53 protein-coding genes and 1 tRNA gene (2 of these 54 running past the window's edge) are annotated in these 56,405 nt (G+C 72.8%); 30 read left to right on the top strand and 24 right to left on the bottom strand.

Annotation, left to right across the window (positions count from 1 at the left end):
• On the top strand, nt 1–1,963 hold the 3' portion of the coding sequence (locus ACFXHB_RS02955) for an immune inhibitor A domain-containing protein (RefSeq protein WP_380571550.1). It extends 392 nt beyond the left edge of the window; only the last 1,963 of its 2,355 coding nucleotides appear in the window; its start codon lies beyond the left edge, outside the window; the stop codon is at nt 1,961–1,963.
• Between the two features lie 138 nt (nt 1,964–2,101).
• On the opposite strand, the gene ACFXHB_RS02950 is transcribed toward ACFXHB_RS02955, so the two are convergent.
• Entirely contained in the window at nt 2,102–3,271 is a 1,170-nt protein-coding gene (locus ACFXHB_RS02950; protein WP_380571549.1) for a threonine aldolase family protein, read from the bottom strand.
• A gap of 361 nt (nt 3,272–3,632) precedes the next feature.
• On the opposite strand from ACFXHB_RS02950, the gene ACFXHB_RS02945 reads away from it, so the two are divergent.
• The gene (locus ACFXHB_RS02945) at nt 3,633–4,565 is read left to right on the top strand and encodes a M23 family metallopeptidase (RefSeq protein ID WP_380571548.1); all 933 of its coding nucleotides are present in this window, start codon (nt 3,633–3,635) and stop codon (nt 4,563–4,565) included.
• Nucleotides 4,566–4,750: 185 nt separating this feature from the next.
• Here the strand turns inward: ACFXHB_RS02945 and ACFXHB_RS02940 are convergent, their stop codons facing one another.
• The gene (locus ACFXHB_RS02940) at nt 4,751–5,377 is read right to left on the bottom strand and encodes a TetR/AcrR family transcriptional regulator (protein ID WP_380571547.1); all 627 of its coding nucleotides are present in this window, start codon (nt 5,375–5,377) and stop codon (nt 4,751–4,753) included.
• A gap of 237 nt (nt 5,378–5,614) precedes the next feature.
• Between ACFXHB_RS02940 and ACFXHB_RS02935 the strand changes: the two genes are divergently transcribed.
• Nucleotides 5,615–7,222, top strand: a complete 1,608-nt coding sequence (locus tag ACFXHB_RS02935) for an MDR family MFS transporter (RefSeq protein ID WP_380571546.1) — start codon at nt 5,615–5,617, stop codon at nt 7,220–7,222.
• A gap of 110 nt (nt 7,223–7,332) precedes the next feature.
• On the opposite strand, the gene ACFXHB_RS02930 is transcribed toward ACFXHB_RS02935, so the two are convergent.
• Nucleotides 7,333–8,280 (bottom strand): A/G-specific adenine glycosylase, encoded by a 948-nt coding sequence (locus ACFXHB_RS02930; protein ID WP_380571545.1) that lies wholly within the window; start codon nt 8,278–8,280, stop codon nt 7,333–7,335.
• Between the two features lie 202 nt (nt 8,281–8,482).
• Here ACFXHB_RS02930 and ACFXHB_RS02925 point away from each other — a divergent pair, with 202 nt between their 5' ends.
• Nucleotides 8,483–9,379, top strand: a complete 897-nt coding sequence (locus ACFXHB_RS02925; protein ID WP_380571544.1) for a hypothetical protein — start codon at nt 8,483–8,485, stop codon at nt 9,377–9,379.
• A gap of 202 nt (nt 9,380–9,581) precedes the next feature.
• Here the strand turns inward: ACFXHB_RS02925 and disA are convergent, their stop codons facing one another.
• The gene (disA, locus tag ACFXHB_RS02920; RefSeq protein ID WP_380571733.1) at nt 9,582–10,640 is read right to left on the bottom strand and encodes a DNA integrity scanning diadenylate cyclase DisA; all 1,059 of its coding nucleotides are present in this window, start codon (nt 10,638–10,640) and stop codon (nt 9,582–9,584) included.
• Nucleotides 10,641–10,828: 188 nt separating this feature from the next.
• Nucleotides 10,829–12,343, bottom strand: a complete 1,515-nt coding sequence (gene radA, locus ACFXHB_RS02915; protein ID WP_380571543.1) for a DNA repair protein RadA — start codon at nt 12,341–12,343, stop codon at nt 10,829–10,831.
• Nucleotides 12,344–12,541: 198 nt separating this feature from the next.
• Between radA and ACFXHB_RS02910 the strand changes: the two genes are divergently transcribed.
• Nucleotides 12,542–14,521, top strand: a complete 1,980-nt coding sequence (locus ACFXHB_RS02910; protein WP_380571542.1) for an RNA polymerase sigma factor — start codon at nt 12,542–12,544, stop codon at nt 14,519–14,521.
• A 138-nt stretch (nt 14,522–14,659) separates the two neighbouring features.
• Here ACFXHB_RS02910 and ACFXHB_RS02905 read toward each other — a convergent pair whose 3' ends face one another.
• The 3 genes from ACFXHB_RS02905 to ACFXHB_RS02895 form a co-directional block, all read right to left on the bottom strand.
• The gene (locus ACFXHB_RS02905) at nt 14,660–15,331 is read right to left on the bottom strand and encodes a GAP family protein (RefSeq protein ID WP_380571541.1); all 672 of its coding nucleotides are present in this window, start codon (nt 15,329–15,331) and stop codon (nt 14,660–14,662) included.
• Nucleotides 15,332–15,375: 44 nt separating this feature from the next.
• Nucleotides 15,376–16,710: a DUF1254 domain-containing protein gene (locus tag ACFXHB_RS02900; RefSeq protein ID WP_380571540.1), complete on the bottom strand. Its 1,335-nt coding sequence runs from the start codon at nt 16,708–16,710 to the stop codon at nt 15,376–15,378.
• 127 nt (nt 16,711–16,837) lie between these two features.
• Nucleotides 16,838–18,163 carry a DUF1254 domain-containing protein gene (locus ACFXHB_RS02895; protein WP_380571539.1) on the bottom strand — a complete coding sequence of 442 codons (1,326 nt, stop codon included), beginning with the start codon at nt 18,161–18,163 and terminating at the stop codon, nt 16,838–16,840.
• A 297-nt stretch (nt 18,164–18,460) separates the two neighbouring features.
• On the opposite strand from ACFXHB_RS02895, the gene ACFXHB_RS02890 reads away from it, so the two are divergent.
• A complete protein-coding gene (locus ACFXHB_RS02890) occupies nt 18,461–19,528 on the top strand; it encodes an NAD-dependent epimerase/dehydratase family protein (RefSeq protein ID WP_380571538.1) in 1,068 nt (355 codons plus the stop codon).
• Nucleotides 19,529–19,759: 231 nt separating this feature from the next.
• On the opposite strand, the gene ACFXHB_RS02885 is transcribed toward ACFXHB_RS02890, so the two are convergent.
• Together ACFXHB_RS02885 and ACFXHB_RS02880 are read right to left on the bottom strand one after the other, a co-directional pair.
• Nucleotides 19,760–20,809, bottom strand: a complete 1,050-nt coding sequence (locus tag ACFXHB_RS02885; protein ID WP_380571537.1) for a family 2 encapsulin nanocompartment cargo protein polyprenyl transferase — start codon at nt 20,807–20,809, stop codon at nt 19,760–19,762.
• Between the two features lie 85 nt (nt 20,810–20,894).
• Nucleotides 20,895–22,319 carry a family 2B encapsulin nanocompartment shell protein gene (locus tag ACFXHB_RS02880; protein WP_380571536.1) on the bottom strand — a complete coding sequence of 475 codons (1,425 nt, stop codon included), beginning with the start codon at nt 22,317–22,319 and terminating at the stop codon, nt 20,895–20,897.
• Between the two features lie 373 nt (nt 22,320–22,692).
• Between ACFXHB_RS02880 and ACFXHB_RS02875 the strand changes: the two genes are divergently transcribed.
• Nucleotides 22,693–23,757, top strand: coding sequence for an ATP-grasp domain-containing protein (locus tag ACFXHB_RS02875; RefSeq protein WP_380571535.1), 1,065 nt, complete (start codon nt 22,693–22,695; stop codon nt 23,755–23,757).
• Between the two features lie 78 nt (nt 23,758–23,835).
• On the opposite strand, the gene ACFXHB_RS02870 is transcribed toward ACFXHB_RS02875, so the two are convergent.
• The 3 genes from ACFXHB_RS02870 to ACFXHB_RS02860 form a co-directional block, all read right to left on the bottom strand.
• A complete protein-coding gene (locus ACFXHB_RS02870; RefSeq protein WP_380571534.1) occupies nt 23,836–24,381 on the bottom strand; it encodes a methylated-DNA--[protein]-cysteine S-methyltransferase in 546 nt (181 codons plus the stop codon).
• 156 nt (nt 24,382–24,537) lie between these two features.
• Entirely contained in the window at nt 24,538–24,771 is a 234-nt protein-coding gene (locus ACFXHB_RS02865; RefSeq protein ID WP_380571533.1) for a hypothetical protein, read from the bottom strand.
• Between the two features lie 154 nt (nt 24,772–24,925).
• A complete protein-coding gene (locus ACFXHB_RS02860) occupies nt 24,926–26,188 on the bottom strand; it encodes an MFS transporter (protein WP_380571531.1) in 1,263 nt (420 codons plus the stop codon).
• Nucleotides 26,189–26,392: 204 nt separating this feature from the next.
• Between ACFXHB_RS02860 and ACFXHB_RS02855 the strand changes: the two genes are divergently transcribed.
• Nucleotides 26,393–27,223: a hypothetical protein gene (locus tag ACFXHB_RS02855; protein ID WP_380571530.1), complete on the top strand. Its 831-nt coding sequence runs from the start codon at nt 26,393–26,395 to the stop codon at nt 27,221–27,223.
• A 153-nt stretch (nt 27,224–27,376) separates the two neighbouring features.
• Here ACFXHB_RS02855 and ACFXHB_RS02850 read toward each other — a convergent pair whose 3' ends face one another.
• From ACFXHB_RS02850 to ACFXHB_RS02840, 3 genes are all read right to left on the bottom strand, one after another.
• Nucleotides 27,377–29,434 (bottom strand): AIPR family protein, encoded by a 2,058-nt coding sequence (locus ACFXHB_RS02850; protein ID WP_380571529.1) that lies wholly within the window; start codon nt 29,432–29,434, stop codon nt 27,377–27,379.
• Between the two features lie 347 nt (nt 29,435–29,781).
• A complete protein-coding gene (locus ACFXHB_RS02845) occupies nt 29,782–30,534 on the bottom strand; it encodes a glycosyltransferase family 2 protein (protein WP_380571528.1) in 753 nt (250 codons plus the stop codon).
• Between the two features lie 2 nt (nt 30,535–30,536).
• Entirely contained in the window at nt 30,537–31,325 is a 789-nt protein-coding gene (locus tag ACFXHB_RS02840) for a GntR family transcriptional regulator (protein ID WP_380571527.1), read from the bottom strand.
• A gap of 520 nt (nt 31,326–31,845) precedes the next feature.
• On the opposite strand from ACFXHB_RS02840, the gene ACFXHB_RS02835 reads away from it, so the two are divergent.
• The 18 genes from ACFXHB_RS02835 (at nt 31,846) to xerC (ending at nt 44,986) form a co-directional block, all read left to right on the top strand.
• Nucleotides 31,846–32,088, top strand: coding sequence for a hypothetical protein (locus ACFXHB_RS02835; protein ID WP_380571526.1), 243 nt, complete (start codon nt 31,846–31,848; stop codon nt 32,086–32,088).
• A complete protein-coding gene (locus ACFXHB_RS02830) occupies nt 32,088–32,447 on the top strand; it encodes a WhiB family transcriptional regulator (protein ID WP_380571525.1) in 360 nt (119 codons plus the stop codon). The genes ACFXHB_RS02835 and ACFXHB_RS02830 overlap by 1 nt, the downstream gene beginning before the upstream one ends.
• Nucleotides 32,444–33,505, top strand: a complete 1,062-nt coding sequence (locus ACFXHB_RS02825; RefSeq protein WP_380571524.1) for a hypothetical protein — start codon at nt 32,444–32,446, stop codon at nt 33,503–33,505. The genes ACFXHB_RS02830 and ACFXHB_RS02825 overlap by 4 nt, the downstream gene beginning before the upstream one ends.
• Nucleotides 33,502–33,879: an RRQRL motif-containing zinc-binding protein gene (locus ACFXHB_RS02820; protein ID WP_380571523.1), complete on the top strand. Its 378-nt coding sequence runs from the start codon at nt 33,502–33,504 to the stop codon at nt 33,877–33,879. Before ACFXHB_RS02825 ends, ACFXHB_RS02820 begins: the two co-directional genes overlap by 4 nt.
• Before the next feature lie 42 nt (nt 33,880–33,921).
• Nucleotides 33,922–34,368, top strand: coding sequence for a hypothetical protein (locus ACFXHB_RS02815; protein WP_380571522.1), 447 nt, complete (start codon nt 33,922–33,924; stop codon nt 34,366–34,368).
• A gap of 17 nt (nt 34,369–34,385) precedes the next feature.
• Nucleotides 34,386–34,811, top strand: a complete 426-nt coding sequence (locus ACFXHB_RS02810; RefSeq protein ID WP_380571521.1) for an ATPase — start codon at nt 34,386–34,388, stop codon at nt 34,809–34,811.
• Nucleotides 34,812–34,827: 16 nt separating this feature from the next.
• A complete protein-coding gene (locus ACFXHB_RS02805) occupies nt 34,828–35,073 on the top strand; it encodes a hypothetical protein (RefSeq protein WP_380571520.1) in 246 nt (81 codons plus the stop codon).
• Nucleotides 35,074–35,093: 20 nt separating this feature from the next.
• Nucleotides 35,094–35,648, top strand: a complete 555-nt coding sequence (locus ACFXHB_RS02800) for a hypothetical protein (RefSeq protein ID WP_380571519.1) — start codon at nt 35,094–35,096, stop codon at nt 35,646–35,648.
• A gap of 20 nt (nt 35,649–35,668) precedes the next feature.
• Nucleotides 35,669–36,316: a plasmid transfer protein TraA gene (traA, locus tag ACFXHB_RS02795; RefSeq protein WP_380571518.1), complete on the top strand. Its 648-nt coding sequence runs from the start codon at nt 35,669–35,671 to the stop codon at nt 36,314–36,316.
• Nucleotides 36,317–36,454: 138 nt separating this feature from the next.
• Nucleotides 36,455–38,500, top strand: a complete 2,046-nt coding sequence (traB, locus tag ACFXHB_RS02790) for a plasmid transfer protein TraB (RefSeq protein ID WP_380571517.1) — start codon at nt 36,455–36,457, stop codon at nt 38,498–38,500.
• Between the two features lie 210 nt (nt 38,501–38,710).
• Nucleotides 38,711–38,902: a hypothetical protein gene (locus ACFXHB_RS02785; RefSeq protein ID WP_380571516.1), complete on the top strand. Its 192-nt coding sequence runs from the start codon at nt 38,711–38,713 to the stop codon at nt 38,900–38,902.
• 32 nt (nt 38,903–38,934) lie between these two features.
• Nucleotides 38,935–39,363 (top strand): hypothetical protein, encoded by a 429-nt coding sequence (locus ACFXHB_RS02780; protein WP_380571515.1) that lies wholly within the window; start codon nt 38,935–38,937, stop codon nt 39,361–39,363.
• A gap of 168 nt (nt 39,364–39,531) precedes the next feature.
• Nucleotides 39,532–40,530, top strand: coding sequence for a DNA cytosine methyltransferase (locus ACFXHB_RS02775; RefSeq protein WP_380571514.1), 999 nt, complete (start codon nt 39,532–39,534; stop codon nt 40,528–40,530).
• 9 nt (nt 40,531–40,539) lie between these two features.
• A complete protein-coding gene (locus tag ACFXHB_RS02770; RefSeq protein ID WP_380571513.1) occupies nt 40,540–40,710 on the top strand; it encodes a hypothetical protein in 171 nt (56 codons plus the stop codon).
• Nucleotides 40,700–41,635, top strand: a complete 936-nt coding sequence (locus ACFXHB_RS02765; RefSeq protein WP_380571512.1) for a bifunctional DNA primase/polymerase — start codon at nt 40,700–40,702, stop codon at nt 41,633–41,635. The genes ACFXHB_RS02770 and ACFXHB_RS02765 overlap by 11 nt, the downstream gene beginning before the upstream one ends.
• A 70-nt stretch (nt 41,636–41,705) precedes the next feature.
• Nucleotides 41,706–43,274, top strand: coding sequence for a YfjI family protein (locus tag ACFXHB_RS02760; RefSeq protein WP_380571511.1), 1,569 nt, complete (start codon nt 41,706–41,708; stop codon nt 43,272–43,274).
• Between the two features lie 372 nt (nt 43,275–43,646).
• Nucleotides 43,647–43,835 carry a helix-turn-helix domain-containing protein gene (locus ACFXHB_RS02755; RefSeq protein ID WP_380571510.1) on the top strand — a complete coding sequence of 63 codons (189 nt, stop codon included), beginning with the start codon at nt 43,647–43,649 and terminating at the stop codon, nt 43,833–43,835.
• Nucleotides 43,835–44,986 (top strand): tyrosine recombinase XerC, encoded by a 1,152-nt coding sequence (gene xerC, locus ACFXHB_RS02750; RefSeq protein WP_380571509.1) that lies wholly within the window; start codon nt 43,835–43,837, stop codon nt 44,984–44,986. The genes ACFXHB_RS02755 and xerC overlap by 1 nt, the downstream gene beginning before the upstream one ends.
• Nucleotides 44,987–45,074: 88 nt before the next feature.
• Here xerC and ACFXHB_RS02745 read toward each other — a convergent pair.
• Nucleotides 45,075–45,148: transfer RNA gene (locus ACFXHB_RS02745), tRNA-Thr, on the bottom strand.
• Nucleotides 45,149–45,429: 281 nt separating this feature from the next.
• On the opposite strand from ACFXHB_RS02745, the gene ACFXHB_RS02740 reads away from it, so the two are divergent.
• The 3 genes from ACFXHB_RS02740 to ACFXHB_RS02730 all read left to right on the top strand — a co-directional run bounded on the left by ACFXHB_RS02740 (nt 45,430) and on the right by ACFXHB_RS02730 (nt 48,122).
• Nucleotides 45,430–46,521, top strand: coding sequence for an ABC transporter ATP-binding protein (locus ACFXHB_RS02740; RefSeq protein WP_380571508.1), 1,092 nt, complete (start codon nt 45,430–45,432; stop codon nt 46,519–46,521).
• Nucleotides 46,522–46,707: 186 nt separating this feature from the next.
• On the top strand, nt 46,708–47,148 hold the full coding sequence (locus ACFXHB_RS02735; RefSeq protein ID WP_380571507.1) for a hypothetical protein: 441 nt from the start codon (nt 46,708–46,710) through the stop codon (nt 47,146–47,148).
• Between the two features lie 119 nt (nt 47,149–47,267).
• Entirely contained in the window at nt 47,268–48,122 is an 855-nt protein-coding gene (locus ACFXHB_RS02730; RefSeq protein ID WP_380571506.1) for an NDP-sugar synthase, read from the top strand.
• Nucleotides 48,123–48,276: 154 nt separating this feature from the next.
• Here ACFXHB_RS02730 and ACFXHB_RS02725 read toward each other — a convergent pair whose 3' ends face one another.
• The 7 genes from ACFXHB_RS02725 to ACFXHB_RS02695 form a co-directional block, all read right to left on the bottom strand.
• Nucleotides 48,277–49,944 (bottom strand): DoxX family membrane protein, encoded by a 1,668-nt coding sequence (locus ACFXHB_RS02725; protein ID WP_380571505.1) that lies wholly within the window; start codon nt 49,942–49,944, stop codon nt 48,277–48,279.
• A 341-nt stretch (nt 49,945–50,285) separates the two neighbouring features.
• Nucleotides 50,286–51,281, bottom strand: a complete 996-nt coding sequence (rlmB, locus tag ACFXHB_RS02720; protein WP_380571504.1) for a 23S rRNA (guanosine(2251)-2'-O)-methyltransferase RlmB — start codon at nt 51,279–51,281, stop codon at nt 50,286–50,288.
• A 136-nt stretch (nt 51,282–51,417) separates the two neighbouring features.
• On the bottom strand, nt 51,418–52,812 hold the full coding sequence (cysS, locus tag ACFXHB_RS02715) for a cysteine--tRNA ligase (RefSeq protein WP_380571503.1): 1,395 nt from the start codon (nt 52,810–52,812) through the stop codon (nt 51,418–51,420).
• A gap of 117 nt (nt 52,813–52,929) precedes the next feature.
• Nucleotides 52,930–53,325, bottom strand: a complete 396-nt coding sequence (locus ACFXHB_RS02710) for a PPOX class F420-dependent oxidoreductase (protein WP_380571502.1) — start codon at nt 53,323–53,325, stop codon at nt 52,930–52,932.
• Between the two features lie 281 nt (nt 53,326–53,606).
• Complete coding sequence (gene ispF / locus ACFXHB_RS02705) at nt 53,607–54,158, bottom strand: 2-C-methyl-D-erythritol 2,4-cyclodiphosphate synthase (protein ID WP_380571501.1); 552 nt, start codon at nt 54,156–54,158, stop codon at nt 53,607–53,609.
• The gene (gene ispD / locus ACFXHB_RS02700; protein WP_380571730.1) at nt 54,148–54,906 is read right to left on the bottom strand and encodes a 2-C-methyl-D-erythritol 4-phosphate cytidylyltransferase; all 759 of its coding nucleotides are present in this window, start codon (nt 54,904–54,906) and stop codon (nt 54,148–54,150) included. Before ispD ends, ispF begins: the two co-directional genes overlap by 11 nt.
• 289 nt (nt 54,907–55,195) lie before the next feature.
• The gene (locus ACFXHB_RS02695) at nt 55,196–55,678 is read right to left on the bottom strand and encodes a CarD family transcriptional regulator (RefSeq protein WP_030244332.1); all 483 of its coding nucleotides are present in this window, start codon (nt 55,676–55,678) and stop codon (nt 55,196–55,198) included.
• 439 nt (nt 55,679–56,117) lie between these two features.
• On the opposite strand from ACFXHB_RS02695, the gene ACFXHB_RS02690 reads away from it, so the two are divergent.
• A protein-coding gene (locus ACFXHB_RS02690) for a DUF461 domain-containing protein (protein WP_380571500.1) crosses the window boundary here: on the top strand, nt 56,118–56,405 show its beginning. The gene runs 387 nt beyond the window's last position; only the first 288 of its 675 coding nucleotides appear in the window; the start codon lies at nt 56,118–56,120; its stop codon lies beyond the right edge, outside the window.

The following is a 56,405-nucleotide window of genomic DNA, read 5'->3' as shown; positions in this document are numbered from 1 at the left end:
GACCCCGGGTCCGCAGCACAACCAGATCGAGAAGCCCGACGCGGCGACCAACAACTCGACGCTCTGGCAGGCTGACTACAACCAGCAGCACTACCAGGACATGTACTTCAGCAAGACCCAGGACTCGCTGAAGACCTTCTACGAGAAGCAGTCCTCGGGCCGCTACACCGTGGACGGCCAGGTCACCGACTGGGTGAAGGTGCCGTGGAACGAGGCCCGCTACGGCTCGGACTACTGCGGCCAGCACGTCTGCAACAACGCGCAGGACCTGATCCGCGACGGCATCAACGCCTGGGTCGCCGACCAGAAGGCCAAGGGCCAGACGGACGCTCAGATCAAGGCCACCATCGCGCAGTACGACCAGTGGGACCGGTACGACTACAACCACAACGGCAACTTCAACGAGCCCGACGGTTACATCGACCACTTCCAGATCGTGCACGCCGGTGAGGACCAGTCGGCGGGCGGCGGCAAGCAGGGCACTGACGCGCTGTGGGCCCACCGCTCGTACGTCTACGGCACCGCGGCCGGCTCGACCGGCCCCGCCGACAACCTGCTCGGCGGCACCCCGGTCGGCTCCACCGGCATCTGGATCGGTGACTACACCATGCAGCCGGAGAACGGCGGCCTCGGTGTCTTCGCCCACGAGTACGGCCACGACCTGGGCCTGCCGGACCTGTACGACACCTCGGGCAGCGGGATCGACAACTCGGTCGGCTTCTGGTCGCTGATGTCCTCCGGCTCCTGGCTCGGCGAGGGCAAGAACTCGATCGGTGACATGCCGAACGACCTCGACGCCTGGAGCAAGCTCCAGCTCGGCTGGCTGAAGTACGACAAGGCCACGGCCGGCACCGAGTCGACCCACCACATCGGCCCGGTGGAGTTCAACACCGCCCTGCCGCAGGCGCTGGTCGTCGACCTTCCGAAGAAGAAGGTCACCACCACCGTCAACACCCCGTTCGCGGGTGCCAACGAGTGGTGGAGCGGCAGCGCCGACGACCTGAACGTGTCGCTGACCCGTGACGTCGACCTGACCGGCAAGACCGCCGGCGCGCTGACGGCCAAGGGCTGGTACGACATCGAGCAGGACTTCGACTACGGCTACGCCGAGGTCTCCACCGACGGCGGCGCCAACTGGACCGCCCTGGACGGCACCTTCAACGGGGTCGCGATCCCGAAGAACGCCGCCAACAAGGCCGGCCTGACCGGCAACTCGGGCAACAAGTGGGGCGACCTGTCGTTCCCGCTGGACGCCTACGCGGGCAAGGCCGTCAAGGTCCGGTTCCACTACACCACCGACGGCGGTCTGCACCTCAAGGGCCTGGCCCTGGACGAGATCGCCATCACCGCCGACGGCGCCACCGTCTTCACCGACGGTGCCGAGAACGGCGACAACGGCTGGACCCCCAAGGGCTTCTCCCGGATCACCGGCTCGTTCTCGAACGACTACGCCCAGTACTACATCGCCGAGAACCGCCAGCACATCTCGTACGACCGGACCCTCAAGACCGGCCCGTACAACTTCGGCTTCGCCAACACCAAGCCGAACTGGGTGGAGCACTACCCCTACCAGCAGGGTCTGCTGATCTGGCTGTGGGACACCTCCCAGAGTGACAACAACGTCACCAACCACCCGGGCTCCGGTCTGATCCTCCCGATCGACTCGCACCCGACCCCGCTCAAGTGGAACGACGGCACCCTGATGCGCCCGCGCATCCAGGGCTACGACTCGACCTTCGGCTCGCGCAAGGTCGACAGCCTGTCCCTGCACAAGAACAGCGTCGAGACGGTCGTCCCGAAGGCCAAGGGCGTCGACGAGTTCAGCGACCTCAAGTCGTACTGGTCGAAGGACAACCCGTACAGCAGCGTCATCGTCCCGAAGACCGGCACCAGCATCGAGGTCGAGAACGAGTCCTCGAACTACCTCGAGACCTGGATCCGCGTCCGCCCGGTCGACAACTGATCGAATCGAGCAGTGACGATCAGCCTCTGACCAGGCACCCCTGATACACCCGTCCGGCCCGTCCCCGCACCCGCGGGGGCGGGCCGGACGCTTGTCCGCGACGGCCCGCACGACGGCCCCGGGCCACCCGGCCTCCGGTCAGCGGGGCCGTTCCGGCAGCAGCGCGAGGAAGGCGCCCACCGCCTCCGCCACGTCCTTCGCGGTCCACTCCAGCGCGTCCGCGGCCACCGTGACCTCCGTCATCGACAACCCCGGCAGGCCCTGCTCACGCCAGGCCCCGAACAGCGCCGACCCCGTCTCCTCCACCAACCGCAGACCCGCGAGGTCCAGCTCCTCGGGGGTGTGCGGGAGCCAGAGCTGGAACTGGTGGGTGTGCGGCGCGGCCGGGTGGACCCGGGCGCCCGGGACCCCCGCGACGCCCTCGGCGAGCGCCGCCGCGACGGTCTTGGCGTGCGCGACGTACTCGCCCAGGCGCGGCAGTTCGCGGTCGAGGCCGGTCAGCGCGGCCAGCGCGGCCGGCCACTGCTGGAAGAGCTGGCCGCCGTAGCGGTGCCGCCAGGCCTTGGCGGTCCGGACGAAGGCGGCCGGACCGGCGAGCGCGGCGCCGCTGATCCCGCCGAGCGTCTTGTAGAAGGAGACGTAGACCGAGTCGGCCGGTGCGACCAGCTCCGGCAGCGGGCGGCCGAAGTGGACCACCGATTCCCAGAGCCGCGCCCCGTCCAGGTGCAGCGCGGCGCCGTGCTCCTCCCGGACCACCGCGGCCACGGCCAGCAGGTCCTCCCAGGACGGCAGGACGAACCCGGCCTCGCGCAGCGGCAGCTCCAGGATCATCGCGGCATAGGGCTCGTCGAAGGCCCGCAGCTCGGCCACCGTCGGAAGCCGCGGCGCGGTGGTGGGCCAGACGCTGCGCAGCCCGCCGAGCTGCGTCAGCGCGTGCCGCTCGTGCAGCTCGGTGTGGCCGAGCGGGTGCGTGGCCACCGTCGGCACTCCGGCGGCCTCGGCGTGGATCCGCAGCGCGACCTGCTGGGCCATCGTGCCGGTGGGGAAGAACGCCGCGTCCTCGGTGCCGAGCAGCCCGGCCACCCGCTGCTCCAGGGCCCGCACCACGCCGTCGCCGTACTGGTCCGGCCGGCGGTCCAGGTCGTACACCCGCTCGCCCTCCTCGGCCAGGGCGGCGAGCCGCTCACGCAGGCTTCGCGGCCGGGTGCCGGAGAGCAGCCGTTCGCAGGCGCGCAGTGCGGCGTAACGGCGTTCCTGAGCGCTGGGCCCCCGGCTGCCTTCGGTCTCTTCGCTCCTGTTGGGATACATGCGTCGATGGTCCCGCAGCGAGGGCTCCGGGTCAGCGGTACGGACACGACGGGCCTCGCCCGGGAGCCGCCAAACCCCCGGGCCGGGTGGCACTGGTCACAAGCGCCCACCGTCGTACGAGCGGCGGTAGTAGTGCGGTACGGCGAGCCCCGGGAACGCCCGGGCCATGAACAGACGGTCGGATCACATGATCGTTACTCCGTCGGCTTGAATCTCCGGCGCGACGCTGACTACACGCCGTAGTACGTCACACCGTTTGGGAGTCCGCTCGGTGACGGTTACACCTGAGTGGTCCCCCGCTCAGCACGCCCGAACGGGCTCGTTGTGCCGCCCCCGTACGACCGTGAGGTTGAGCTACCCGATGTCTTCCGTCCCGCCCGTGGGGCCGGCCCTCCGCCGCCTCGCCGCCCTCGCGGCGGCCCAGGCGGCGGCCTGGCAGCCCAGGCTCGGCCAGGCCGTCCGCACCCACGCCGCTCCGCTGCGCACGCTCACCGTCCCCCGCCACACCCTGCCCGGCGGCGGGCTCGGGACCGACCGCCACCGCACCGTCACCGCGATCGGCGCGAGCGCGGTGATACTGTCCGGCGCCCTGCTGGTCGCCGCCCCGGGCAGCGCCTCGGCGCAGACGGTGATACCCACCACCCCCGGCAGCTCGGCCTTCACCGCCTCGCCGAGCGCGGTGCCGGCCGCCGCCCCGGTGCAGGTCGCCGGACCGAGCGCGTACCGGCTCCCGCACGACCACGGCTCGGCGCAGCAGTACGTGGCGGTGGCCGCCAACCTGCTGCCCCCGGAGCCGCCGGCCGCGCCCGCGCCCTCCGCCGACCAGGTTCCGGCACCCGACCAGGTTCCGGCGCCCGAGCCGGCACCGGAGCCGGCGCCCGCCCCGGAGTGGTCCGCGCCGGTGCCGGGCGCGCCGACCAGCAACCCGTACGGCGTGGCCAACCCGGAGTACGCCGCCGGTTACCACACCGGGGTGGACTTCGCGGTGAAGCCGGGCACCCCGCTGCTCGCGGTCGGCAACGCCACCGTCGTGTCGGCCGGCTGGGACGGCGCCTACGGCAAGGAGGTCGTACTGCGCCTGGCCGACGGGCGGTACGCCCAGTACGCGCACATGTCGTCGATCTCGGTGTCGGCGGGCGACCGGGTGTCGGCCGCCGAGCAGATCGGCCGGTCCGGGAACACCGGCAACTCGACCGGGCCCCACCTGCACTTCGAGATCCGTTCCAGCAACCACTACGGCGCGGTGGTCAACCCGATCGCCTACCTCTCCGGGCACGGGGTCACCGGCTTCTGAGCACGGCGGGGCCGCCGGCTCGCGAGTCACCGGCTCGCGAGCCACCGGCCGACGAGGGCACCGACTGCCGGGGGCACCGGCCGACGGGTCGCGGCGTACGACGGGTCGCGGCGTACGACGAGGGGCGGACCGGTCGGTCCGCCCCTCGGGCGTCGTGGGCCGGCGAAGGTGGGCCGGCGGGCCGGTCAGCCCCGCGCCGGGGGATTCACCAGGGCGCCGATCTCCAGCGCGACCCGCTGCGCGGCGACCATCGCCTCCTCCACGCCGGCCGCCGGTACCGCGTTCTCCGGGATGTGGCCGGGCTCCTTGCACTCGGAGGCGTCCTGCTTGACCAGGAACAGCGCCGAGTTGATGGTGAACAGCGACATCGCGGCACGCAGCCGGTCCTCGAAGGTGGCGCCCGGGCCGTGCACCAGCCGGACCATCGCGATCATGCGCTCCTTGAACTCCAGCCCGGCCGGCGAGTCGCGCAGCGCGGGCTGGTTCTCGTGGAAGAACCGCAGCAGCGGGGCCCGCTCCGACATGCCCGCCGCGAACCGCCGGATCAGCTCGTCCCGCAGCTCGGGCGTCCACGCCCGGTCGCGGCCCCAGGCGATGGTGTCGTCGATCGGCGCGGCCATGCTCTGCACGATGCCGTGGACGATGTCGTCCTTGGTCTTGAAGTGGTAGTAGAGCGCGGCCTTGGTGACGCCGAGGCGGTCGGCGATCTCCCGCAGCGAGGTCTGCTCGTACCCCTGTTCGGAGAAGAGCTCCAGTGCGACCGCGACGATACGGGCCCGGGTGTCGCTGCGGGGGCTGTGCGTCGTACCCATGGCCTGCCTCGTTGACTGCGTCGGTGACTGCTGCGGCTGCTGCGTTCGGCGGGCGCCGGTCCAACGCCTGTCCGAACTCATTCTCGCCGCCCGGGGGGCCCGCCGAGAAACTGGCTTGACGACCGGCTAGTGAACAACCTACCGTGCCGACGGTCCACAAACTAGCCGGGCGACAAGTAAGTAAGCCGTACGCAGCGCAGAACGGTCGTCCGCCTCCAGTCCGGGAGACACCCACCCATGTCCCAACCCAAGGCCGACACCCCGGCACCGGAAACGAAGACGGCCGAGGAGGAGCCCCCGCGCTCCCCCCGCGAGATCCGCCTGGTCATGATCGGCCTGGTCGTCACCATGCTGCTGGCCATGCTCGACAACCTGATCGTCGGCACCGCGATGCCGACGATCGTCGGTGACCTCGGCGGCGCCGAGCACCTGTCCTGGGTGGTGACCTCGTACACCCTGGCCACCGCCGCCTCCACCCCGATCTGGGGCAAGCTCGGCGACCTCTACGGCCGCAAGGGCACCTTCCTCACCTCGATCGTGATCTTCCTCGCGGGTTCGGCCCTCTCCGGCCTCTCGCAGAACATGAACGAGCTGATCGGCTTCCGCGCCCTCCAGGGCCTGGGCGCCGGCGGTCTGATGGTCGGCGTGATGTCGATCATGGGCGCGCTGGTCGCGCCGCGTGACCGCGGCAAGTACCAGGGCATGTTCGCCGCGGTGATGGCGCTCGCCACCATCGGCGGCCCGCTCGTCGGCGGCTTCATCACCGACCACCTGAGCTGGCACTGGACCTTCTACATCAACCTGCCGCTCGGCGTGGTCGCGCTCGCCGTCGTCATGGTCACCCTGAAGCTGCCGAAGGTCCGCAGCAAGGCCCGCATCGACTACCTCGGCGCGGTCCTGCTCACCACCGGCATCACCGCGCTCACCCTGATCACCACCTGGGGCGGCCAGGAGTACGCCTGGGGCTCCAAGCAGATCCTGGGCCTGGCCGCGCTCGCCGCCGCCACGCTGATCGCCTTCTGTTACGTCGAGCAGCGGGTCCAGGAGCCGATGCTGCCGCTCGACCTGTTCAAGAACCTGAACTTCACCCTGGTGTCACTGATCGGCTTCGTGGTCGGCTTCGTGATGTTCGGCTCGACCGTCTTCCTGCCGCTCTACCAGCAGACCGTGCAGGGCGCCTCGGCCACCAACTCCGGCCTGCTGCTGATGCCGATGATGTTCGGCATGCTGGTCGTCTCGCTGGTGGTCGGCCAGGCGGTGACCAAGACCGGCAAGTACCGGATCTACCCGATCATCGGCACGATCGTGATGACCGCCGGCATGGTGCTGCTCTCCACCATGGGCACCGCGACCAGCAGCTTCACCTCCGCCTGCTGGATGGTGGTGCTCGGCGCCGGCATGGGCTTCCTGATGCAGATCACCATGCTGGTCGCGCAGAACAGCGTCGAGCTCAAGGACATGGGCGTGGCCAGCTCCACCGCCACCCTGTTCCGCACCATCGGCGGCTCCTTCGGTGTGGCGCTGTTCGGCGCCCTGTTCAACAACCGGGTCACCGCGACGATGAAGGAGCGGCTCGGCGACGCGGCCGCCAACGGCGGCGGCAAGGGCGACCCGAGCTCCCTGAGCCCGGCCGCGCTCCGGGAGCTGCCCGCCCCGGTCCAGGACGCGTACCACCACGCCGTGGCCAACGGCATGCACACCGTCTTCCTCTGGGGCGCCGGGGTCGCGGTGATCGCGGTCGCCGCCGCGGTCTTCATGCGCGAGGTGCCGCTGCGCGGTGCCGGCTCGCCGGCGAAGGGCGACGACAAGGGCGCCGAGCCCACCGTCGAGGCCGTCGCGATCTGACACACCGGACGTCCCCCCTCCCGCCGCGGGAGGGGGGACGTGCTGTCTCCGGCCCCGGACGGCAGGAGCCCGGCGGCCCGCTCACCGGCCCCGGGCGGCGCGTGCCCCGGCTACCGCGGCAGTCGGTAGACGCCCTGCTCGACCGGCTCGACCAGGCCGTCGGCGACCAGCCCGTCCAGCGCCCGGGCCCGCTGCACCGCGTCCGGCCAGACCGCGTCCAGCCGGGCCTGCACGACCTCGCCGTGCGCGTCCCGCAGCACCGCGAGGAGCTTCCCGCGGACCTGCCGGTCCGTCCCCTCGTAGGTCTGGCCGCGCCGGGCCGGACCGTCGTACGGCGGGCAGCCGGCCCGCTGCCAGGCGCAGTGGCTGAACAGCGGGCAGCCGCCGCACTCCGGGCCGCGCGCCGTGCACACCAGCGCCCCCAGCTCCATCACCGCGACCGCCCAGGTCGCCGCCGTCCCGGCGTCGTCCGGCAGCAGCGCGGCCGCCGTGCGGCGCTCGGCCGCCGTGGTGGCCTGGGCCGGGTACTCCACCCCCGTCACCGCGCGGGCGAACACCCGCCGGACGTTGGTGTCCAGCACCACGTGCCGCTGCCGGAAGGCGAACGAAGCCACCGCCGCCGCCGTGTACTCCCCCACTCCGGGCAGCGAGAGCAGCGTCGCGTGGTCGTCCGGGACGAGCCCGCCGTGCTGCTCGGTGATCGCCACCGCCGCTCCGTGCAGGCGCAGCGCCCGCCGGGGGTAGCCCAGCCGGCCCCACATCCGGACCGCCTCACCGGGCGCGTCGGCCGCCAGGTCGGCGGGCGTCGGCCAGCGCTCCAACCACGCCTCGTAGGCGGGCAGCACCCGCTTCACCGGGGTCTGCTGAAGCATGAACTCGCTGACCATCACCGCCCAGGGCGAGGCCTCCGAGGTCCGCCAGGGGAGCTCGCGGGCGTGGGCGTCGTACCAGCCGAGGACGGTGGAGTGCAGCGACGGCAACGGCAGGGACAACGGCGGCGGGGCGGCCGTCGCGGACGCGGGGGCGGGGACGGCGGGGGTGACGGTGATGGCAGCCATGGCCCTTCGATCCTCCCACGGCCGCGGCGCCCGCCGAAGCGGAGGAGTGGAGTCCGGATCCCCTCGAAAAGCCGGCGCCGAGTCTCCCCCGAACGGCTCATATGGCGGATCATGTGAAGGAAGGGGCGAGTGTGCGGTGTTGGTGAGTCACAGGGCACACACTGTCTCGTAGAGTTTGGGCGTGCCCTCTTTGCGTCAACCCGTGGGACCGTTGCCGGCCTCGATCTACTGGCGACGGCGCCTTGTCGTGGCCGTCGCCGTCGCCGCGGTCGTCGCCCTGCTCGTCTGGCTGATGTCCGACCAGGGCGGTGGTGGTGACGGACCGGCAGGCAAGGCCGCGCAGGCCGCGCCGTCCCAGTCCTCCCAGCCCCCCGCCCAGGCGATCACGCCCGGTGCGTCGCCGAACGGCCCCGCGAACAACTCGCGCCCCGGCAGCGGCGGGACGGGCGGCACCAACCCGGGCGGGGGCGCCGTCTCCGGGTCCGGCGGCGGCGACGTCAGCCTCAGCACCGGCGGTACCGGCGGCGGGCCCAACCCGGCCCCGGCCACCGGCGGATCGGCCACCGGAGGCTCCGCCGCGGGCGGTTCGGCCACCGGCGGATCGGCCGCGGGCGGTGGCGGCGCGGCCGGCGGCACCAACGGCGGTGGCGGCGGCACTCCCCCGGTGAACACCCCCGAGGTGATGGCGCTGCCCGTCTGCGTCTCCTCCCAGGTGACCCTGGAGCTGGCCGGTGCCCAGAACTCCTACCAGCCCAAGGACAAGCCGAAGCTGACGCTGACCGTCCACAACTCCTCCGGCGCCAACTGCCGGGTGGACCTGGGCCGGACGGCCTCCGCCATCACCGTGACGGCCAGCAACGGCGACCGCGTCTGGTCCTCCGGCGACTGCCCGAGCGACCGCGGCAGCAGCTGGGCCCAGATCCCGGCGAACGGCGGACTGACCGAGACCTTCACCTGGGACCGCGGCCGCAGCAAGCCGCAGTGCGCCACCGCCGACCCGGCCGCCGCGCCCGCCGGCACCTACCTGGTGGTCGCCGACCTCACCGGGCTCTCCGGGGGCCAGGTCTCGGCACGCTCCTCGATCCGTCTGGAGAGCTGAGCCCCCTCGGACGCCGCCTCCCCGCGGCTCCGTCACCGAAGCTCCGTCACCGAAGCCCCGGCGCCCGCCGGGGCTTCGGCGCGTTCCCGGCGGCCGGGACGGCCCCACCCTCCGCCGCGCACACGCCGGGGAACGGCAACGGCAACGGGACGGCCCCCGGGGAAGCACTCCCCGGGGGCCGTCCCCACGTGCTGGGGCACCGTCAGACGTAGCGTTCCAGGATGGACGATTCGGCAAGGCGGGACAGGCCCTCGCGCACCGAGCGCGCCCTGGTCTCGCCGACGCCCTCGACCGTCTGCAGATCGTCGATGCTGGCCGCGAGCAGCTTCTGCAGTCCGCCGAAATGCTCGACCAGCCGCTCTATCACCGTGTTGGGCAGGCGCGGGATCTTGGCCAGCAGCCGGTAGCCGCGCGGCGAGACCGCGGAGTCCAGCGACTCGGGCGAGCCCGAGTAGCCGAGCGCCTTGGCGACGGTCTGCAGGTCGAGCAGCTCGGCGTGGGTGAGCGCCTCCAGATCGGCCAGCACCTCGGTGACCGTCCGGCCCTTCTTGGCGGCCCGCTCCGGGAAGTAGTCCCGGGCGACCAGCTCGCGCTCCGGCTCCACACCCGCGATCAGCTCGTCCAGCTGGAGCGAGAGCAGCCGGCCGTCGATGCCGAGCTCCAGCACGTAGCCGGCGATCTCGGTGGCGATCAGCCGGACCATCTCCAGCCGCTGGGCGACGGCGGTGACGTCCCGGACCGTCACCAGGTCCTCGATCTCCAGGGCGGACAGCGTGCCCGCCACCTCGTCCAGCCGGAGCTTGTAGCGCTCCAGGGTGGCGAGTGCCTGGTTCGCCCGGGAGAGGACGGTGGTCGAGTCCTCCAGCACCCGACGGGTTCCGTTGACGTACATCGCGATCAGCCGCATCGAGTGCGAGACCGCGACCACCGGGAACCCGGTCTGCAGGTTGACCCGCTCCGCGGTGCGGTGCCGGGTGCCCGTCTCGTCGGTGGGGATGGTGGAGTCCGGCATCAGGTGGACCCCGGCCCGGACGATCTTGGTGATGTCCTTGTCCAGCACCACGGCGCCGTCGAGCTTGCACAGCTCGCGCAGCCGGGTCGCGGTGAACTCGACGTCCAGGACGAATCCACCGGTACAGATCGACTCGACGGTCTTGTCGAAGCCGAGCACGATCAGACCGCCGGTGTTGGCCCGCAGCACCCGCTCCAGGCCGTCACGCAGCCCCGTGCCGGGGGCGATGGCGGTGAGGGAGGCCCGCAGCAGGGCCTCCTCGCGGGAGGACTTGTCCGCCCGGTCGCTGGCTGCCACGTGACTCCTCCGGTCGACCCCGTACCGCGCGCCTCGCGCCGTGCGCCGGCCTACGGTCTGTTGCTCTGTCGCTTATTACTGCCTTATTGCCAATTAGACAGGGGAAAGTCTAACTGCGTGCGGCATTAACAGGGCTTGGGTCAGCGCAGTTCGTCCGAGTCGACCGGCTCCCACCCCTCCATGAGCTCCTCCGGGTAGGCCGCGACGGGAGCCTCGGCGGGGGCCCGGCGCGGGGTGGGCGGGGCCGACGGCGCCTCGCTCCGGGGCTTGGCGGCGGCCCGCCGGCGGCCCGGGATGGCCCGCATCGCCTCACCGATGTCCGCGACCTCGACCACCTTCATCCCCGACGGCACCTTGCCCGGGTCCGGCGGGACCAGGGCGTGGGTGAAGCCCAGCCGGTGCGCCTCGGCCAGCCGCCGCTGCACACCCGTCACCCGCCGCACCTCGCCCGCGAGACCGACCTCGCCGATCGCCACCAGGTTGCTCGGGAGCGGAGTGTCCGAGGACGAACTGGCCACGGCGAGGGCGATCGCGAGATCCGCCGACGGCTCGCTCAGCTTCACCCCGCCGACCGTCGCGGTGTAGATGTCCTGCTTGCCGAGCTTGACCCCGCCGTGCCGCTCGACCACGGCCAGGATCATCGCGATCCGGGGCGACTCCAGGCCGGAGGTCGTCCGGCGGGGGGACGGGATCTGCGAATCCACCATCAGCGCCTGGACCTCCGCCACCAGGGGGCGGCGGCCCTCCAGGGTGACGGTCAGGCAGGTACCGGGGACGGGCTTGTCACGCCTGGTCAGGAAGAGGCCGGACGGATCGGCCAGGCCCACGATGCCCTCGTCGTGCAGCTCGAAGCAGCCGACCTCGTCGGTGGCGCCGTACCGGTTCTTGATCCCGCGGATGATGCGCAGCCGGGCGTGCCGGTCCCCCTCGAAGCTCAGCACCACGTCGACCAGGTGCTCCAGCAGACGGGGGCCGGCGATCTGGCCGTCCTTGGTGACATGGCCGACCAGCAGGGTGGCCATGCCGCGGTCCTTGGACGCCCGGATGAGCGCACCGGCCACCTCGCGGACCTGGGCCGGCCCGCCGGGCGCGCCGTCCAGCTCGGCGGAGGCGATGGTCTGCACCGAGTCCAGGATCAGCAGGCCCGGGTTCACCGCCTCGATGTGTCCGAGGACGGCGCCGAGGTCGGACTCGGCGGCGAGGTACAGGTGGTCGGAGAGCGCGTTGATCCGGTCCGCCCGCAACCGGACCTGGCCGGCCGACTCCTCACCGGTGACGTAGAGCGTGCGGTGCTGCGCACTGGCCGCCTTGGCCGCGACGTCCAGCAGCAGGGTGGACTTGCCGACGCCGGGCTCGCCGGCCAGCAGCACCACGGCGCCGGGGACCAGGCCGCCACCGAGCACCCGGTCCAGCTCGGGCACGCCGGTGGACCGGGCCGTCGCCACCTGGCCGTCGATCTGGGCGATCGGACGGGCGGGCGCGCTCACCGGCCCGGCGGCCGTGGTCCGGATCGGCACCGCGCCGCCGTACTCCTCGACCGTGCCCCAGGCGTTGCACTCCGGGCAGCGGCCGACCCATTTGGGCAGCTGGTTGCCGCACTCGGTGCAGCGGTACGCCGGGCGCGGCTTGGCGGTGGTCTTGGTGCGGGCAGCCATGCGGTCACCGTAGCGCCTGGGTACGACAACGCGGGGCCGGCGGCTGGGCGCGGGAGCAGGGGGCCGGGCCGGCGGCGGGGCGCGGGCGGGGCGGTGGGGGCGCTCCCGGTCCACGAATGGGCGATGTTGTTACCCGAAAGAAGTACAACAGCAGGGAACGGGCCGGGCGCGGCCCCGGGCCTCTCTACCGTCGGAGGGGTGACAACGCGTACTGAAGGGCCGCGCGACCTCGTGCTCGCGGCGTACGACCGGCAGGTGGACGGCCTGTTCACCTACTGCCTCTCGGTGCTGTGCGAGCACGACGCGGCCACCGCCGCCCTGCGCGAGGTGCGCGAGCTGGCGCTGCGGCACGGCGCCCGACTGGCCGAGCCGGGCCTGGTCCGGGCCTGGCTGTACTCACTGGCGCGGTACTGCTGCCTGCGACGCCTGGAGGACGGAGCCGGCTTCAACGCGGTCGGCGGCACCGGTGCGGTGGTCGTCGGTGCGGTGGTCGGCGCGGTGGCGGATGCCGGCGCGGGTGACGCGGCGGCGGGGCTCCCGGCCGCCGAGGTGGGCCGACGGAGGCGGGAGCTGGCCTCACTGGCCTGGCCCGAGGCGGCCGGTACCGACCCGGAGCAGCGCGAGGCGCTGGAACTGTCGGTGCGCCACCGGCTGAGCCCGATCGAGGTGGCGGCCGTCCTCGGCGTCCCGTTCGAGACCTCCCGCGCGCTGCTCGCCTCGGCCGAGGCCGAGGTCGGCCGGACCAGGGCGGCCCTGCTGGTGCTCGGTGTCGGCAGCTGTCCCGAGCTGGACCGGCTCGGCGGGGCCGGGGCGGAGAGCTGGCGGGACTGGGTGCTCGGCCCCGCGCTGCGCCGGGAACTGGTGCAGCACGTGACGGACTGCCCGACCTGCCGGGGCACCGCGGAGCGGGTGGCCGGCGAGGTGGCGCAGGGTGCCGAAGGACTGTCGGGACTGCCGGTGCCGGCGGCGCCCCCGACGACCGGGGCTCGGCAGGGCGACGGGGCCGCCTTCCTGCCGCACGCGGCCGCCGCCGCGGCGTGGCGGCGGACCTCGGCTCCGGCTCCGGTGACCGAGCCGGGTCTGCGGTTCGACCAAGGGGGGTTCCCCCGCCACCGCGCGCCGGACAGCGGCCGGGCCCGGGCGGTGCGCCGCCGGGTGGTGACCACCGGGGTGCTGGCAGCCGTGCTGGCCGCCCCGGTGGTCGCGCTCTGGGCGGGCCACCGGGGCGGTGGCACCGGCGCGGCGGCGGCCGTCTCCTCGGTAAGGGTCGAGGACGACGGGCGGGCCGCCGGGCACCGGCCGAGCGGGTCCGGGCCGACCGCCGGGCAGGCGGGCGGGATCGTCGGGGCCGTGGGGGCGGCTCCGGCCGTGGCCGGGCTGGAGCTGGCCGGAGCCGGGCCGGGGAATGCAGAAACGTTGCTCCCTGGGATCCACGGCCCCGCGATCCTGGGACCCGCGATCCCGGTCCCCGGCCGGGGCGCGACCCCGCTCGGCAGCCCGACACTGACCGCCGCTCCCGCCCCCACCACCGGCACCGGCCCGGGCGCCGCGCCGGGCGGCGCGGGCCCCGCCGACGGGCCGGCGCCCGCCCCCGCACCGGTCGGACTGCTGACCGTCGAGGCCGGCGAGTACGGCAACCGGACCGTCCTCACCCTGACCGACTCCGGCAGCACCGAGATCCACTGGCACGCCGAGGTGACGGCCCCCTGGCTCCGCCTCAGCCGGGACGCCGGGACGCTCGCGCCGGGCCAGCGGATCACGGTGATCGTCACCGTCGACGAGGACCTCGCGCCGAACACCCACTGGACGGCCCGGATCGCGCTGCCGCCCTCGCAGGCGGTGGTCACCCTGGAGGGCGGCCCGCAGCACCGGGGCGGCAGCACCCCCGTCCCGGGCGAACCGACGGCGACCCCGACCGACCCGGCCCCCACGCCCACCGGCACCGCCCCGTCCACCCGGCCGACCGGCCCCGGGCCCACGGCGTCGCCCTCCTCCCCGGCGCCTTCGCCGTCCTCGCCGGTCCCGACGACCACGACGCCCCCGCCGGGCGGCACACCGACGGCGGCCCCGTCCGCGACACCGACCGGGACGGCGTCGGGAGCACCGACCGGGACGGCGTCCACGGGCGCCTCCGCGTCCCCGGCGACCGGCTCGTCCGCGCCCGGGTCGCCGCACTGAGCCGGGGAGCCCGGGGAGCCCGGGGAGCCCGGGACGGCCGGCGCACCGGCGGCGCGGGGATGGCCTCCGGGCGGGGCCGGCGACGCCGTCGCGGGGCGGGCCCGGGGCCGGGCCCGCGCCGGCACGCCGGGGCGGGCCTCAGCCGGTCAGGCCCGCGACGGCGTCGCCGATGTACTTCGCGCCGAGGACCACCAGGACGACCATCATGATCGCCGCATTGTGCGCGGCCATCCACGCCTTCCACTCGCCCAGCACCCGGGCCGACCGGTCGCCGCCGAAGAGGTAGACCGCCAACGGCACCACCGTGCAGAGCGAGCCGATCAGCACCATCAGCGCGGCCGCCACCGCCTTGCCCCCGCCGGAAGCCGTGCTGGTCGCGATCGAGACCGCGCCGCCCACCGCCAGCACCAGGTTCTTCGGGTTGGCCGCGACCAGGGCGGCCGCCAGCCCCGCCGCCTTGCCCGGGGTGAAGCGGTCGATCGCCTGCATCCACTTCGGCGGCCCGTGCACATGGCCCTCGCGCGGGCGGCCCCTCCACTGCCTGAACCCCAGCAGCAGGAACAGCGTGCCCAGGGCCAGCTTCAGCCACCAGGCCCAGGTCGGCCTGGCGGAGTCGGTGCTCAGCCCCGAACCGACCAGCACCACCACGGTGACCACCGCTGCCAGCGTCACCACCCAGCCACCGGTGAACGCCGGCCCGTTGGCCCGGCCCTTCGGGGTGGCCAGCATCAGGATCACCGCGATCAGCGGCATCGGACTGATCGCGATGCCCACGGCCGAGGCCAGCATCTGGCCGACGGCGTCACCCATCCCCCGCTCCTCCCTGTCACCTGCCCGGCGGTCGGACTCCGTGCTCAGCTCCGCCGGATCGGCGGTACCCGGTAGGTGCCGTCGAGCGCGGCCGGCTTCGGCTGGTACAGCCGGATGATCGGCCGGAACTCCCCTTCCGGGGTCGGCAGCCAGTTCGCCTCCTCCGCCGGGTCGGCCGGGCGGTCGTGCTGCAGCCGGAGCGTCAGCGAGCCGTCCTCGCCGTAGACCAGGCCGGGTGTGCGGTCACCGATCGAGTAGCGCTCGATCGGGTTCGCGACCAGGTAGTAGTCCGGCAGGCCGTACATGGTGACGGACCAGAAGGCCTCGACCGGCGGCGGCTCGTCCATCCGCAGCGTGTACGCGTGGGCGCCGCTGAGCGCCCGCCCGTCGGCGTCGTCGTACGTCATCGCGTACATCGCCTCGTACGCGTGGTTGCCCCAGAGCCCGGCGCGCGCCGCGGCGGCGCGGCTCAGGTAGGCCGCGCGGCGGTCGGGGATGCGCCACTCGGGGTCGTCGACGGTGCCGGGGCCCAGGAAGTCGACGTTGAAGTCGAACAGGTGCAGTCCCGAGCGCCACTCGCCGGCCGGGTGGTTCTCCGGCGGCCGGGTGGCGGCCTCGACCCGTTCCCGGCCCGCGGCCAGGCCCTTGAGCAGGGCGAGGGTCCAGTCGGGCGCCGCGGCACGGTAGGGCGACGGCCCGGTGTCGAGCAGGCCGAGCGGGGCGAAGCGCTGCTGGTACTCGATGTCGGGCCCGGCGGGCGGGAAGGCCGTCATCCAGATCCGGAGCCGTTCGAAGAACGCCAGCCGCTCGGGTACCCCGGGGTCCGGTGCCGGGAGCCCGGCGGCCAGGCCGCCCGGCTCCAGCGGTTCGAGCGTCAGCCCCTGCTGGAGCGCCCGGACGCGCGGCAGGTCGTCCGGGCCGGCGCAGGCGAAGCGGCCGACGACGGTGGCCACGGTGGTCGGCGACACGATCACGCGCTCCCGGTCCGGCGGGGTCCCGTGCCAGTCGGGCGGGACGACCAGCCAGGTCTGCGCCTCGGTGCCGGTCGCCCGCCGGCCGGGGTAGGCGAAGTTGTCGGTCCACGCGCCGACGAACTGCAGCACGTAGTAGGCCCCGCCGGTGTCCGGGACCCGCAGCACCTGCGGGCCCTCGGAGAGGTCGAGCTGCGCGATCGAGTAGACGGTGTCGTTGTTGACGGAGACGAAGGGGTCGTCCGGGCCGGCCAGCCTCGTCGCATGACTGAAGCCGTTGAACGGTGCCGCCGGCAGCGTCCCCATGCCGCCCCCGGTGAAGCGCTCGACCATGGTGAGGTCGGAGACCAGCGGGTAGCCGTAGACGTAGGCATCGGCGGCCAGGGCCTCCAGCTCGGGCTGGATCATCGGCAGTCCTTCTCGGGTCGCGGTGACGGGTGGGGGTGGTGACAGCTGGGAGTGGGGTGGGCAGGAGGGGCAGGGGTGACGGGTGGGGGGCAGGGGTGACGGGTGGGCGGCGACGGTGCCGCCGGGATCAGCGCCGCGTCAGCGGTGGGAGCGTCCAGCGGCCGTCGAGGGCCCGCTCGTCCGGGCCGTAGAGCCGGACGACCACCGTGCACGGGCCGTCGGGCGCGGGCAGCCAGTTGGCCGAGTGCTGGGCGTCGGCCGGCCGCTTGTGCTGGAGGTAGAGCGTGAGGCCGCCGTCCGGGTCGTGGACCAGCCCGGGGGTGCGGTCGCCGATCGAGTAGCGGTCCAGCGGGTTGTCGACCAGCAGCCGGTCCGGCAGCGCGTACATGGTGGCCGACCAGAAGAACCGCGCGGGCGGCAGCGCGTCCGGGCCGAAGCGCAGGACGTAGTCGTGCTCACCGGTGTTCGGCGGGCTCCCGCCCTCGCTGTCGGCGGTCCAGCCGCCGTACCAGGCCTCCTCGGCGGGGAGCCCGTACAGGCCCATCCGTGCGCCGACGGCCCGCTTGAGGTAGTGCGGGCCGAGCTGTTCCCGGGTGCCGAAGAGACCGGCCGAGCCGTCGGTCAGGCCGGCCTCCCGGGTGAGTTCGGCGCGGGCGTCGGCGATGCCGCGCTCGATCTCGGCGCGGACCTCCACCGGCAGCGCGGCGGGCTCGAACTCGCCGCGTCCGTCGATGCCCAGGTCGCCGAGCCGGCCGCGCAGCTCGGCCTCGGCGGGCAGCACGGGGAAGAAGCCCAGCAGGAAGTCGAGGAAGCTGAAGAACTCGACGGTGTCCAGCACCTCCTCCCGCCAGAGCGGCCAGACGGGGTCGGGCGCGGGCGGCGGCGCGGCGGTGCCCGTGTACGCGTGCAACGGGCGCAGCCGGTACTGCCGCTGGATCTCCTCCAGTTCCTCGACCGCCTCCGGGGAGGTGCCGCCGAGGTAGGTGCGCCCGGCGATGCCGACCAGCTCGGTGGCGGTGCGGATCACGCCGGCCACGCCGTCCGGCACCGTGCCCTGCCACCGGGGGCCCGCCACCAGGTGGTCGCCGGCCTCCTGGCCGGTGACGCGGGAGCCGATGAAACCGGCGTACGGCGTGTCGAGCTCGTGCAGCGGAAGGACGTAGTAGCGGTCCACCGCGGGCACCGAGACCACCCACGGCTCGGCCCGCAGATCGAGCCAGGCCCAGGAGTACGGGGTGTCGTTGTTGGGCGTGACGACGTCGGTGTTGGCCGGGGTGAACGGCCGCGGATAGTGCCGGAAGACGCCGAAGCCGCCGACGTGGCGCGGGTCCGCGTCGTCGACCGCCTGCGGGTAGAGCGTCCGGTAGTTCTGCAGGAGCGGGTAGCCCCAGATCCATGCCTCGGCGGCGGTGGCGCGGACGGCGGTCGGATCCACCAGTGCCGGGTTGCCCATGCTGTCGATCTCCCCTGGCTCAGCACATGCCCAAGAGGGACATAGTGGTTCAAACGGATCCTATGGGGCACCCAGTCGATCAGCATGTCGGCGGCGGCGGTGGCCGGTCCGGACGGCCGCGCGCGCGTCCCGCCGGGCGCGGCGGGACCGGGACGTCCGGGCGCGGCGGGACCGGGACGTCCGGGCGTCGGACCGTCCGGGGCCGGGCTTCGGCAGCGCCGCGGCCGACCGTCTGCCGACCGTCTGCCGACCGCGAAACGGGAGCCCGCGGCGGGTCCGGCCGGGAACACTGTCGGCATGAGGATCCTCTTGCTCGGCGGTTCGTCCTTCCTCGGACGGGCCTTCGCCTCGGAGTCCCTGACCCGGGGCCACGACGTCACCACCTTCAACCGCGGCCGCTCCGGTACCGACCTGCCCGGCGTCGAAGCCCTCCGGGGCGAGCGCGACTCGGCCGACGACCTGGCCCGCCTGGTCGAGGGGCGGCACTGGGACGCCGTCGTCGACACCTCGGCGCAGCAGCCCGCCCAGGCCGCGCTCTCCGCCCGCCTGCTGCGCGCGCACGCCGACCACTACACCTTCGTCTCCTCCGTGCACGCCTTCAGCGACTGGCCGGCCCTGGTGGTGGACGAGACCTCCCCGCTGCACCCCTGCCCCGCCGACACCCCGCCCGACCAGCCGCCCGGCAACCCCCTCAAGGCCGGTTGCGAACGCGCCGTCCTGGAGGGGTTCGGGGCCGACCGCACCCTGATCCTCAACAGCGGCCTGCTGATCGGCCCCCACGAGAACGGCGGCCGGCTGCCGTGGTGGCTGGAGCGGATGGCCCGCGGCGGCCCGGTCCTGGCGCCGGGCGACCCGGACCGGGCGATGCAGGTCATCGATGTCCGCGACTTCGCGGCGTTCGGCGTGGACGTGCTGGTGGCGGGCCGCACCGGGCGCTTCGTCACCACCGCCCCGGCCGGGAACGTCACCTTCGGGGAGTTCCTGGCCACCTGCGCGGAGGTCGTGGGCGAGCCCACCGGAGCGGGCGGCGATGTCCGCCCGCCCGCCGAACTCGTCTGGGTCGCGGACGGCCCGCTGCTCGCCGAGGGCCCGGACAGCGTCGAGCCGTGGAGTGAACTCCCGCTCTGGGCACCCGACGTACCGGAGCTGGCGGGTGTCTGGCTCGCCGACACCGGTCGGGCGCGGGCCGCCGGCCTGCGCTGCCGGCCGTTCGCCGAGACCGCGCGGGACACCTGGGCCTGGCTCCGGCAGCGCGGTCCGGCGGCGGACACCGACGCCGACGGTCTCAAGGGCCGCCAGGGCGCTGCCCGGAGGACCGGCATCGTCCCCGCGAAGGAGCGGCGCCTGCTCGCCGCGCTCGCCTGACGGGACGGCGGCCGCGCCCGTGCGCGGGGACGTCCGGGTCGGCGCACCGGGGCGCTGCGCAACGGGCCATCGCACACCGGGGCCTGGCGCGCCGGCACGTTGTACCCGGACCGCGCGCGGGGTGGGAGGCCGCCCGCGTCGGCCTCCCACCCCCGCACACCGGCATCGCGGCGGATCCGGCCGACGGCCGCCCCGGTTCAGTGGGCGCGCCGGCTCAGTGGGGACCCCGGCTCAGTGGGCGCGCCGGGTGACCAGTTCGGCGAGGGCGAGCAGGTCGTCGGCCGCGGCCGGCTCCGGCACCGCCGTCGCCAACTGGGCGAGCGCGGCGGCCATCCGCTCGCACGACTCCCCCTGTGCCCAGCCCCGGCCGCCCGCACCCTCCACCGCGGCCGCGCACCGCCTCAACTCCTCCGGGCCGAGCGGACGTTCCAGCGCGTAGAGCTCGGCCAGCACCCGGCCGTCCGGCGTGTCGGAGCCGAGCGCCGCCACCACCGGAAGGGACTTCTTGCGCGCCACCAAGTCCGCGCCGACCGGCTTGCCGGTGACGGCGGGATCGCCCCAGATCCCGATCAGGTCGTCGATGAGCTGGAACGCCAGGCCGATCTCCCGGCCGAAGCCGTCCATCGCCTGCGCCGTCTCCGGGGAGGCACCCGCGTACTGCGCGCCCATCGCGCAGGCCGCGCCCAGCAGCGCCCCCGTCTTCGCCTCCGCCATCGCCAGGCACTCGGCGAGCGAGACGTCACTGCGCTGCTCGAAGGCGCAGTCGATCTGCTGACCCTCGCAGAGTTCGACCACGCAGTCGGTGAGCCTGCGGATCGCGCCCTGCGCGGCCGGGTGGGCGTCCTCGGCGAGCAGCCGCAGCGCCAACGAATGCAGGGCGTCGCCCGCCAGGATGGCCTCGGTGGTGCCGAACACCCGCCAGGCGGTGGGGCGGTGGCGCCTGGTCTCGTCGTTGTCGATGACGTCGTCGTGGAGCAGGGTGAAGTTGTGGACGAGCTCGACGGCCGCCGCGGCGGCGGTGGCCGTGGCCGTGCTGCCGCCGAGCGCCTGGGTGGCGGCCAGCACCATGGCCGGCCTGATCGCCTTGCCGGAGGGCGCGGCGGCCGGTGAGCCGTCGGCCTCCCACCAGCCGAAGTGGTATCCGGCCACCTTGCGCATCGAGCCGGGCAGCGAGTCGACCGCCGCGCGCAGGACCGGATCGACCAGGCCGCGGGTGCGGGCGAGCACGTCCTCCGCCTCGTGGCCCTCCCGGTGCTCCCGCTCCAACGTGAAACTTCCCATGGGTTCCTCCCCCTGATGGTGAGCGCCGCCCGGCCGGGGCGTGGGCGTTCCCCGGCCGGGCGGCGCGCTTCCGACCGACCCCCGGTCAGTCGTGGCGGTGCGCGACGTCGACGCTTTCCAGCACGCCGACCGCGTCGGGCACCAGAATGGCGGCGGAGTAGTAGGCGCTGACGAGATAGGAAATGATCGCCTTCTCGCTGATCCCCATGAACCGCACCGAGAGGCTCGGCTGGTATTCATCGGGAATTCCGGTCTGGTGCAGCCCGATGACGCCCTGGTTGTCCTCCCCGGTGCGCAGCGCGAGAATCGAGCTGGTGTTCTCCCGGGTGATCGGGATCTTGTTGCACGGGAAGACCGGCACGCCGCGCCAGGCGAAGACCGTCTTGCCCTCGACCTCGACGGTGTCCGGGTAGAGGCCCCGGCGGTTGCACTCCCGGCCGATGGCGGCGATGGCCCGGGGGTGGGCGAGGAACATCTTGGTGCTGCGGCGCCGGCTCAGCAGCTCGTCCATGTCGTCCGGGGTGGGCGGCCCGGAGTGGGTCTGGATCCGCTGGTCGTAGGCGGCGTTCTGCAGCAGCCCGAACTCCGGGTTGTTGATCAGCTCGGCCTCCTGGCGCTCGCGCAGCGCCTCGATGGTCAGCCGGAGCTGGTGCTCGGTCTGGTTCATCGGCTGGTTGTAGAGGTCGGCGACCCGGCTGTGCACCTTCAGGACCGTCTGCGCGACGCTCAGCTCGTACTCGCGCGGCTTCAGCTCGTAGTCCACGAAGGCGCCGGGCAGCTCGTACTCGCCGTGGTGCCCGGCGGAGAGCCCGATCGCCGCCTCGCCGTGCTTGTTCTGCGCCTGCTGGAAGCCGGCCAGGTAGTCCATGATCTGCAGCTGCAGCGCCTCGGAACGGTCCGCGAGCTCCTGGAACGCGGGCCAGGAGAGGGCCAGCAGGGTGCCGGCGGTGGCGGCCTTCACCGCGTACGGCCAGACGCCGTCCTGCTGGAGCGCTTCGTCGCCCAGGTGGTCGCCGTCGGAGAGGGAGCCGATCACCGCCTGCTCGCCGTACTTGCCGATTCCCAGCCGGTCGAGCTTGCCGTGCGCGATGATGAAGACCTCGTCGATCGGCGCGCCTGCCGCGACCAGGACCTCACCGGCGGAGAACTCGCGTTGGACGAAGCGACCGGCCAGCTCCTCCAGGACCGCGTCGTCCTCGAAGCCGCGCAGCACCGGCACCTCGCGCAGGCTCGGCGGGACGATCCGCACCTCGGAGCCCGTCTTGACGACGCTCACCCGGCCGCGGCCGACCGAGTACCGCAGGCGCCGGTTGACCCGGTAGGTACCGCCGGAGACCTGGACCCACGGCAGCATCCTGAGCAGCCAGCGCGGGCTGATGCCCTGCATCTGCGGCGCGGACTTGGTGGTCGTCGCGAGGTTCCTCGCGCCGGCCGTGCCGAGACTCTGCTGGTGCCCGGATTGCGGCGGGCCGCCCGGCACAGGAATACCGACGGTGGTTTCGGTCGACATAGGGAGCCTTTCGCATACCCGACGAAGTGTCGCCTTGCAGGAATCATGATGGGCCCGTTCAGGTGGCTTCCACAATCACTCATTCGAGTGGTCGGAATAACCGAACAAATAGGACGACTGGATCACCTGATCTATTTCAGTTCGATGCCTATTCGAACATCGGCGGACTGTCCGCCACCGGCCCCACCGGACCCCCGCCCGCGCCCCGGCGCGCCCCCGGACCGGCCCCCGCCCCGGCCGCCGACCGACCCGCCGTCCACCCCGCCGCGAGGGGCAGCTAGGGTGCGACCTCAAAGGGCCACGGGGCCAGTTGACGAGTCTGCGGCCGCACCGGATGCCCTCCCCTCGTTCACCCCTGCCCTGGGAGGCCGTCATGAGTGCCCCCGTACGTGTCTGGCTCAACCGCACCTACGCCGAGAACGTCTTCTTCATCGAACAGCTGCGCGCCGCGCCGCGCCCGGTCCGGATCCACGCCACCCACGTGGACGGCGACTCCCCCGTGCTCGCCGCCGCCGACCACGCCACCCTGGAACCGGGCGACCTCACCCCCGACGCCTACGTCGCCTACGCGCTCGACTACTGCGCCCGGCACGCGATAGACGTCTTCCTGCCCCGACTCAACCAGCTCGCGATCTCCCTGCACCACCAGGAGTTCGAGGCGATCGGCACCGCCCTCGTCTGCCCTCCCGCCACCGCGATCGCGGCCTTCTACAGCAAGGCCGACGGCTACGCGGCGATCGCCGCCGCCGGACTGCCCACCCCGCCGTGGTGGCAGGTCCGCACCGCCGAGGAGCTGCTCTCGGCCGTCGACCTGATCGAGGCCGCCGGGCTCACCGCCTGCCTCAAGCCCGCCTCCGGCGCGGGCGGCGAGGGCTTCCGGGTGCTCACCCGCGAGCCCTTCGGCCTGCACCGGCTGGCCGGCTGGGACAGCCGGGTCCAGGTCGACCAGGTGACCGCCGCGCTGGAGGCCGCCGCCGAGCCGGCCGACCTGCTGGTGATGCCCTATCTGGAGGGCCCCGAGATCTCGGTCGACTGCCTGGGCGACCGCGACGGCACCCTGCTCGCCGCCGTCGGCCGCAGCAAGCACCGCCGCCGCCGCAGCTTCACCACCGCGCCGCGGTACCTGGAGCCGACCCGCCGGCTGGTCGAGTCCGTCGGGATGTCCTTCCTCTCCAACGTGCAGTTCCGCCACCTGGCCGGGGAGCCGGTCGTCATCGACGTCAACACCCGGCCCTCCGGCGGCCTGCACCAACTGCGCCTGTGCGGCCTCAACCTGCCCTGGAACGCCGTCCAGCTGGCGCTCGGCGAACGCCCGGACATCGCGGCCGCCGGGGATCCGGCCGGGATCGACTACACCCTGGTCTCCGGGATCCAGCCGGTCCTGCCGCGCCAGACCCCGTTCGCCCGCGGCCTCGCCCCGGCCGAGCTCGTGCACTGACACCCGTCGAAGGCCGCCGACGCCACCCCGTCGGCGGCACCGCCCCCGGCCGGCCCGCGCTCTCCCCGGCGGGCCCCGCTACAGCGGGCCGTCCCAGTCCAGCGTCGGCTCCAGCACCCCCTCCAGGGTGAGCAGCCACCGCTTGACGTCGATCCCGACCCGGCCGCCGCCGAAACCGCCGAGGCCGTCCGCCGCCACCACCCGGTGGCACGGCACGAGCAGCGCGACGGGGTTGGCGGCCATCATCTGCCCGACCGTCCTCGCCGCCAGTCCGGGCTCCGTGACCCCTTCGAACACCCCGCTGCGGGCGGCCAGTTCGCCATAGGTGATGGTCCGCCCGAACGGCACCTCCTGCCAGAGCGTCCTGAGCACCGCGCGGTGCGGACCGGTGCTCAGGCTCCAGTCGATCGGCAGCCCCACCTCCTGCCGCCGGCCCGCCAGATAGTCACCGATCCGGCCGGTGACCGCGTCGATCTTCGACCGGTCGGTGCACGGCGGCAGCTCCCCCGGGTGCCCCAGGTACCCGGCGGCCGCCACGCCCCTGGGCGTCACCGCGATGTGCATCGGACCGCTCGGCAGCGGCGTCTCCACCGTCAGCCAGGACATCGTCGTGGGCTGTGACACGGACTGCGACACGCTCGGGCCCCCGCCCTCCTCCACCGGGCCGGCCGCCGGCCGCGCCGGCACCCGCGGGGCACGCGCGGACCACCCGCCCCGCGCGTCATCGTACGGCGGCGCCGGCCGCCCGGGCGCGGCCGGCGCCGTCCGGTCCGGTGCGGCCTAGAGCCGCCCCTTCAGCTCCGCGGCCAGGCCGCGCGACCATTGCGACAGCTCGGCCCGGTCCGGTGTCCGACCCTCGCACAGGGCGTCGAGCTGCGCTTCGTTGATCCGGTTCGGCCCCGGGATCTCCAGCAGATAGGCGATCTCCTCCAGGACCGTCGCGAGCCGCTTGGCGTCCGCGTGCTCCAGGGCGACCGCCGCCTCGTGATGGCTGATGGTGAGAGAACCGGGCATGGCCAACCTCCTCCGTTCGCCCCCGCGCTCCCTCCACGGTACGACCGCTCCGGCCGCCGTGCCCGCCGCGCGGCCACCGCGACCGAGGGCGAGCGACCGGGCACGGTCCGCCCCCGCCCCCGGCCCCTCCCCCTCCGCCGCCCGGTGCCGGGCGCTACCACCGCCGCCGACGCACCGCCGGCACCGCCAGCACCACCGCACCCGCGCCCACCTGCCACAGCGCGCCGAAGGCCAGCACCGTCCCGGCGCCGATCCGGTCCGCCAGCGGCCCGGCCGCGGCCAGCCCGACCGGCCCGAGCACGAACGCCCCCAGACCGCCGAACGCGCTGACCCGGGCCAGGACTTCGGCCGGCACCCAGCTCTGCAGGGTCGTGCCGTACAACGCGCCGCAGACCGCCGCGCCGACGCCCGCGAGCAGCGCCGCCCCCGCCACCGGCACCAGCGGCGCCCCCGCCGCCAGCACCGCCGAGGGCAGCGCCCAGCCGACCGTCGCCGCGGTCGCCACCGCGAGCGGCCGGCCGGGGCGCCGCCCCAGCATCAGCAGTCCGCCCAGCACCGCGCCCGCCCCGTAGACGCCCATCACCAGCCCCCAGCCGCGCGCCCCGCCGAGCCCGCGCTGCGCGGTCAGCGGGCCGAGCACCAGGAACGGCGCCCAGACCAGCAGGTTGAACAGCCCCATGTGCGCCGTGGTGATCCAGAGCCAGGGCCGCGAACGGAACTCCGACCAGCCCTCGCGGAGATCGGCGAGCATCGAGCCGCCTTCCCCCGCCCGCTCCCGCGCGGGCAGCGGGAGCCGCAGCAGCGCCACCGCGCCGATCCCGTAAGTGGCGGCGTCGATCAGCAGGACCGCCGCCGGGCCGCACCCCGCCGTCACCAGGCCGGCGGTGGCCGGGCCGGCCACCGTGGCCACCGAACGCGCCAGCCCCAGCAGGGTGTTGGCGTCGGCCAGGCGGTCCGCGTCGCGCACCAGGCTCGGCACCAGCGCCCCGAGGGCCGGCAGGAACACCCCCTCGCCGAGGCCCCAGACGGCGACCAGCGTCACCATCGCCCAGAGCGGCGCCCGGCCCGCCAGCAGCACGGCGGCGAACACCGCCTGCGCACCGCAGCGCAGGAGGTCGGCGGCCGGCATCACCCGTCGGCTGCCCAGCCGGTCCGCGAGTACTCCGCCGACCAGCATGACCAGCACGATCGGCAGGATCCGGGCCGCCATCACCCAGCCGAGGCCGCTGCCGCCCTCCCCGGCCCCGAGCACCGCGAAGGCGACCGCCACCGGCGCCATCGAGGAGCCGAGGAGCGAGGTGGCGTAGCCGACGAAGAACCGTCGGAAGTCCCGTTCGCCGAGCACGGCCAGCCGGTCGGTCCACCCCCGTGGGGCCGCCGCCGCGGGCTTCGGCGCGGAATGCGCGTCCACTGTCATGGGCGGCAAGTCTGCCGCCGCCCGACGGCGGCGGACAAGGGGTTCGGAGGGAAAACCTGAGCCTGATGGCATCAATTCTTCCCGCACTCGCTCTTACCGCAGTAAACTCCCCCACGAAGCAGGTCCCACCTGCTGTTTACTGCGAGGACTCGCTCATCGCAAACCTCTCCCAGCATTCTCGTTTACTGCGGAAAGAAGCTGCCGGTGTCCAGCCTCCCACCCGTCGAGTACGCGGTCGCCGTCGAGCGGTACCTGGCCGCCTCCGAACTCGGCCCGGCCTCCCGCCGCGTCTACCGGATCGCCCTGGACACCTGGGCCTGGGCCCTGGCCGACCGCCCCGCCCCCGGCGGCCCCGAACGGCGGCGGGCCCGGCCGCCCGTGCTCCCGCTCGCGCTGCTCGACCACCCGGACGCCGCCACCCGCCTCCGGGCCGCCACCGCCCGGCGCGCGGCCACCACCGACCCGCGCACGGTCAATCGTGAACTCTCCACCCTGCGCGCCGCCCTCACCTGGTGGCGCGCCCAGGGCTGGATCCGCGCCGACCCCGCCGCGGGCCTCCGCCCACGCCCGCTGCCGGACGCCACCACCGGGCCGGCCCCGCTCACCCCCGACCGGCTGCGCGACCTGCTCGCCCTCCGGGCCCCGCTGCGCGAACAGACCCTCTGGCACCTGCTCCACGAGAGCGGCGCGCCCGTCGAGACCGTCCTCGCCCTCGACGTCGACGGCCTCGACCTCCCGCACCGCCGCAGCCACCCCTCGGCCGCCCCCGTGCACTGGCGGACCGGCACCGCCCGGCTGCTCCCGCTCCTGACGGCCGGCCGCACCGCCGGCCCGCTCTTCCTCACCGACCGCCGCGCCCCCGCCGCCACCCCGGCCGCCGACCGCTGCCCCCACACCGGCCGCGCCCGCCTCTCCTACCGCCGCGCCGCCGAACTCTTCACGGCCCACCACCCGGGCCTGACGCTCCGCAGCCTCCGGGAGAACGGCGACGGCCCCGAACAGCGGAAGCCGAGCGGCCGCGGATCATTGCACTAGCCAAACAGGCGCCGCAAGGACGGCTGTCCAAGCGAGCGGGGACCTGGCCGCAGCGAACGAAACGGACCCGCCGAAGTGGACGCTGAGCATCCTCGCCGCAGAGGCCGAACGGCTGGGCATATCAAAGAGATCCGGGTTCAACGACCGCGAACACTATTCGGGCTCCACTCCGCGCAACCGGTCCGCGATCTCAACCAGAGAGCCCCGCTCCGGCACGAACCAACGGCGCGTCCCTTGAACAGCCTTCGGCCCCTTTTTCCCCGCCTGTTCGAACATCGCCTGAACCAGGCCACTAGGCGAGTATCGGATCCCATCTGATTCCCACAACAGCGGTGATGACTTGCTGTCCACCCACGAGGCCCTGGATCTCCGCGGATCCGCAGAGATCCAGGCCATGAGGGCCCGCCGCTCCGGCCCCGTCACCGGTCGGAACTCCAGCCGGGTCCCCTCGGGGATGGCCCCAGCGTCGACAATGACATGAACCGCATTGGCCTGCCGGGCCCGCCGCTCCCGGTCCGCGGCCCGGTACTCCGAAGCGAGCTCCGGCGCAGACAATGACTCCCGCATCCCAACCAGCGCGGACTCAGAGAGTACCTTGAAGCGCTCGGCGAGCCGGAAAACCACACCGACCTGGGTGGAGCCAGCGACTCCGGAGTCAAGGCGGCTAATGATCCAACGCAGGCCGTTGTCGACGTGTCCGGGCAGATCTCCGACATGCTTCGCCCAGGTCTGATCGTCACAGCTATCCCAGTCCTCAAGGGCCTGGAAGACCAGATGGCTGATGAGGTGAATTCCCCGTTCACCGAGCTGCTCGGCTTTCCCCTCCCGTTCAGCCTGCGTTTCGCCCAACACCTGCTTGACCAGACGCACCAACTGAACCGCCCGCCAGACTCGCCTGGCCTCGGCCCTTCGGAAGATCGGGACATAGGTGTCGTCGTTCCACAATCGACGCTCACCTGACTCCGCGCGGAACGACATCTCAGGATCCCGGTGGCAGCATGCGAGCGCCACCGCTGCCTCTAGCATCCCGCAGCCGTCCTCGGGCAGCGGGATGGTCTCGCCCCGCTTGGTGACATACCGCTTGTCCAGAGTGACATCGAAGTCGTACCGAAGCCGTTCCTGAACCTTGTCCTGCGCCCTGAAGTCCTGCGGAGCCATGCCATTCTGCGTATTGGTGGCCATTGTGACTTGTTGGCCGAAGTTCGGCGGCGCGTCCTCCAAAGAAATAATTCGCAGGCTGACGCGCGCCCGGGAGACGGTCTCGGGGTTCCGCTCATAGGCCTCGTGAATAGACGCCACAGTCTGAGCGCCATTAACAACACTGGCCCCGAAGAGTTCGAGGTGGCCACGCACCCCAGCATCCATCCGGTCACACAGGACGGTGATGCCGTTGTGGAAATACCAGAAGTGCTCCGGCCTCCTCAGTAGCGTGTCAACCAGGTCCGCATTTACTCGGGTCAGGCCGAGCGGATGGCGGATGTTACGTTGGAACAGACGGTGCCTCTCGGCGGCGTACCATCGAGCCACCTGGTCCGCCGAAATGTTCCCGTAGTAGGCAAGAAATGGCTCGCCCTCATAGCGGGGTTCGGGCATCTGGAGTTTCAGGTCCACTGGCGAGCCGTCGAGGCCCGAACGGACGACAGTAACCAGATCTGCGAGTAGCAGAGGGCGAATCCGCAGGCCCTCATCACCCAGCTCTGCCTGCAGGTCATCAAGTTCCTGCTGGACTTTCGGAGAGATCTGCTTTTCCCCGGCAATCGCGGGCACCAACGTGATCTGCACTCGAGCATTATCCAGCGCCCGATTGATATCTGGGACCATGGGCTGGAGCTTCGCATTGAACCGCTGATACTGTCCCTTGACAAGCTTGAACAGGCCATCTTTGAGGGCCCTCAGGGCATCGGTGTCAAAAGTGGCGGCGCCCTTATTACTCCACTTCGCCTGGACCAACCAAATCCGTGGAACTTCGCCCTCAGTGTCGACCGCGACGGCGTCGATCCCTTCGTCATCGAACCCGTCGATCACACAAGCTGCGGACCGCTCAAGACTCAGGCCTGTCAATTCGTGCACAGCCAACGCAGCGAGTGCGCGACTGAGGAACGAGTTCCGCCTGATCTCCTCCGGTCTGTTCGCCAGATCAGAGAGGTCCAGAAGAGTCTCGAAGCGCTCGGTCAAGGCAGCTTCCAACTGCCGCACCTGCAGGTCTTTCACTCTGCCCACCCTCTACGAGCCGCACCTTCGACCCCAACAGGCGAGGGTCGGGCCCCCGGGATTACCCAGAGACCCGACCCTCGCCACATCTGTTCGGAGCCCCCTGTCGGGTTCGAACCGACGACCCCCGCTTTACAAGATCAAACGCTGCCGTCGGGGACCGGCCCGAACGTATCCCGCCCGCCGAGCCCGGGTGTCCACGGGGACGCGCAGGTGTGCTGGCGTCCAGGCGTGTTGATGTCAGGAGGTGATGTCAGCATCCCGTCCGCACTGGCCCCATTGGAGCGCCACACGGCCCGGGCCCGACAGCGATTCGCTGTCGGGCCCGGGCCTCTTTGCGTTGCGGCTCACACGTCGACACGCCAGCCGTCGAGCGCTTCGAGCACCCGCGCCCGCGCCTCGATGACCGCCATCCGCGCAGACCTCTCACCCTCATTGGCGTGAGCACTGGACGCGGTGCTCTGCCCGGGCCACTTGCGGTACAGAAGGCCAGTCTCGGCCGAGAACCAACCACGGCTGACCGCGTTCAGCGCCATGAGAATCCCGGTGTCCTCGCTCGCTGGCAGAGCCATCCAGCCGCCAAGGGCGAGCACGAGGTCACGCCGCGCGCACAAGGTCGCCGGGTGGACCTGAGCGCGGAAGTCGTGTGCCTTCCAGTGCTCAAGCACTGCCCCACGCTCGATCGGCCCCTCTGGGGGATCCTGATCGAACCCCACAGTCGAGCCGTCTGGGAGCAGATCGAGCACCCGTGACGTCGACCAGCAGATTCCAGGTTGCTGCAGTGCTGCGAGGTCCCGCGCGAGCGTGCCCTTCACCAACATGTCGTCGGCGTCCAGCACCTTGACGTACTGCCCGGCAGCCCGGGAAAGAGCCATCGTGCGGGCAACGCCGGCCCGGCCGTGCCGCCCTTGCCCGAAGGTGACGCGAGGGTCGTTCGGCACGTGGGGAGCGACAGCGTCAGTCTCCCCGTCCTCCTGGATGACCCACTGCCAGTCCCAACCGTCCGGCAGCTCCTGGGCCAGCAGCGACTTGTAGGCGTCCGACAGGTAGGACGCAGACGGTCCATGAACCGCCGTGATGACAGAGATGACTTGGGTCATGCTCACCACCTTGTCAGCTTGGTCGTAAAGGTCAGCTCCGTGCGGTCGCCCGGCAGTACAACGTCGGCCACCTCCACCACCCGACTGGTCGTGTCGATGCCGACCTTACGCAGGATGATCACTGACACGCCCATCGGCAGGCCCAGCTCTTCAACCTCCTCCGGCGAAGGGGGCCGGGCCTGGAATGTCTCCACAACCCGATCCAGCTCAATACCCACGGTCCAGAGCTGATTCTGCGTCCCTCCCGGCCAGGGCTCCTGATCCTCCTGCAAGAGATCGGAGTTGCTCGCGATCATGTCGAGCACCAAATATGACTGCGAGCGGTTGAGCGGCGTGCGCTCCTCCCGATACCTCGTCCGGTACGTCCGCTGAAGCAGGATCGTGCCCTCCGGGACGCCGAACACCGCTGCAAGCTCCGCCGAAGCGGGCACCTGCTTGTAACTGGCCTCGAAAACCAGATCGTTGATCGTTAGGCCGGTGTCCCGCTCGGTGGCCCCGGTCTTCAGTCGCTCAGCCTCGGACGCGCGCGCCCGGTCCTTCTCCCATTGGTGCCGCGCGTTGTCTCGAATGACCTTGGTCGGCTCCCTCCGGACGAAGGTGCCCCGACCGTGCTGCTTCTCGATCAGGCCCTCGGCGACCAAAACCCCGGTGGCCTGCCTGATGGTCGGAACACTCGTGTCGTACTGCTCCGCTAGGGCCGTCTCAGCGGACAGCCTGCTCCCGGGCTTGAGCTGACCTGCGCGGATCTCTTCGCGCAGAGCGTCTGCGATCCGCTCGTACTTCGTCGCCATGGCGGCTCCACCATCCCTGGTTGCGTGACTCGCCCAGGATAAGTCCTCAAGAGGAGTTGACGACTCCCTGAGAGTCCGTCATAGTCATCTCAGCTCCTAAAGAGGAGTTGAGGACAAGTCCTCAACATGACTCCTAGGGATTGCTTGACCTGCACAAACGCGCCCGTGAATGGCCGGCTATAGCCGAGCCCAGGGCGAAGGGGCCCGGGACAAACGGGCCGAGGTACCCGGCGCCTGGTCAGTCCGGAGGGCAAGACCGAAAGGTCACGCCGTCCGCGCCTGAACGGGAGCGCGCTCCCCAAGAGGACGGCATCACGGGCCCTGCTCCGCTTCGGCGGGGCGGGGCCCGAGCTGTGAACGAGTGACTTTGGCCCGGCCCTTCCGCTCGCGGTTGGGCCGGGGCCATGGCTACTCGTGCACCACGAGTCGCTGGGCCCGCATGAATCGGGCCGCCACGCACCCGGCCAAGGAACGCGCGGCGGCCCTGCGGGCTCACCCACCAACTGAACGAGGTGACCCCATGAAACTGATTGTCGCAGGGCAGGATGCCCTGAGCCTGACCGAGTTCGCGGAACTCGCCTTCGGTATCGACGCCGAGCTGTTCACCGGCACCGACGACGAGTCGCCCATTGACCGGCTGGCCCGGCTGGATGCCGCGCGGGACATCTTGCGGGACCTGGACCCGCAGGCCGCGCGCTTCGCCTCCGCGCTGATGCGCACGGCCGAGCGCCGCAGGGCCCAGGCCTGGAAGGCGGCCGCGTGATGCGCCGCCTCAGGGCCACCCGAACCCCGCACCTGACCGCCCGGCCGGCGGTCACCGTGCTCGCCGAGTACACCCCGGACGGGGGTGGCGACCTGCGCGGTGCTGCCTGCGCCGGGGTCGACGGCGCCCTGTTCTTCCCGGACCCCGAGGAGCAGGGCCCGGCGGCGGCCGCGTGGGCCGAGCGCCGCGCCAAGATGTTCTGCGCCGGATGCCCGGTGAAGTCGCTGTGCCTCGCCGACGCGCTGGAGCGCCGGGAGCCGTACGGCGTCTTCGGTGGCCTCGCCGCCGACGAGCGCCGCAAGCTCCTGCGCCGGATGGCCCGCTCGCGGACCCGGGTGAACGTCGGGGGCGCCGCGTGAGTGCTCACCGCGCCGACGGGGGTGTTCACCAGGTGCTCACCGAGGTGCCCACCCCGGCTCAGATCCGTCGTACGTCGCTCGTGATCAGCGTCGGCACGTGGGTGCTGACGGGGGCGGTGGTCGCGGTGAGCATGTCCACCGCCGCGCCGTTCATCGACGCCCATTCACCCGGCTACGGCACGGGTCCCGTCATGGCCGTGGCGGGCGACGGGTGCTTCATCCTGAGCCTTCAGGCGGACAGCACCCTCTCCCGCTTCGGTGTGAAGCCCGGACGCTGGCCGGCCGTGTTCCGGTGGGTCACCGGTCTGGCGACGGTGTGGCTCAACATCGGGGCCGCCGCGCTGGAAAAGGACCTGGTTGGCGTCGTGATCCACCTCATCCCGCCGCTTCTGCTGCTGCTCGTCGCGGAGGCCGGACCGGCCTACCGGCGGGCACTGGCGCGTCTCGCCCAGCAGACCCGCCCGCCGCTGCGGCGCCAGCCCGCACCCCTCCCACGGGCGGCCCGGGAACCGGTGAACGCCCCGCTGTTCACCCTCCCGCAGCCGGTGTTCACCCCCGCCCCGGAACCTGCCGTCGCCCTGTCGGCCGGACCGGTGGCAGCCCCCTGGACGTCGACGCCAGCCGCGCCGACGGACGCGGTGAACACCCCGGCCCCCGACCAGGTGTTCACCACCGCCCACCCGACACCCACCCCGGCCCAGGCCGACCCGACCGAGGGACTCTCCGACCCGGCCCCGGCCGTCGCCGAGAGCCCCACCGAGACGCCGGTGAGCGGCGGCCCGCTCACCCGGTTGTCCGAGGTGAACACGTCCGACACCCCGGTGAACGCCGGAGAGGACGAGGCGTTCACCGACGACGAGGGCGACGAGCAGGAGGAGCCGACGGCCGTCCGGCTGGACGAGACCGAGGCAGCCCGGGTGATCGAACAGTGCTGGCGGGACGGCGTCTCGCAGCGCGAGGCCGCCCGCCGCTCCACCCGCGCCCCGTCCTACGTCAGCAAGGTCTACAAGCGCCTCGCCGACGCTCACGCCATCGGCAGTGAGCAGGTGGCCGCGTGAGCCGCCCTCGATTCTGGGACCCGGCCGGTGACCGGAACGGCGGCACCCCCACCTACCCGTGGCGGATGGCCCCGGCCGGCTACCTCACCCGCCGACAGCTTCGCGCCCGCGGCCTCCGCCCCGGCGGACAGCCCGTCGCCGGGCAGGTCCTCTGGCGCTCCCGCCGGACCAGCGGCACCCGGGCCGCCTACCTCTACCGGCTCGCCCTGGCCAAGCCCGTCCGGCCGATGACACCCGCGAAGGCCGCCGCCCTCGCCAAGGCCAACACCGCCCGCCGCACCTGCCCGACCTGCGGCCGCGACGCCGGCTATGTGCTCCCCGCGCACCTCGGCACCTGCCTGACCTGCGCGGACGGCACGGCCATCGCCGCCTGACACATCCCCATCTTCGTGCACCACAGTCTCCGTGGAGATCCCATGCTCAGCGTTCGCGCTGCCCGGTTCGCCGCCGTCTACGCCCTGCTGCGGGCGTCGGCGGACGTGGCGGACCACTGGATCCAGACCGACCACCAGGCCGTAACCAAGGGCCAGCACGACCACGACGGGCAGTCCAGCGCAGCCGGCCGCCGCGCCTGCGCCGCCCACGTCGCCACCTACACCGCCACCCAGGCCGCCGTCCTGCTCGCCGGAACGAGGCTGCTCGGCATCCGTCTGCGGCCCGGCCCGGGCGCCGCCGCGCTCACCCTCTCCGCCGTCACGCACTACGTCGCCGACCGGCGCGAGCCCCTGCGCCGCCTCGCGGACACCACCGGCAAGAGCAAGTTCGTCCGGCTCGCCGACCACGGCCTCAACGGCGGCTACCTGCTCGACCAGTCCTGGCACCACGCCTTCGAGACCTGCGCCGCGCTCATCGCCTCCGCCTGAGAACAGGAGCCCCCGCCATGTCCGTGACCGAAATCCGCGTCGTGAGCTTCGGCTACCTGCACGGCGCCCCGCCCGAGGGCGCGACGCTCGTGCTCGACCTGCGCCACCACTTCCGCGACCCGCACCTCGACCCCGCCCTGCGCGAGCAGACCGCCCACGACCTGCCCGTCCGCCGGGCCGTCCTCGCCACCCCCGGCATTCGGGAGGCCATCGTCGGCGCCGGCCTGCTGGCCGACGCGTTCGACTCCGGACCGGCCGACGCGCCACTGACCGTCGCGGTCGGCTGCGCGGGCGGGCGCCACCGCGCCGCCACCGTCGCCATGGCCCTGGCCCGGCGCCTCGCCAAGACCGGCGCGACCGTCCACCTCACCCACCGCGACCTCGACAAGCCCGTCGTCGAGCGCACCGCCACCGGGGACGCCATCGCCCCGGCCGGCGCCTGAGACCGGAGGAATCACCGTGTCCGAGACCGTTCCGCAGTCCTGCGTCGCCGACGCGCCGACCCTCTACTCCTGGGTGATCACGCTTCAGTACCCCATGGGGTCCGGCTTCCGCGTGATCACCCACTCCGGCACCTACCCGAGCCAGCCCGGAGCCTCCCGTACGGAGGCCTACAGGGCGATCCGGGACGCGATCGCCCGGGTCGAGCCGCGGGCCGCGACCGCCAACGTCCTGTTCCTCTCGCTGGAGCCGGACCGGCTCTGACCCGCAACGGAGGCACCGTCATGTCCCGTACCCGCACCACGAAGATCCAGATACCTCACCAGCGGGGGCGGCGGGGATCGTCGCCCACCGCTCACGTGCTCGACCTCGGCGCCGGTACCGCGCCGCTGATCCTGGTCGTCCCCCAGCGCCGCTCGATCGGCGACCGAATGGTGCGCTCGGCGGGCGGTGCGCTGTGGCGCCACCGCGCCGCGTGGGCGCCCACCTGGGCCGGACTCGCCGTGTTCGGCACGGCCGGTCTGCTGTCCGCCACCGCCCCCGGCATCGCGCTCGGCCTCGCCGTTCCGGCGCTGCTGCTGCCCGCCGGGTGGGCGCTGACGGCGCGCCGGCACCCGCGTTCGGCCGTGCGCCGCAAGGCCCGCGCCCGGACCCGCGCCGTCACCGCCCTGGCGGCCGTCCTGGCGTGGTCGGCCGCCGCCGTCTGGTTCGGCCCCGCCCAGAGCGCGCTGGTCCTGCCGTGGCTGGCCGGCACCGCGACCGCCCAGACGCTCTGGTGGCGCCGGCGCCGAGCCCTCACCGTCACCCCGATCACCCCCGACCCGGCCGCGCAGGACTGACCTCCCCGAAGGAGAACCAGATGAGCACCCCTTCCAGCAACCACGGCTCCGGCAGCCCCTTCCCGCCGCCGCGCCGCTCCACCCCCACCCCCGGCTCCACCAGCGCCAACGGTTCGGGCGCCTCCCGCCCCAACCCCGGCCGCGAGCGCGGCAACGGCGGTGGTGGCGGGAGCAAGGCCAGCTACCACTTCCACTACAGCCCCCGACACGGTGGCAACACCGGCGCCGGCGGCGGTGGTGGCCGCACCGGTGGCGCGGCCGGCGGCGGGATCGGCGCCGGTACCGGCGGCGGTCAGATCGGGGCGGGTGGCGGGCGCGCGAACTACTCGCCGCTCGGTGACCCGGAGTTCTTCACCAACGCCGACGTGCGCAACTTCTGCGAGGGCGGCCGGGCGATGCTCGCGCAGGCCTCGTTCGACCTCGCCATGGCGCACGAGATCCTGCAGGCCGTGCTCAAGGAGGTCCCGGACCCCGAGGGCCGCCCGTTCGGCTCCCAGGCCCGCGCCCGCCGGGTGGCCCGGCACCTGAAGAAGGCCGCCGACGACGCCAAGGACTGCGCCGCCAGCATCGCCCGCGCCTACGCCGCGTTCCAGCGCGAGTACGACCCGGAGATCTCCCGCGTCGCCACGCCCCGCGCCCCGCGTCGGCAGTTCAACTTCGGCGGCTAGCAGCACCGTTGTCCCTGGCCGGGGCGGGGTGCGCGACACGGCACCCCGCCCCGCGCCGGGGTGAGCCGCGTCGCGTTCCGCCCCGGCCGGGTGCCTCTCCTCTCCCACATTCCGCAGTTCCCACCCGGGAGGTAGATCGTGTCCGGCGACGCCCAGACCGCGACTCTCCAGCTCGACCCCAACACCCACTCCGGTGGTGTCGGTGACTACCTGCTCCACCGCGCCAAGCCCTACCTGCCGCCGTGGATCGTCGCCGCCGGCACCGGCGTCCTGTCCCTGCCCGCCACCTACATGTGGGGCGGCTCGGCGGCCGGCGCGGTCGGTCTCACCCTGGCCTCCCTCGGCCTGACCGCCGCCACCTGGTGGGCGGGCAAGCCCACCACCGCCCAGCGCCGACTCCACTCCGCGATCACGGTTGCCGCCGGGACGTCGTGGTTCACCGCGGCCGCCCTCGCCGGGCCCGCCGCCGGACCGCTGCCCAGCCTCTACCTGATAGGGGCACCCGCCCTCGCCGCGACGTGGAACGTGCGCCAACTCCTGCGGGTCAACCCCGAAGGCGGTGGGCAGGGCGCCGACAAGGGGCTGTTGGAGAAGGTCGGCCTCGCCAGGACCATGGTCACCTCGGCCACGGTCCAGCCGAACAAGGCCGCGTTCGAACTCCAGCTTCCCGGCGGGGAGTTGACGCCGGACGACGTCTCGAAGGCCCTGCCCCGGTTGGCCGGTGCGCTGAAGGTCGCGAAGAACGCGGTGCGGGTGACGCCGGACGCGGACGACTCGTCCCGGGCGACGCTCACCGTGGTGCCGCACGACCTGCTCAAGGCCGGCGCCATCTACCCGGGACCCTCGCACCCGGGCGGGTCGATCGCCGACCCGGTGCACGTCGGGATCTACGAGGACGGCGCCCACATGGCGATGTTCTTCCCCGGCGACCCGGCCGCCCACCGCAACGCCATGCACCTGCTGATCATGGGAATGACCGGCTCCGGGAAGTCCGAGGGCGGCATCACCGCCCTGGACGAGGTCATCACCCGCCGCGACGTCATCGTCTGGGCGTCCGACCCGGCCAAGGCCGAACAGACCCTGGGTCCGCTGCTGCCGGCGCTGGACTGGGCCGCGCTCGACATGACGTCCACCAAGGCCATGATCACCGCCCTGCGCGCGGTCATCCCCGCCCGCACCGCGTGGCTGGCGAAGTACGGCTACAAGCAGTGGGAACCGGCCTGCGCCGAGACGCAGACCGACGGCGCCCCCGGCATGCCGTACCTGATCGGCTGGTTCGAAGAGGCCGCGAAGACCATCCGCGAGACCGACGACGACGTGTTCACCGGCATCGCCCAGGAGTCCCGCTCCGCCGGGATCTCCCTGGTCGTCTCCCTCCAACGCGCCTCCGGTACCCAGATCTCCACCGACACCCGCGCCTCCCTCGGCAGTTCATGGGTGTTCGGCCTGCGCGACGACCGCGACGCGAACTTCGCGCTGCCCGACGAGGCCATGGACGCCGGAGCCTCCCCGCAGGCGTGGAAGGACAAGAAGCCCGGCTACTCCTACCTGGTCGCCAACGGCATCCCGGAGACGTTCTGGGCCACCCCCGGCCGCTCCTACATGACCCCGGTCGAGGACATCGAATGGGCCGTCGTCGCCTTCGCCGACATCCGCTCCCAGTGCGACCCGGTCACCGCCAAGGCCGCCGCGAACGCGGTCGGCCCGGCCTTCACCCAGCGCACCCGCTACCCCCTCCCCGCCCTGCCCACCGCCCACCACGACGGCCGGCACGGCGCGGACGAGGACGACTCCGTCTACGACCAGGAAGAGGCCACCCCCGTGCACTACGACTACAACCTGCCCACCGACGACAGCGACGACGAGGACGGCTGGATCGACCCCGAAGCCGAACTGGCCCCGGTCGTGGCGGTGGTGGAGATCGCCCCGCCGAAGATCCCCCCGCGCACCCGGGTCGGCAAGGCCGACGCCCAGAGGATCATGTTCGAGATCCTGGCCGACTTCGAAGCCGAGGGCCGCGCCGAGATCTCCCCGGCCGACTTCATGGAGCACTGCGACCGCTTCAACCGCAGCCGCAGCTGGGTCTCCGCGGAGGTGTCCGCGATGGTCTCCACCGGCCGCCTGCGCGAGACCGACGAGGCCGGCCGCTACGAGATCATCCCGCTCGACCACGCCGCCGCCTGAACCGCCGATAGCCGTCTGACGCGTCAGACGCGTCAGACGCCGATCGGCCCGTTTCCCCAGGTAATGCGTGCGCGCGAGGGTCGTCTGACGCGTCTGACACCCCGTCTGACGCGTCAGACGCCCACCCCCGCGGCTGCTCTGACACCCCTCTGACACCCCGCCCGCCGGCGCCCCGGGCACGCCCCGGGGCGCCCGAAAGGACCCGCTCCAGTGATCGTCAGCATCTCCTCCGCGCTCCTGTTCGGCGTGATCACCGTCGTCCTCGTCCGCGCCCAGCGCGTCTCCACCGGCTCCGCCGTCCTCGTCTGGCTGTCCGGCTTCACCGTCGCCGGCACCGGCCTCGCCAAGCCCGTGAACGACGCCCTCACCGCCCTCGCCCACCTCATCTCCACCATCCACTGACCGCGCACCAACCCACCGACGGGAGCACCACCGTGGACCACACCCCGCAGCCGTTCGCCGCCCCGGTGATCTACGCCCAGGACGGCACCCCCTACTACGCCGCGCCCACCCCGCTCACCGCCCCGCCCGCGCTCTACCAGAGCGCCGCGCCTCTTCCGGTTCCCGTGCAGCACGGCGCCCCCGTCCAGCTCTACACCCCGACCCCGCTCCCGCAGCTGCCCGCCATCCAGGCCCGCGACCCGTGGCCCGCACGCCTCGTCGCCGGAGGCATCGGGATCGGAGGCGCCGGCGTCGGCATCGGCTTCCTCGCCCAGGCCCTCGCCGCCGCCACCACCGCGCTCGGCTTCGTCACCGCCGGCCTCGCCGTCGTCTACCTGCTCAAGAACGGCGGCGGGGCCGGGCCCCGGGGCGGGCAGGGCGGCGTGAACCTCAGCGTCAACGTCACCAACCGCAACCGCTGACCGGCCCGTGCCGACCGCCGTGCCACCCGGACCGCCACGACCGCCGGCCGGGCCGGGTGGTGCGGGGGACGGACGGACCGTTCCCGCGCAGCACGAGGCCCCACAGCAGCCCTCCCGGCAAGGTCAAGGCTGTTGCGGGGCCGTGCGTCTACCAGAGACGGGATCAGCATGCCCTCTCCAAACGCCACGACACCCACTACCCGCCGCCGGGCAGTCGACCTGTTCGCCGGTGTCGGCGGACTCGACCTTCCCGCCGCCGAGTTGGGCGTCCACGTGACCGGGATCGAGCGGAGCCCGGACGCGTGCGCGACCCGCCGCGCGGCCGGGCTGGCCACGATCGAGGCCGACGTCCGCCATTACGGTCCCGGCGACTTCTCCGACGCCACGGTGCTGCTGGGCGGGCCGCCGTGCCAGCCGTTCAGCGCGGCCGGGACCGGCGCCGGCCGCCGGGCCCTCGGCGACATCGTCGCCCTCGCCCACCGGCTCGCCGCCCGCCATCCCGTCGCGCGCCACGGCCACACCCCCGAGGACGACCTGATCCGGCTCGTCCTGGAACCGCTGCGGTGGGCGCTCGACGCCCTGGACGCGAGGCGCCCGTTCCGGGCGATCGTCCTGGAGCAGGTCCCGGCCGTTCTGCCCGTCTGGGACACCTACGCCGGCATCCTGCGCGCCGCGGGCTACAGCGTCGCCACCGGCGTCATGCGAGCCGAGCAGTACGGCGTGCCCCAGACCCGCCGCCGCGCGGTCCTCATCGCCCGCCGCACCGGTACCGCCACCCTGCCCGCACCGACCCACCGCCCCTACGCCAAGGGCCGCCCGCAGGCGACCGGTGACCCGGACCTGTTGCCCTGGACGGCCATGGCCGATGTCCTCCCCGGACGTGGTCCGTTCACCGTGGTCTCCAACTACGGGACCGGCGGCGACCCCAAGGCGCGCGGCCGGCGCTCCAGCCTGGAGCCGTCCGCGACCGTCACCGGGAAGATCAGCCGCGCCCGTGTCCTCGCCGACGACGGCGTCGAGGACCGGTTCAGCTGGGTCGAGGCCGGCGCCCTGCAGTCCTTCCCGCCGGATCACCCGTGGTCCGGCCGGGACATCGGCCAGCAGATCGGCAATGCCGTGCCTCCGCTGCTGGCCCGCCACCTCCTCGCCGCCGCCCTCTTCGCCTAGCGCCGCGCCGTGGCAGCCCTGGACTGGCGCGACGCACGGCACTTCGACCGCACCCGCACCCTGCCCTGCCGCTGGTGCGGGCGCCCCACCCCACTCCGGGACGAGCAGCGCAGGCCCGCACACAAGGTCTGCGCCGAGCAGCAGGTCCCCGACCAGGAAGGATCCGATCTTGAACACTGACCCCATGCTGGCCGCCGCTCTGACGGTCGCTGAGCAGGGTTGGCGGGTGTTCCCGCTGGCCCCCGGCTCGAAGTACCCCGCGCTGCACGGCGAGGACGACTGCCAGCGAACCGGCCCGTGCGCTGGCGGCCACCTCGGGTGGGAGCGGCGCGCCACCACCGAGCCGGACGTGATCCGTCGGGCCTGGCAGGTCGCCCCCTACAACATCGGCCTGGCCTGCGGGCCGTCCGGCCTGGTGGTGGTCGATCTGGACCTGCCCAAGCACCGCCGCGACGTGCCCCCGGCCCGGTGGGCGGGGCAGGGTGTCGCCGACGGGCGGGACGTGTTCGCCGCGCTGTGCGAGCGGCACGGCCAACCGCTCCCGCAGACCTTCGAGGTCCGCACCGGCCGGGGCGGCGCCCACCTGTACTTCGCCGCCCCGGCCGGGGCAGCCCTGCGCAACACCTGCGGCGAGAAGGGCAACGGGCTCGGGTGGAAGGTCGACACCCGGGCGCACGGCGGCTACGTCGTCGCCCCCGGCAGCGTCGTGAACCACCGCCCCTACACGGTCGTCAACGACACCGATCCGGTGCCGTTGCCCGGTTGGCTGCTCGACCTGCTCACCCCCAAGGCCGCCCCGGTCGTGGTCCTGAACGCGGCGGCCGTGCGGGAACGGATCGGCCGTCTGGGGCCCTACGTGGCCGTTGCCGTGAAGCGGGAGACGGAGAAGGTCCGCGCCACCGGCGAGGGCGGGCGTAACGACCGGCTGTTCGCGTCCGCCGCCGCGCTCGGCCGCCTCGTCGCCTCCGGCGCGCTGCCGGAGGCGGACGCGACCGCTGATCTGCTGAACGCGGGCCTTCAGGCCGGTCTCGGCGAGGCGGAGTGCCGGCGCACCATCGCCAACGGCCTGGCCCGGGGCGCCACCACGGTGGGGCGGGCCGCATGAGCAACCGTCACCCGGCCTGCGCCAAGGAAAGGCGCTTTTCCTCGGGGGATCGCCCGAGGGGGTGGACCGCGTGAACGCCCCCATCGAGCCGTCCGAGTCGCTGTTCACCGATGGGTGGGAGGACGCCGCCCCGGCCGTCGTCCTGGCCTCGCCGCGGGGCTGGGAGGAGCCGATCCCGCTCGGCGAGCCCCGAGCCCTGCCCGTCTTCCCCACCGACGCCTTGCCCGGGTGGCTGGGCGCCATGGTGAAGGCGGTGGCGGAGGAGACGCAGACGCCCGTCGACATGGCCGGGTGTCTCGCGCTGGCGGTGCTGGCCGTCGCCGGCGGCGGGCGGGCCGTGGTCGCCGCCCGCGGCCGGTGGCGCGAACCCGTGAACCTCTACGTGGTCGTCGCCCTGCCCCCGGCCAACCGTAAGAGCGCGGTCTTCGACGCGATGGCCCGCCCGCTGGTGAAGGTGGAACGGACGCTGGTGGAGCAGAGCGCCGCCGCGATCATCGAGACCAGGACCACGGCCCAGCTCGCGAAGGCCACCGCCGAGAAGGCCGCCGCCAAGGCCGCCAGCGCGAGCGAGGACGACCGGGAGAAGCTCGCGGGCCAGGCGATCGACCTCGCCCGCATCGCTGAGGAGATCACCGTCCCGGCCGAACCGCAGCTCATCGCGGACGACGGCACCCCCGCGGCGATCACCACCCTGCTCGCCGAGCAGGGCGGCCGACTGGCCGTCATGTCCGCCGAGGGCGGCATCTTCGACACCATCGCCGGCCGCTACTCCGGCGGCAACCCCGACATGGAGGTCTTCCTGAAGGGCCACGCCGGGGACCTGCTCAAGGTCAACCGACAGTCCCGCGATAAGCAGTACATCGAGAACCCCGCGCTGACCATGGCTCTCGCGGTCCAGCCGTCGGTGCTGGAGGACATCGGGCACAACCGCGGCTTCGACGGGCGCGGCCTGCTCGCCCGGTTCCTGTACTCCATGCCCGAATCGCTCGTCGGCCGGCGCAAGTCCCTTCCCGACCTGATCCCCGATGACGTCGCCGAGGAGTACGAGCGGAACGTAGCCGCGCTCACTCTGGACCTGGCTGGGTGGACCGACCCGGCCGTCCTCGCCCTCACACCCGACGCTGTCGATGCCGTGATCCGCTACCAGGATCACATCGAACCGCACCTTGACGCCCGGGGCGGGTCGCTCGGCCATATCTCCAAGTGGGCCGGCAAGCTCGTCGGCGCCGTCGTGCGGATCTCCGGTCTGCTCCACCTCGCCGAGCACGGCGGTGACGGCCACAAGAAGCCCATCACCGCCGAAACGGTCGCCGCCGCGATCCGGCTCGGCGAGTACTTCACCGTCCACGCCCTCACCGTCTTCGAGGCCATGGGCGCGGACACCGCCCTCTCCGGCGCCCGCACCGTCCTCGCTCACCTGAGGGCAAACCCCGCCCCCTCGTTCTCCCGCCGGGACCTCATGGCCAGGCTCTCCCGCGCCGAGTTCCCCACCGTCACCGTCCTGGAAGCAGCACTGAGCCTGCTCGAAGACCACGGCTGGCTCCGCTCCGAACCCGCGCCGCCCCGCCCGCCCGGCACCAGAGGCCGACCCCCCGCCCCCCGCTACACCACCCACCCGACCCTCACCCACCCGCACTGATCCACCCCAGGACCCCGCCCACAGAAACCACGGAATCCACCAAAGCCACCGCCACCAGCTCTGACCAGGACCCCAGCCACCCCACCCCGCTAACCACACAAACCACCCGAAATTCCACAGAAACCCGCCCTCCCCGCGCCGGGCCGCCACTGATCACCATTCGGTGGCGGCCCTCAGCCCCGCCCGCCCATTTCTGTGGAATTAGCGCGGACTTCTGTGGAGAACCGCACCCCGCCACATCACCGCAGGTCAGCGGCCACAATCCGGGATTCTGTGGATTCCGTGGTTTCTGTGGAACCCCCGCCCCGCCCGCCACAGCGAGAGCCACCCGTCCCCGCGTCACCCCGCCCCCTCCGTCAAGGAGTAGCCGCCGTGATCGCAATCCCGCCGCTCGTTCTGGAAGTCCCCGAGGTCATGGAGGCCCTGCGCATGAGCCGCAGCAAGGTCTACGACCTCATCCGCACCAAGAAGCTCGACAGCTTCAAAGAGGGCAACCTCCGCCGCATCCCGGTCACCGCTCTGCACGACTACGTCCGCACCAAGATGGAGGAGGCCGCCTGATGGCGAAGCGCAACCCGAACGGCGCCGGCACCGTGACCCTGCGCAAGGACGGCCGATACCAGGCCGCCGTCTACGTCCCCCAGCCCGACGGCACCCGCGCCCGCAAGTTCGTCTATGGCAAGACCTGGACGGAGTGCGACGAGAAGCGCCAGGAACTGGTCCTGCGGGACCGGCAGGGCGTTCCGACGCCCACCCGGTCGGCCAAGATCGCCGAGTGGCTCCCGTACTGGTTGGAGCACTTCATCAAGCCGCAGCGCAAGCGCACGACCTACGACAAGTACGAGATGCACATCCGGCTCCACCTGGTCCCGGCGCTCGGCTCGAAGAGCCTGGAGAAGCTCGGCACCGCCGATGTCCGCCGACTCATCAACACCATGACCAAGAAGGTGTCGACGGCTACCGCCAAGGAGTCGCACCTGGTGCTCCGCACGGCCCTCTCCGCCGCCGTGCGGGACGAACTGATCACCCGCAACGTCGCCAAGCTCGTTCAAGCCCCCCGAGTGGAGTACCGAGTGACCAAGCCCTGGAGCCTCGACGACACGCTGATCTTCCTGGAGGGATCCCGGCGTGACCCGATGTACGCCGCGTTCGTCCTCGCCGTGGCGCTCGGCCTGCGGCGGGGGGAGATCCTCGGGCTGCACTGGTCCGACATCGACCTGGAGAGCCGCACCCTGACCGTCCGGCGCCAACTCCAGCGCCGGGATGGCGAGCTGTACGAGGACAGCCCGAAGTCGCGCCGCCAGCGCGTCATCCCGCTGCCGATGATGTGCGTCGCCCCCCTTCGCTGGCAGCGACTCCGCCAGGCCGAGCAGCGACGCCTGCGACTGGCCGCGGGGAGGGACTGGCCGGAGTCCGGCTCCGTCTTCACCACGGCGACCGGTCAGCCGATCGAGCCGCGGAACCTCACCCGCTCGTTCACCCGGGTGGCCAAGGCCGAGTCCTTGCCGCCGATCCGGCTGCACGACACCCGGCACGGGTGCGCGACGCTTCTGTCCGCCGCGGGCGTGGCGCCCCGGGACCTGATGGCGATCCTCGGGCACAGTCAGATCGCCGTCACGATGGAGGTCTACACGCACGTGGTGCAGGAGAAGCAGCGGGAGGCGATGAGGCACATGGACCGCCTGCTGAAGCGCCGCCGCAAGACCGACTGATGTCATCCGAAGATGTCAGAACGCCCCGGGCTGACCACAGCCCGGGGCGTTCTGCGTTCTTCGGCCATCTGACCTGGGCCGTTAGCGGAGCCCCCTGTCGGGTTCGAACCGACGACCCCCGCTTTACAAGAGCGGTGCTCTGGCCAGCTGAGCTAAGGAGGCATGGTGACCGTCCGCGACGAGGTCACGGCGGCACCGGGGGCAGTCTACCGGGCGGTGGTGGGCCGGTGGTGGCATATCCGGGGGTTGGCGGGAGCGGGGCGGGCGTGATGGAACCGATGCCGAATTCCGGTCGACCAGGGGCTGACAACCGGCGGAGGCGCGGGTAGCGTCGCCGGGAGTTGGTTCGCGCAGTGGTTCAGACCACGAGGCGGGCCCGCGCACGACATCCACCTTTACTCGGATCGTCCGGCACGTTCCTGCCGGTGAAGGAGAGCACAGCCATGGCTTCTGTGACGTACGACAAGGCGACCCGTGTCTACCCCGGGGCCGACAAGCCCTCGGTGGACGCGCTGGAGCTGGAGATCGCGGACGGTGAGTTCCTCGTCCTGGTCGGCCCCTCCGGGTGTGGCAAGTCGACCAGCCTCCGGATGCTGGCCGGCCTGGAGGACGTGAACGCCGGCGCCATCCGCATCGGCGACCGCGACGTCACGCACCTGCCGCCGAAGGACCGGGACATCGCGATGGTGTTCCAGAACTACGCGCTGTACCCGCACATGACGGTCGCCGAGAACATGGGCTTCGCGCTCAAGATCGCGGGCGTCAACAAGACGGAGATCCGCACCAAGGTCGAAGAGGCCGCGAAGATCCTCGACCTCACCGAGTACCTGGACCGCAAGCCGAAGGCGCTCTCCGGTGGTCAGCGTCAGCGTGTCGCGATGGGCCGCGCGATCGTCCGCGAGCCGCAGGTCTTCCTGATGGACGAGCCGCTGTCGAACCTGGACGCCAAGCTCCGCGTCTCGACCCGTACCCAGATCGCGGGCCTGCAGCGCCGCCTGGGCATCACCACCGTGTACGTCACCCACGACCAGACCGAGGCGCTCACCATGGGCGACCGCGTCGCGGTGCTCAAGGGCGGCGTGCTGCAGCAGGTCGACACCCCGCGCAACATGTACGACCGGCCCGCCAACCTCTTCGTGGCCGGCTTCATCGGCTCGCCGGCGATGAACCTGATCGACGTGCCGCTGGTGGACGGCGGGGTGAAGTTCGGCGGCTCGGTCGTCAACATCTCCCGCGAGGACCTCTCCGGCGCCGGCACCGACAAGTCGGTGACCGTCGGCGTCCGCCCGGAGCACTTCGAGATCGTCCCGGCCGGCGGCATCGAGGGTGTGGCCGTGACCGTCAACGTGGTGGAGGAGCTCGGCTCCGACGGCTTCGTCTACGGCACCACCAAGCTCGGCGGCGAGGACAAGGACCTGGTCGTGCGGGTGCACGGCCGCCAGATCCCGCAGCGCGGCGAGACCATCCACGTGGTGCCGATCGCCAACGAGACCCACGTCTTCTCCACCACCTCCGGCGCCCGCCTGAGCAACTGACCCCCGCGGGTCGGTAGCGACCGGACGGAGCCCCGCCGGACCATCCCTGGTCCGGCGGGGCTCCGTCGTCGTTCGGCCGTCCCGGGCACCGGCGTCAACACGGCGAGGGGACGAACCAGGACACCGCGTCACTCGATGGTGTAACGGAGCGCGATCCGGCCCCCACCCACCGCTACTCTCCTGAGCGTGAAGCAGCTTGTTCGCCGAATCGGCCAGACCATCGCCCTGACCCTGCCCGTGGTCCTGGTGACCACCGGCACCCTCGCCGTGACCAGGGTGCCGTGGGCTCCGCCGACCGGGCTGGACCAGCAGGTCGTCGCGGCCTCCAGCGAGGACGGCGCCGGCATCGGGCGGGCGCCCGGGGCCAGGAGCCCGGAGGGTGCCGCCCCGCAGGACGCCCTGCGCGTCGCACTGCTCGACGAGCTGCGCGCGCACAACCCGGGCAGCGCGCTGGACCTGCTGGAGCGCTCGATGCGCGAGCAGCCCTCGCTGACCCCGTACTGCACCGCGCTCGCCGGCGAGCTGGGCAAGGCGGCCGTGCGCAAGTACCAGGGGGACGTCCAGCGGGCCCGCTCCTTCGCCCGCCCGGTCTGTGACGGCTCGTTCGCCTCGGGCGTCACCGGCTAGGTCGGACTGCCAGGTCGGCCAGGTCGACGAAGTCGGCCGGGCCGACCTGCGCCGGGCGGCGGTCGGTCCGACGGCGGAACCCACGGTTCCGCACCCCGGCCGCGGCCTATTGTGCTGGCATGAGCGCTGACTCCGGCCCCACCGCCGACCGCACGTCCTCCCCGGCACCCCGGGCACCGCGGCCACTGCCGTCCCCGCCAGGCGCGACGCCCAGCACGGCGTCCGCCACCCTGCCCGGCACGACCAACGTCGTCCAGACCGTCACCCAGGCCGTCATCCTGGCCGGTGGCCAGGGTTCCCGGTTGCGGCCCTACACGGACGACCGGCCGAAGCCCCTGGTCGAGATTCCCGGCACGGGTACGCCGATCCTCGGGCACCAGCTGTCCTGGCTCGCCTCCGAGGGCGTCACGGACGTGGTCATCTCCTGCGGCCACCTGGCCGGCGTGCTGGAGGAGTGGCTTGACCGGACGGACCTGCCGCTGCAGGTCCGCACGGTGGTCGAGGCCGAACCGCTGGGCCGCGGTGGCGGGCTGAAGTACGCCGCCAAGGCGCTGCCCCGCCCGGACGAGCCCTGGTACGCGACCAACGGCGACATCTGGACCCGCTTCAGCCTGCGCGACATGGCCGCCTTCCACCACGAGCGGGACGCCGTCGCGACGCTCGCGCTGGCCCGGCCGCGCATCCCGTGGGGCGCGGTGGAGACCGACCAGTTCGGCAATGTGCTGGACTTCATCGAGGCCCCGCCCTCGCCCTTCCTGATCAACGCCGGCCTGTACGTGTTCAGCCCGGAGTTCGCCGAGCTGCTGCCGGACGTCGGGGACCACGAGCGGACCACCTTCCCCCAACTCGCGCGCGGCAAGCGCCTGGCGGGGTACCAGCTGCCGCAGGGCGTCTACTGGCGCGCCATCGACACCGCGAAGGACCTCACCGAGGCCGCCAAGGAGCTCGCCGCCGGAGCCGGCCGCACACCGTAACCGCGAGTACCGCACACCGCCGTAGTCGCCCCCGGGGCGCCACACGCATCACGCACCACGCACCACGCACCACGCACACGCCACGACAGGTGGCCGGGTGCTCCCCCACGGAGCACCCGGCCACCTCGCGTTCCCCGAGGGGCCCGACGGCCCGTCAGGTGGCCGTCGGCGACCCCGGCCGGGAGTTCCGCGCGCCGCCGCCGGACAGCTCGGCCAGCGGCGCGCTGCCCAGCACGCCGCCGAGCAGCCCCGCACCGGAGCTGCTGCTCGGGCTCGGCCTGGGTGCCGTCGCCGAACCGCCGCCCGCCGCCGGGGTGGTGCGCTGCCCGGGGGCCGAGGCGGCCGGGGCCGCGGTCGGCGGCGCTGCCACCGCCGGGGCCGAACTCGCGCCGCCCTCCGGTTTGGTCGACCGTGCCTTGCCGCTCGGGGTGGCCGTCCCGGCCTTCGGCGAGGCCGAGGCCGAGGCCGGCGCCTGCGCCGCGGACGGCGGTGCGGACGAGCCCGCCGCGGGCGCGGCCGGCCGCGGGGCCGCGGGCGAGGGCGAGGTGGACGGGCCCTGCCCGCCGGGGGCGACGGAGGGCCCGCCGCTCGGCCAGACCGGCGTGCCGTAGTCCGTCGCCGGACGGGACGGCGCGGGGTGCGGACGGCCTCCGGTACGGACCGCCGCGCCCAGCATCGACCCGAGCAGCAGGGTCAGGCCGACCACCACCGAGGTCACCACCGCGCCGCGCCGCAGTACCCGGCGGCGTTGCGCCGCCGGCGCGTCCGGGCCGTGGCGGCGCCAGGCCTCCAGGTTGAGCCGCCCGTCCAGCGAGGCGAACGGCGCTCCGGCGATCAGCAGCGGGCTCCAGGCCGCCAGGAAGATCAGGTCGGGCGTGTCGTAGACCGGCACGGCCCGCCAGCTGACGGTGAACAGCAGGGCGGCGGAGAGCAGCATCGCCGCTCCGGCCGCGAGCCGCTGCCACAGGCCCAGGATGGTCAGCACGCCCACCACGATCTCGGTGAACGACACCACCAGGCCCGAGCCCACCGGGTGGGCCATCGCGAACGCCAGCAGCGGCTCGGCGACCTTCCAGGGGTGCAGCGAGGAGAGCCAGCGCATCATCGAGCCGCGCTCGCCGCCGTCGAAGTACACCGGGTCGCAGAGCTTGCTGAACCCGGCGTAGACCGAGAGCGAGCCCAGCACCGCGCGCAGCGGCAGCAGCACCAGGCCGAGGTCCACGCGGCGGCCGGGGTACCACGGCGGCCTGCCCTCGCCCGCGGTGGCGGAGACCTCGGGCAGTTCGCCGCTGGGCGTCCAGCCCTGGGGCGCGCCGACCGGGCCGACGCCCGCCTCGGTGGCGGTGCCGCCGCCCTCGCGCGGCTGGCGCGGGACGGTCCGGGCGCCCGCGTACGACGGGATCACCCGGGTGTCGTCGCCCGCCGAGGAGCCACCCACCGAGGAGCCGCCGACCGTGGCGCGCCCGCCGACTCCGGCCGGCGCGGGCAGGCCGGTCAACCGGACGGCCTCCAGCAGCTGGGTGGCCGCCTGGTCCCCGGGCGGCGCCTGGCCGGTCCAGGTGACGGCGGTGACCCGGCCCTTGCGGCGCGGTCCACCGGCGCCGCCGGCCCCGGCGAGCGCCGGTACGGCCGAGACGGGCACGACCACCTGCGGGGTGACCAGCGGACGGCGGATCAGGCCCTGACCGGCGTACGGGTCGCCGAACGCGGCCCCGGTGGAGAGCAGTCCGGCCGGGGCGTCGATCAGCGGCGCCACCGGGGTGCCGAGCCGCAGCCGGAAGCTCGCCTGGGTGATGCTGAGGCGCGCAGGGTCGGACGGCACCTTGACGGTATTGAGGCCGGGGCCCGCGCCCGCGTCTATCCCGGTGCTGCCGCTGCCCAGGAGGGGGCGCCGAGGTGTTCTGGTGTCCACACCCGTCTAACCGGGTGACACCCGGTTAGGACACTCTCCCGGGTGGATGTCCGGCGCCGACTTGAAGTGATCATGAGAAAAGCGATCGGGCCCGATCGCTTTCACCCGAATTGCGGGCGGACTGCGGAGAATCCGGAAGATCTCCTGCGGCGGCCGACCCGTCTGTGCTGCGCCGAAACGGCACCACCGGGCCCCGACGAGGCCCGGTGGTGCCGTGGCGGGCGGCCCGCCACGATGTGCTTCGGGAGGACTCAGCCGACCCGGCCGCGCAGGCGCGCGGCCTCGTACAGCACGATGCCCGCGGCGACGCCGGCGTTCAGCGACTCGGTGGCGCCCGGCATCGGGATCCGGACCCGGATGTCACAGGTCTCCGAGACCAGCCGGGACAGGCCCTTGCCCTCGCTGCCCGCGACGATCACGACCGGGCCGGCCAGCGCCTCCAGGTCACCGACCTCGGCCTCACCGTCGGCGGCCAGGCCGACCACCATCAGGCCGGCCTTCTGGTACGCCTCCAGCGCCCGGGTCAGGTTGGTGGCGCGGGCGACGGGCAGCCGCGCCGCGGCACCGGAGGAGGTCTTCCAGGCACCGGCGGTCATGCCGGCCGCCCGGCGCTCGGGGATGACCACGCCGTGCGCGCCGAAGGCGGCGGCGGAGCGGACCACGGCGCCCAGGTTGCGCGAGTCGGTGACGCCGTCCAGCACCATGATCAGCGCGTCCTGGCCGGCGTCCGCGGCGTCGGCCAGCAGGTCCTCGGGGTGCGCGTACTCGTACGGCGGCACCTGGAGCACGAGGCCCTGGTGGTTCATGTTGCCGGTCATCTGGTCCAGCTGCGCGCGCGGAGCCTCCATCAACGGGAGGCCGCGGTCGTTGGCGGCCTGGAAGGCGTCGCGGACCCGGTCGTCGGTGTCGATGAACTGCATGACGTACAGCGCGGTGGCCGGCACGCCGCCCTGCAGGGCCTCGACCACCGAGTTGCGGCCGAACACCAGCTCGGCCGCACCGGCGCCGCCGCGCCCGCCGCGGCCGCCGCCACCGGCGCGGCGCATGCCGGCCCGGGCCTTGGCGTCCCGCTCGCGCTTGACCGCGGCGTTGGCCGCGCGCTGCTTCGGGTGCCCCTTGCGCTCCGCGCCGGGCGGCGTCGGGCCCTTACCCTGGAGCGCCTTCCGGCTGTGGCCGCCGGTACCGACAGACGCGCCCTTCTTCGATCCGGGGTTGCGACGGTTCCTGCGTGCACTGTTGCCGGCCATGGCTGTACTTCCTGTCTGTCCGGCATGCCCCGGCCGCACCGGTGTGCCCGGTGGCGGCCGACGGCATGCGCTACGTCATGCGGGAGGGCCGCACCTGTCCGGTACGGCCCACCCTCACCCCGATCGTCGGATGGGGTTACTGGTTGTTGATCGTCCAGCGCGGGCCGGACGGGGTGTCCTCGATGGCCAGCCCGGCCACGCCGAGCTGGTCGCGGATGGCGTCCGCGGTGGCGAAGTCCTTGCGGGCCCGGGCCGCCTGCCGCTGCTCCAGGACCAGTCGGACCAGCGAGTCGACCACACCGTGCAGGTCCTCGCCGCGCTCCGCCCCGGCCCAGTGCGGGTCGAGCGGGTCGAGGCCCAGCACTCCGAGCATCGCACGGACCTCGGCCAGACGCGCCACCGCGTTCTCCTTGTCGTCCGCGGTGAGGGCGCTGTTGCCCTGGCGGACGGCGGTGTGCACGATGGCCAGCGCCTGCGGCACGCCCAGGTCGTCGTCCATCGCCTCGGCGAAGGCCGGCGGCACCTCGGGCGCCGCGTCGACCGTGCCGCAGCGCTCGACCACGCGCTGGACGAAGCCCTCGATCCGGCCGAAACCGGCCTCGGCCTCGCGCAGCGACTCCTCGCTGTACTCGATCGTCGAGCGGTAGTGCGGGGCCGCCAGGTAGTACCGGAGCACGATCGGGCGCCAGCGCTCGACCATCTCGGAGACCAGCACCGAGTTGCCGAGCGACTTGCTCATCTTCTCGCCGCTCATGGTGACCCAGGCGTTGTGCACCCAGAAGTTGGCGAAATCGTCCCCGTACGCCTTGGACTGGGCGATCTCGTTCTCGTGGTGCGGGAAGATCAGATCGATCCCGCCGCCGTGCACGTCGAAGGCCCGGCCCAGGTACTTGTGCGCCATCGCGGAGCACTCCAGGTGCCAGCCCGGACGGCCGGCGCCCCACGGGGTGGTCCAGCTCGGCTCACCGGGCTTGGCGGACTTCCACATCGCGAAGTCGCGCGGGTCGCGCTTGCCGGTCTCGCCCTCGCCCTCGGGCTGGCGCAGGTTCTCCAGCTTCTGGTTGGAGAGCTGCAGGTACCCCGGGAAGGACTTCACGTCGAAGTAGACGTTGCCGTCCGACGCGTAGGCGTGCCCCTTCTCGATGAGGGCCTGCATCATCTCGATCATCTCGGGGATGTGCCCGGTGGCCCGCGGCTCGACGGTCGGCGGGAGGCAGCCGAGCGCCGAGTAGCCGTCGTTGAAGGCCCGCTCGTTGGCGTAGGCGATCTGCCACCAGGGCGTGCCGAGCTGGCGCTCCTTGGCGATGACCTTGTCGTCGATGTCGGTGACGTTGCGCGCGAACGTCACCTGGTAGCCGCGGTAGGCGAACCACCGCTGCATGATGTCGAAGTTGAGGCCGGACCGGATGTGCCCGATGTGTGGCGCCGACTGAACGGTAGCGCCGCACAGGTAGATCGAGACACAACCCGGTACAAGCGGGACGAAGTCGCGTACCTGGCGGGTGCTGGTGTCGTACAGGCGAATGCTCACAGCGTCAAGCGTAGTGGGCATGAGGGGGTGCCCCGCGACATTCTCGAATGTCAATACCGCGGCTACGCCGTTTCTTCTTCGTTGCCTACCGGAGGCACCCCTTCCGCCGGGGCGTCCTCAGAGGTTGCCGACCACCTTGCGCGGGGTCAGCCGGACGACCACCCGGACGTCCTCCGGGCCGTCGTAGCCGTAGGACTCCTCGCCCCGGTACTTGCGTGCCAGCTCGTCGATCAGCTCCTTGCCGCCCTCGCGGGTGAAGGTGACCTCGCCGCGCAGCTCCACGTAGGAGTAGGGGCTCTCCGGCGGGTTGACCACCAGGGAGATCCGCGGGTCCTTCACCAGGTTGAGGTGCTTGCGGCGGCCCTCCACCGTGGAGAAGAGGACGTCGTCGCCGTCCCGCTTGACCCAGACCACCGAGGACTGCGGACTGCCGTCGGGCTGGATGGTGGAGACCACGGCGAAACTCTTGCCGTCGATCAGGGCCTTGGCCTGGTCGGAGAGCTGTGCGGCCATCGGGGACCTCTTCTCGTCAAGCGGCGTCGGACTGCCCGCGGGGGGCGGGCCTGGCGTGGCCCGCTCCGAACGGTAGCGACTCGCGTACCGGCCACGGCTGTTGAACACTCGTCACCGGAGGGGTATTCCCGGAACGGACCACCCCGGCGGGCCCACCGGGCCGTTCCGACCTCCCGGCACCGTCCGCCGGCCGGCCCGCGACCCCGTCCACGGCCTGCCCGGCGCCTGCCCCGCCGCCGGGTGCCGCCGGTCCCGGACGGGACCGGCGGAGCCCGGCCGGGTCAGCGACGCTCGTACACCAGCGCGGTGGCGATCGCCGCCAGCCCCTCGGCCCGCCCGGTGAGACCGAGCCCGTCCGTCGTGGTGCCGGAGACCGAGACCGGCGCGCCGACCGCCGCCGAGAGCGCGGCCTGCGCCTCGGCCCGCCGCTTGCCGATCTTCGGCCGGACACCGATCACCTGCACCGAGACGTTGCCGATCTCGAAGCCGGCCTCGCGCACCAGCCGGGCCGCCTCGCCGAGCAACCGGACACCGGACGCGCCCGACCACTCCGGCCGGTCGGTGCCGAAGTGCGCGCCCAGGTCGCCGATCCCGGCGGCCGAGAACAGCGCGTCGCAGGAGGCGTGCGCGGCCACGTCGGCGTCCGAGTGTCCGGCCAGGCCGTACTCGGCACCCGGCCACTCCAGGCCGGCCACCCAGAGCGGGCGTCCGGCCTCGAAGGCGTGCACGTCGGTACCGATCCCGACCCGCGGGATCAACGGAGTCCGGGGGTCGGCCGCCCGGGTCGTGTCCGCCGCCCGGGCCGGGTCGGTGGGCGTCGGGTCAGTAGGCATCGGAGGCCCTCCGGCGGGCGAGAACGGCCTCGGCGAGGACGAGGTCCAGCGGACGGGTCACCTTGAAGGCCTCCTCGTGGCCGGGCACCACCACGACCCGGCCGCCGAAGCGCTCCACCAGGCCGGCGTCGTCGGTGACCGCCGGCAGCGCGTCGGCGCCCCCGGCGTCCTCCTCGGCGAGCGCCTTGGCGTGCACCTCGGCCAGCGTCCGCCGGTCGAAGCCCTGCGGGGTCTGAACGGCCCGCAGGGTGGACCGGTCGGGCGTGTCGAGGACCGGTTCGGGCCCGCCCGGGGTGGGCTCGACCCGCTTGACCGTGTCGGCGAGCGGAACGGCGGGCACCACGGCCCCGGCCCCGGCCCGGACGGCGGCCGCGACCGCGTCCACCACCTCGACCGGGACGAGCGGACGGGCCGCGTCGTGCACCAGGACGATCTCCACCTCGGCCGGGATCGCGGCGAGGCCGAGCCGGACCGACTCCTGGCGGGTCTCCCCGCCGGCCACCACCCGGATGTCCTTGCCGTCCAGGCCGTGACTGTCGAGCAGTCCGACCACCTCGGCCACGCCGTCGGCGGGCGCGGCCACCACGACCAGGCCGACCGCCCGGCTGCGGGTCAGCGCCCTGACGGCATGCACCAGGAGCGGCACCCCGCCCAGTTCCCGCAGGGCCTTGGGGGCTCCGGGCCCCAGTCGCTCACCACGTCCGGCGGCGGGCACCACTGCTGCTGCGACTGCTCCTGTGGCGTTCAGGTTTCACTCCTTCGGCGAAGTGGGTATGGCCATGGCGTGCGCGACGGGCGCGCGGGGCCCCTTCCGAAACGCTCCACGGTCTCCCGCCCACAGAGCACGCAGAACACGCAGAAACGGTCATGCGTACCCGGGGCCGGCCGGCTCGGGTGCGTCGGGTGCGGGGGCGTCGTCCGGACACGCTTCAGCGCCCGAAGTGCCACTGCACCACTCCAGGACGGGTCATCCAGGGAGTGGCGCGCCGGCACCGGGCGCTGTGAGCGTGTGAGCGGTGGGCGTGAGCCCGACTGCACTACGAGGCGAGCACCTCGTCGAGCAGCGTCTCCGCCTTGTCCTCGTTGGTGTTTTCGGCCAACGCGAGTTCGCTGACGAGAATCTGACGCGCCTTGGCGAGCATGCGCTTCTCACCGGCGGACAGACCGCGCTCGCGCTCGCGGCGCCAGAGGTCGCGCACAACCTCGGCGACCTTGATAACGTCACCCGAAGCGAGCTTCTCCAGGTTCGCCTTGTAGCGACGGGACCAGTTGGTCGGCTCTTCGGTGTACGGTGCGCGGAGCACCTCGAAGACCCGGTCCAGACCCTCCTGGCCGACTACGTCGCGCACGCCGACGAACTCAGCGTTCTCGGCGGGCACGCGGAGCGTCAGGTCTCCCTGCTGCACCTTGAGCACCAGGTAGGTCTTGTCCACACCCTTGATCTGGCGAATTTCGATGGCCTCGATCAGCGCGGCCCCGTGATGGGGGTAGACCACCGTGTCGCCAACCTTGAACGTCATGTGACAGGACCCCTTCCGTGGCTTTCCAGAATAACACGCTTTTCGGCGCACCCGAAGGGCGTTTTCGCAGGTCAGGGCCGGTCTCGGGGCTTGACAAGGACCCCCATGACGTGCTGCGGACGGCGTTCGGCGCGGGCTTCCCGCAGGTCGGAGGCGGTTCCAGTGCCCTTCGAAACCTGCGGCAACACTCCTGAAACCGTGATTGGATCTTGAGTTTTCACCGTTTATCGGGCCGTTTCCCGATCGTGATCCGATCTTGGTCCCCGCTTGACCAGGACACGGCGATATGCGGCCGCCCGGCGGGGTGGCATGCCGCCGTCCGGGCGCCGGCTCGGACTCCGGGAGCGCGACACGGGGACCACCCCGTGAGGAGCGCATAAGCGAGGTCGATAATCTGAGACCTGACCACCCGCCACGTGACCTAGGAGAAGCCGCCGCCGTGAGCCGCACCATTCGAGTCGGCAGCATCGCCGCCATCGCCGCCATCGCCATCGCCTCGCTGTCGTCCTGCTCGGCCGGCAACAAGGCGGAGACGCTGGAGATCAAGCCCGACAACACCTCGGCGACGATCGGCACGGACCTCCTGCTGAACAACATCGTCGTCGTCACCGGGGACGAGTCCTCCGGCGAGCACACCGGCCCCGCCAACGTGTCGGTGAACATCAGCAACACCGGGGCGGCGCCCGTCGAGCTCCAGTCCATCGTCGTGGGCGACGGCGCCACCGCC

It is taken from the genome of Kitasatospora sp. NPDC059327 (genome assembly GCF_042752535.1).
Lineage (GTDB): Bacteria > Actinomycetota > Actinomycetes > Streptomycetales > Streptomycetaceae > Kitasatospora.
The sequence above is the reverse complement of the archived record's forward strand: the minus strand, read 5'-3'. Positions and strand labels throughout refer to the sequence as shown.

Excerpts from the sequence above, each read along its gene's own strand:
- ACFXHB_RS02740 (WP_380571508.1), top strand. The coding sequence starts at position 45,430 with ATGGCTTCTGTGACGTACGACAAGGCGACCCGTGTCTACCCCGGGGCC.
- ACFXHB_RS02710 (WP_380571502.1), bottom strand. The coding sequence starts at position 53,325 with ATGGCCGCACAGCTCTCCGACCAGGCCAAGGCCCTGATCGACGGCAAG.
- ACFXHB_RS02930 (WP_380571545.1), bottom strand. The coding sequence starts at position 8,280 with ATGGCTGCCATCACCGTCACCCCCGCCGTCCCCGCCCCCGCGTCCGCG.
- ACFXHB_RS02905 (WP_380571541.1), bottom strand. The coding sequence starts at position 15,331 with ATGGGTGACGCCGTCGGCCAGATGCTGGCCTCGGCCGTGGGCATCGCG.
- xerC (WP_380571509.1), top strand. The coding sequence starts at position 43,835 with ATGGCGAAGCGCAACCCGAACGGCGCCGGCACCGTGACCCTGCGCAAG.
- ACFXHB_RS02940 (WP_380571547.1), bottom strand. The coding sequence starts at position 5,377 with ATGGGTACGACGCACAGCCCCCGCAGCGACACCCGGGCCCGTATCGTC.
- ACFXHB_RS02800 (WP_380571519.1), top strand. The coding sequence starts at position 35,094 with ATGTCCCGTACCCGCACCACGAAGATCCAGATACCTCACCAGCGGGGG.
- ACFXHB_RS02935 (WP_380571546.1), top strand. The coding sequence starts at position 5,615 with ATGTCCCAACCCAAGGCCGACACCCCGGCACCGGAAACGAAGACGGCC.
- ACFXHB_RS02815 (WP_380571522.1), top strand. The coding sequence starts at position 33,922 with ATGCTCAGCGTTCGCGCTGCCCGGTTCGCCGCCGTCTACGCCCTGCTG.
- ACFXHB_RS02810 (WP_380571521.1), top strand. The coding sequence starts at position 34,386 with ATGTCCGTGACCGAAATCCGCGTCGTGAGCTTCGGCTACCTGCACGGC.
- ACFXHB_RS02835 (WP_380571526.1), top strand. The coding sequence starts at position 31,846 with ATGAAACTGATTGTCGCAGGGCAGGATGCCCTGAGCCTGACCGAGTTC.
- ACFXHB_RS02900 (WP_380571540.1), bottom strand. The coding sequence starts at position 16,710 with ATGATCCAGCCCGAGCTGGAGGCCCTGGCCGCCGATGCCTACGTCTAC.
- ACFXHB_RS02730 (WP_380571506.1), top strand. The coding sequence starts at position 47,268 with ATGAGCGCTGACTCCGGCCCCACCGCCGACCGCACGTCCTCCCCGGCA.
- traA (WP_380571518.1), top strand. The coding sequence starts at position 35,669 with ATGAGCACCCCTTCCAGCAACCACGGCTCCGGCAGCCCCTTCCCGCCG.
- ACFXHB_RS02775 (WP_380571514.1), top strand. The coding sequence starts at position 39,532 with ATGCCCTCTCCAAACGCCACGACACCCACTACCCGCCGCCGGGCAGTC.
- ACFXHB_RS02695 (WP_030244332.1), bottom strand. The coding sequence starts at position 55,678 with ATGACGTTCAAGGTTGGCGACACGGTGGTCTACCCCCATCACGGGGCC.
- rlmB (WP_380571504.1), bottom strand. The coding sequence starts at position 51,281 with ATGGCCGGCAACAGTGCACGCAGGAACCGTCGCAACCCCGGATCGAAG.
- ACFXHB_RS02880 (WP_380571536.1), bottom strand. The coding sequence starts at position 22,319 with ATGTCGACCGAAACCACCGTCGGTATTCCTGTGCCGGGCGGCCCGCCG.
- ACFXHB_RS02860 (WP_380571531.1), bottom strand. The coding sequence starts at position 26,188 with ATGACAGTGGACGCGCATTCCGCGCCGAAGCCCGCGGCGGCGGCCCCA.
- ACFXHB_RS02865 (WP_380571533.1), bottom strand. The coding sequence starts at position 24,771 with ATGCCCGGTTCTCTCACCATCAGCCATCACGAGGCGGCGGTCGCCCTG.
- ispF (WP_380571501.1), bottom strand. The coding sequence starts at position 54,158 with ATGCCTACTGACCCGACGCCCACCGACCCGGCCCGGGCGGCGGACACG.
- ACFXHB_RS02840 (WP_380571527.1), bottom strand. The coding sequence starts at position 31,325 with ATGGCGACGAAGTACGAGCGGATCGCAGACGCTCTGCGCGAAGAGATC.
- radA (WP_380571543.1), bottom strand. The coding sequence starts at position 12,343 with ATGGCTGCCCGCACCAAGACCACCGCCAAGCCGCGCCCGGCGTACCGC.
- ACFXHB_RS02830 (WP_380571525.1), top strand. The coding sequence starts at position 32,088 with ATGCGCCGCCTCAGGGCCACCCGAACCCCGCACCTGACCGCCCGGCCG.
- ACFXHB_RS02890 (WP_380571538.1), top strand. The coding sequence starts at position 18,461 with ATGAGGATCCTCTTGCTCGGCGGTTCGTCCTTCCTCGGACGGGCCTTC.
- ACFXHB_RS02895 (WP_380571539.1), bottom strand. The coding sequence starts at position 18,163 with ATGGGCAACCCGGCACTGGTGGATCCGACCGCCGTCCGCGCCACCGCC.
- ACFXHB_RS02945 (WP_380571548.1), top strand. The coding sequence starts at position 3,633 with ATGTCTTCCGTCCCGCCCGTGGGGCCGGCCCTCCGCCGCCTCGCCGCC.
- ACFXHB_RS02875 (WP_380571535.1), top strand. The coding sequence starts at position 22,693 with ATGAGTGCCCCCGTACGTGTCTGGCTCAACCGCACCTACGCCGAGAAC.
- ACFXHB_RS02845 (WP_380571528.1), bottom strand. The coding sequence starts at position 30,534 with ATGACCCAAGTCATCTCTGTCATCACGGCGGTTCATGGACCGTCTGCG.
- ACFXHB_RS02885 (WP_380571537.1), bottom strand. The coding sequence starts at position 20,809 with ATGGGAAGTTTCACGTTGGAGCGGGAGCACCGGGAGGGCCACGAGGCG.
- ACFXHB_RS02950 (WP_380571549.1), bottom strand. The coding sequence starts at position 3,271 with ATGTATCCCAACAGGAGCGAAGAGACCGAAGGCAGCCGGGGGCCCAGC.